The following is a 57,671-nucleotide window of genomic DNA, read 5'->3' as shown; positions in this document are numbered from 1 at the left end:
GAGTGGGATCGCTCTTGCTAAGCGCCAGAAGTCCGCGCTCTTAGCCTCAAAGATATGTGATGCAAACTCAAGCACCGCATCCGCCTCGGCGAGAGCAGCATTGATTGTAAATTGGGCAACCTGCAGGCTGCGTTCCATTGACCATCGATCATTGTCGTGGCTTACGTAGATCATCGTACTCCCATGTTGAAACTCACAGACCTGCGGGCTCACATGGCTCCAATGGCCATACATCGCGTCTTTGGTCAGATCGATTGATGCGCTTGCAGTTCTGGTTCGCTGCACAGTGTCTGCGAAATGACCTAGCTGCCTCTTCTCGTTATGCTGCGACCGTTTATCGACTGCAGTTAGACATTCTGAAATTCTTGCGGAAAGCCATCCGATATCGCCAACCGATACGTCTCTTCCCAGCCAAACGAGTGCATAGCCTGTCCCGAACATGACCCCGCCCATGAGCGCGAAAAACCATAGTTCCGGCCGCTTTAGCGTGTAGAGCACACTAGCCATCGTCAGCAGCGCCGTTGCCGCGAACCAAACGGTAAGTACCGCCTGTACCAGTGGACTCATCGCAAATTCTCCGATGAGGAATGCACCACCTTGCCGTGCTTCGAAGCGCCCATAGAAGTTGGGCCTAAACGCATTGTGCTTCATGTGCTGAACGCGGCGCAGCTCAACATAATCCTCGGAGACGTAGCCTGCCACCGGTAGTGCCACCATTGACTTCGATGGCTGTTTGATCAGGCGAGAGAGCTGCTTTGCTGACTCGCTGGGGCTACTACTACTCGGGAAGCGTGCCAGCTCACAGGCGTATAGCAGATGAAAGATCCGGTTGAACATGTGCAGAGCACCTTACAAACTTGGTAAACAGCAACGAGGCAGTTGCCTTTTAAAGTGAACCTGACGCCGTTCTTTGGGCACGCTATCGGCTACTACAACCGATTGAACCGGTTAATCGTGATCTCCGGTTTGCCATTGATGTTTAGCCAGACGGTGTTCTTTGTCATCGTCTTTCCATCAGCGGCGACTGCGTAGGTCAGCGCGATGCGTGGCATTCCTTTCAGGTACAACGCAGTGACCATCACGTTCGATGCACGCAGATATACCGCTGTGGTATCGACAGTTGGATATCAGTTACTTAGCGGAGCGGTACCTTGGAGCGGATGCATCGCCGGATAACGGAGCCAGGTAGGATTCTTAAGTAAACCCGACCACGTTCTTCACGACACCGTTCTTCATTGCTTCGTGGGTAATCGCGCAGCGCAACTGCCGCGCCCACTGGGAACGCGGCCAACAACACAGGGGCAGAGTGCGCTGTCTTGCGGACGAACCCACAAACGTTGCGGGTTCACTTCCCACTGGCCGATGTGTAGCAACCCAATGGCACTGAAAGGAATTGCGGGACGCCGACGGCTACAGGGGTGTGGCGGCACCCCCGCAAGGCCTCAGAATCAAGTACTTTTCTTGGTCAGCGGGCGATTCCCGTCAAAGTGTGTAGCCCCACTGTCCGATGATGGCTTCCAAGGTGGCTTGATTCACTGGGACCACGCCTGGACATGTCATTAGATATGCCCGGCGTGCCGCCGCCGTGGCTGGTGGGTTGAAGGCCGGGCTCCATACCTGGATGGCATGAAATGTCGCGATCGGCGCTGCACAAGCAGGACCTGCTGGAGTGCTTGGAGCGGTCATGCTGGCCATGCAAAGAAAGACCGAGCAAGGGTCTGGCGCCTGGGCGCGAGCTGGGGAGCTCAGGCCAAGGCCTAAAGCCGCTGCCAGTGCGAAATTGGCGCCAATGGTGCGTAGCTTCATGATGAATACATCCCTGATAGTGGTTGAAATGACGTGCTTGTCTCTGGGCGACTTGCGATAAGCGTGCCTCAGCGGCCCCGGCACCGCTAGCTATGGTGTCGGCTGGGTCACCTGATGTTCCGTCTTCGCCAGAATGGCGGTGGTCAGGTTAGCATGCGGACCGCGCGCGGTGTGAGGGTTAGGCACCGCCGGCTAGCGGCTGAGCGAAGGTGCGCTGGTAGCTAGTCTAGTCCTAAGGCGCGACGCAGAAATGCCTACTTAGCCATTGCTCGTTCTGTGACTGCGCCACAACCATGACGCCCGTGTTCATCAACGACATACCGTAGTGTTACGAGGGATTTATCGTCGCGACGGTCTGTGACCGTCATATCGACCGTTTCAAGCTTGAGTGCTGAACCCGCCATGGATGCATGCTTGGCTTTATATGTCACTACGGCATCTGCGGTTAACTGGGGAATTCCTATGCGATTCCCTGGGAGATAGTGTGGTTGAATCTTAATTGAACCCGAGCTCGTTCTTTGGTTCGCTAAGCAGAATTATTACTGTGCTCTACCCAGACTCGTAATCCTTCGCTATGCGAATCAACGCAGCGAAAAAGGCTTGAGCAAGCACTTGATCGTCAAGGCTTCCATGACCTTGACGATCAAGAATTTCGGAGATAACAGAGTCAATTTTTTCTAATTGAACCCGACACTGCCTTTCGCAGAGTCAAATTTCACTTTTGGCATTCCGGGCGCATAGAAAATGCGCTCTGACCCTACGCTCTAGTTAGGCTACCGATCGTCTGCTACAGATAGATATTCTTCGAGCGTGTTGGCGCGTTCGCAGAGACGAAAAATTTCGTTTTGTATGACTTGAAAACTGCTCACGATTTCGCTGCCATAAAGTGACGACTCAAAGGCCTTGCTGGTGCCGTGGAGCTCGAGCCAGGCGCGCTCTGCGCGAACCAGGTTGTCCTTGGACCTATCACGCTGCTTGTTGAGCAGCAATTTATACGCAGCATTCAAGCGCGTGTCTTGTCTCTTTTTCTCTGTAGATTGGCACGCAGCAAGAGCGACGTTGTCTGATTCTGCTTCTTCGATGCATTCATAGAATGCACTGGTAATGCCTTTGGGCGCTTGACGCTTGATGACCTGCGCGGTGCTCTCAGATGCCAGCGCTCCCCCGTCAACAAAAAGGACGAGGCAGATGGCGAATAGTGTGGCTGCTGTCTTCATGCAGTACAAACCTCAATGGGCTAATGGGGTTGAAGGAAGTGTCTGATCGGGTGGATGAACCGAATCGTCCCATCCGCCATTGTTGAGCAGGCCAGGTTGAGGGGGAGAAACACCTTGCATAGTATCCAGGCAAGTCGGTTGCAGGAAGCCTACCGATTCAATCCTCGGTGACCAGGCCTACCACCAGTTCGCCGTCGCATACGCGTACGTGCAACTTCTTGCCGATGGCGAAGCCCATTTGTTCCAGCCAGCGGCCGCGCAGGCGCAGGGTGGCGACGGGATGTCGGGAGGTTAGAAACCGTATAGAGTCGGCAGGCGTATTTCCCCGAAGGGTGTTGTCAGCCGCCCTCCCGACGCAGGCATTGCGTAGATTGCGTCACCAGCACCCAACGCCTAAAGCTGAGTAAGCCGCCTGTTGAAGCCAATTTGGCTTAAATGATCTGTTAGACAAGCCGGTCGCTCTCGATTGCCTGCTCAAATGCTGCTATTGCTCGGCGTACAGACGGATGACGCTCAACCCATATCGCCCCGATGAAGTCTGCAACACTGCGATCGTTGAGTAGCGTTAGTACCGAGCCGTTCGCCGCTGCCTGGAGCAGCGCGTGCCCTTGATCAATCACATGCTCCACAATGTCAGACTGCTGTGGATCCATTCCCACCTTCCATTCCTTTTGAAGAATTGAGATGAGTTTCCCGGCCGCCCTCTCAGTGGCTGTGCGCGTATGGGGCATGCCTAACGTTTGACCCACGCAGCGGGGCGTAAACCATTCCGCCTGATTGAACGAGTACGCATCACTCGCGCTAGCCCTCGCCGAAAACTACGCGTCGCCGGATCGTTGCTCATAGCATCTGACATGGTCTGGAAACAACTCTCCATAGAGGGGGTACGGGATGCCAAGAACATTGACTTCGATATAGGGCGGAGCAACCTCTGCCGAGTAGTCGAGGATCCCGATTCCAATACAGGGAATTTGTATTCCGGATTCCGTTTGAGCATGCAGATGAAGTGACGACTGATCAGCGTGGTTGATCTGACACTCTCGCCGTATAGAAGCATATGCTGGGCTTGGCACAAAGAGGCCAGAAGCGCCCCCCATTGGGGGATCGCCATGTTCGAGCATGGAATGGCCAACCAACACCTCTTGTATATAGATGGAAAACCGTGGCATTGGTTGTCACCTCATGCTGGAATGATGCCGAACCAGGAATCGAGTCCTGCTTGTATGCTCCGATTGGCCATATTTTATTCACATACACTGAGCTGATCAGTGACCGGGTCAGATTGTGCTCTGAAGTGAATCGGACCGGTTTTCCACGCTGCACCGCCAAAGCCCTTTTTCCGACTACTCAGAAGCCAACTAACAAAACGCCTCGACGAGCTAACGCAAGAACGAGAACCGTTAACGCCGCCAATGCAGTTAGCCCGAAGGCTACCCAATAACCGACGGGGTCATCGTGTCGATGCAAGCCAGGCAGCGCCAAGCGGGTCACGGGATAGCCGGTGAAGAGCTGCAAGGCAAGTAGCACACCGCAAAGGAGGAAAAACAAGATGTCTGCATTTTGTTCGGCTCTTCCCAATATGCCTAGGCCGCCCACGACCAGCGCGCTCGCTATTGCAACTGACGCGTAAAGCTTTTTTGATTTACCGGAATTGCGATGCATAACATTCAACTATTGGGTCCTCGCCCGGACGCTGAGCAGGGTGATCCTCTGCCAAGCACTGGCCGCCGTCAATTACCATCGCTCTTTGGAGTCGATTGCCTCGCTGCTTTCGTTTGCCACGCTGACGACCAGCTCGCTGTTGCGCAGGCGGATGTGGAGTTTGCTGCCGATGGTGAAGCCGAGTTGTTCCAGCCAGCGGCCACGTAGGCGGAGGGTGGGGATGCGTTGGTGGCTGGCGGGGTAATAGCCGTAGCCGACGGTGCAGTGTTGCGGGGCACGCGGGTGGCCTGGGCGGCGCGGCTTGCGGGGATCGGGGCGGGGATCGGGGATGGGGGTGCGCTCGAGGTAGGGCCGCGGGGTGATCGAGGGGTCGAGCGAGTGCCAGCCGATCTCGGTGGGTGGCGGCACCGTGGCGCGCTTGCGCGCTGGCTTGGGACGGGACGTGGATCGACGCATGGCAAAGCCCTCCTTGACGAACAGGCCCCGCCGCCGGTTGGCGACGGGATGTCGGGAGGTTAGAAACCGAAGACAGACGGCGGGCGTATTTCCCCGAAGGGTGTTGTATTAGCCGCCCTCCCGACGCAGGCAACGCGTCGGCTGCGCCAGCAGGAAGCTGCAGGCACAAAAAACCCACCGGGATTTCGGAGGTGGGAACCGCTGTCTTAGGAGTTTCTACGCTCCTTGTGGTAGAGATTGCTGCGGGTTTGTTGGGATGTCAACTGCTTCGAGCTACGAAGTGACGGTGATTTTTGAGTGCGGCAAGAAAAACATGTAGATCGCTCCCCTTCTTGCTTGCTTCGCACCATGCAGCGGACTACCGCTTGGCCGAAGCATTGAGATTGTCCATGTCCGAGAAGATCAACCACGGCTTGCCGGGAGCTCGATGCAGCGTGAGGGTGAACTTTCCTATGTCGCCGGGTGCATCTCCGTAGCCGTACGCACCTATGATGTAGGCGACATTACCTTCGGTGGAAAAGCCGAGTGAGCGCAAACGTAGCGGGCCTCCGCTGCTACCTTGATAGGCCGCTTGAATAGCTGCCCTGCCCCGGATTGGAGGACGATCGCTCTGCAGCAAAAATCCATCTTCCGCAAATAGTGCAGCAAGCGCGCCTGCGTCGCCCTTACGCCATGCGCGCTCATAGTCGCGGAGTACTCGATCAAGTTCAGGCGGTAACGCAACGGTCGAAAGCTCTGTTGACTTGGCCTTCTCTGTCGTTTCCTGTCCACGCAATGGGACCGTGGCAAGCATGAGCATAGAGAAAAAAATGACAAGGATTGATCGGCTCATATTTCTCTTCTACTTCCAAAGGCAAGTTGGTTGACTAGAGAACTAGTCGCGTTGGGAAACGATGTGGCCTTGGAAGAATAAGCGACGAGCTATGCATCTTTCAGCCTCACATCGGGAAAATTCTCGGAAGCCCATAAGTGCAGCTCTGCCACCGACAGGCACAGTATCGGTTGGGGGCCTTGTGGTGTGTATAGAGTTAAGGACGCGCCTGACTCGACCCGCCTGGCCAACACTCCTAATCTTGCCTCTACCCAACCGACAGTGCTTACAGCTCCATAGCCATGAGCCTCGGCAAGCCGGAGGTATAACTCACGCGAAATCACGCCATCGGCTGCCAACCGATCGTCCAGTTGCTGATTTACTAGCACGACGTTCATTTCCACCTCAACCGTCAATCGTTCCTTAAGCTACGGGAACGCTGTCAAAGCCACTGGAACAGTTTTACTTAGTAATTGCACCTAACCCTGTTCTTCGCAAAGAATCAAGTGGCAGGAGATCGTGAAGATCCTCGGGCCCAGGCGAGATGATTGAGACCGACCCGTTGCATGTGGAAGTCAGCCTGAACTCAGATTTGGTTGGACGATCCTCGATAGTGCGGACACCGTCGATAACACATAAGACGCCAAAAAGTGTTGCATCGGCCGCCATTCGCATTGTGGCTACAATGTTAGCTTGGTCCGCTGGAGTAAGAGCACGATACCAAGCGGACAAGTTAGCAAGAGTTTGAGCCGGTCTACGACCCGGTGGGGCTCTGAGGAGTTCAGTGCAGTCATCAACTGCAGCATCAGCGCATTGGGTCTTTAGACCACAGACAAATTCGTGTGGAGTCATCTCAGGTCCTGCTGGTTGAAGAGTTCGCTAGCTTCCATATTAGGCGAACCAAGTCTGGGTCTGAATACAGAAGGCCAGAAGCAGCGTCAGGGTCACTTAGGAAATTGATCCGAACCCGCTCCACCAAAACTCAACCTGACCCCATTACTCCGCTCCTCACTTAAGTCAACCTGACCCCGTTATTCTTGAGCCGCTTATTTCTCGGTGGCTGTTCGTTTAGGCTCTCGCAACGGTGAAGATCTCACTTGCTTGCGAAGCTCCAGAACTTTCAACTCACTCGTCGCTACAATTATTGTCGAGCGGCGTTCGGGAATGTAAAAGAAGACATTACCTCCGGCCACGCCGAGGTAACGCGGCCTGTTTTCAATAGGCTCGACACCAGCAGGCACACTTCCGACTTGGCTCGGCGTGAAAGAATACTCCTCTCCAGACAAGACTCCGAGCGCCCGTAGCTTGCCGTGCCCGTATGCAAAAAAAGGGAGGACAGCCAAAACAAAGATAAAGATCGATCTTATATTCCTATGCGAAACGAGGTCTGAAAGAAACTCAAATCGAAGTCCCAGCAGGTAAAGTGGAAGTCCCAAAAGCACTGGAAGTATCCGCCACTTTTCATGTGGCCCAAATAAAAATAATAATAGCGTCGTCGAGAGATAGACCACAATCAGCAAGGGAGCAAATTTCTGAAGAAATCGTCCCGTCGCGGTGTTTACTCCTCCCCCTGGGGGAAGCAAATCTCCGTAAGCCAAGAATTCTCCCATCACGGCGCCCAACACAAAAAATACAAACAGGGATGCAATTGGGTATGCGGCAGTCTTAATGACGTCGGTCAATGCAGCATACTCGAGAATATTCACATTGAATGTGGGCCAGTAACCCCATAGGTATAGAACTCCTACCGCTACGAAGTACAAGCTCGAGATATAAGCATACTTCGAGCCTACTCCAATAGACTTCGCTTGCTCAGACATTCTTAACTAAAATTCCATATTTTATATGCGCCACAGATGGCATGACTTTACAGAAAATGGGCAAGCCTGACTTCTAAAGTGAACCTGACCCCGTTTTTCAAACCGGCGCTGCATGGCCTTATTGAGTAGCACCCAGAGACAGAATGGAGCGATTTTAACAACGCGTTAGTGATTGCGCTCTATTATCGTTGAAATCTCGTCAATTAGCACAACTCTCTTGACGTGACTTGGAGCAAAAACCATCTGAACGAAGTCTTCTTGAACTGCACGAAGTCCCCGAGAGGTATTGATAGCACCCTTCTTCCCCAACTCGGCCTGAAGATCACCTATCCTTTCTACAAGCGCCCTACCTCGCGATGTTAGCGGCGCCATGAATGTAGGCATCATTTGTCTATCGTGCCAATCAATTAGACAGTCGGAAAAGTCGAGATCTGCCAAATGCTGGTGAACGAGAAATTTTATGAAGTCAAACATGAACTCCTGTTCTGCATCACCTACCCCGACGCCAAACGGTGAGTCTATCCTCTCAAGTTTTATTTCTGCTACCGTAAGAGCGACGTCCATGCCGAAGTAAATTGATCGGCAAATATTCGTTAAGCCGTTGCAGAAAAGGTCGAAGAATGATATCGGAAATGATCCATTGCTTGATTTTTTTTGAATGAGCAACGCAAGAACGCCATCTAATTCTAAGAAAGGCTCATCAGAAGCAGCGAAGTCCTGGAACAATTCATTTGGGTGGGCGTTCTGTAGGACGTTACCTTTAGGCACTAAGATACCCGCCTGCTTCGCAACCGGCGTCCGAAAATGCCGACGGACATCCTGCCAATAGCTAATTCCTCTATCCGGATCATGCAGAACGACTAATACAGGCAGCGGAAATCGTTCCCAGTAGAACCGATGTTTTTCATCTGGATAGAATATCCAGCCCCCCTCTTTCTCTTTCAGAAATGACGGTCCCGACTTGATCTGAACCGCTACCAGTCTGCCAGTTGCGGCGCCGTCCGGCGCAACATATTCGATGTGGCCATCGATGCCCACATCAGCAGAAACTATTTCGCGCCATATCAAACCCATTCGCGCAACCGCCTCGGCTACGGCATTTACTCCAAGGCGCTCTTGATTATTTTCATGTCCGTATTTTGGAAACGTCACGTATTTATTCCTAAACCTAAGTTAAGCCGCGTAGTAAAGCTGTGTCGGCTCGGGGTAATCGGTAGCGCGCTCGCCGATCATTCGGTTAGCCTACACTGATTGATGACACCAAACGGAATGTGGACGGACGGAACAACGGCACTAGCGGATTTCAGGTGGCCAGACTGATCGTCGAAGAAGATATGAGGCTTCAGAATCCCGAGCACTTTCCCTTTTTCGATGCCCCCGAGAAAGAAAGCGTCGTTCGCCATAACACCCCAATCCTTCAGCGTATTTAGTGCTCGCTCATGTGAAGGCGCATTGCGGGCCGTAACAATCGAGACGCGAATACGGTTCTCGTAATCTGGGTGGGTTACCTTGTGATTTTCCTCGATCGACTGAATCTTCGATACTCTGACCAGAAATTCCTTAAGCGGCCCCGGATTGTGCGGCTGCATTACATTCAGCACCTCGTGCGCATGAAACTCAGTTAGCCCCGATTTCTGCATGACGGACTCGGATTCGTCGCCCGCCAGGACTCCATCGAAGTCGAATGCAATACGGAGGGTTTTGTCCTCCTCATCGTCGTTGAACTGGGAATCCAGTACTTGCCCGGCGGGATGACCTGCTTTGATGGCAGCGTCCACATCCTCCTTATTTCCAGAAAGAAAGAGTGAAATATTTAGCGCCGGAATGTACTCGTAAGGGGAGCGCCCCTGCATGAAGATTGCCCGGGTCATTCCGAGCCCGTAGTGCTCGATAGTCTTCATAACACGCAACCCAGTGTCCGGATCATTTCGAGATAGCAGCACGACCTCGACAAAAGGATCTGAGGGATCGGCGCTCAAATCGTTTAGGGACAGCAGGCGTTTGATGAAGGGAAAAGCAATCCCCTTCGGCAGGGCGACGTTGAGGTTCTTCTCCTGAAACTTTCGATACTCCTCTTCGCCATCGCGCTTAAAGATCGCATCTGAGTCTCTAAGATCGAAGACGGCACTAGAAGCGACACCAATTACCAGTCGATTGTCTAGCTCGTAAGGCATCCGAACTCCCTATTGTTGGTTCTGTGCGCTAAATAGTTGAATCAAACCGCGCAGCAAAGCGAAGTCGGCTTGAATGATTGTTAGGCCCTAGCTGACACGGCGGACGTGAGCAGAAGTTCCCGCAACTTGCATGGTGTGTCCACCACCCGCATCAAAGATCAGGACCCCGGGTCTGTACGCGTATTTGTACTCGTACTTGTATCGGGCTTGTTCCCAGACCTGCCCGTTGACTAGTTGGTACCTCGATTCTCCTTCCCAGCCACGAAATTCATCATTGATTTGACTCTCGATGACGTCATGGATTTCGCGGACCGCAACAGACTCAGTCTGTCCCACCACTTGCAAGTACAGCCGATTGTTTGCACTTACGAGTTGAATTCGAGGCATGTAAGCGTAGTAATACCAGTATTTATACTCGTCTTGAACCCAGTAAGTTCCGTTTGTAAGCTTAAATAGAACTTCTTCATCGAAGCCCTCAAGCTCGCCATCGATCTGACCTTTGAGAACTATTCGCGGGGCGTTCATGAACTCTCAATGTAGGGTTTAGCATCTAAGTTAGGCCGCGCCGCGAGGCTACGTCGGCTTGGACCAATTGTTAGTTGACGGCCTACGTTCTCGACTTATCAATGAGGTAGTTCGCAAACGCCGTACAGGCGACGAGCATGAACTTGGAGTCGGCGAAGGTAAGCGACGGCTCATCCAACATCGCGTGTCTAATTCCGCCTGAGTCCGACGTGTAGCCGTAAAGCTTCGCTAGTGCAGAACGTAGTGCGGGGTGAATTACACCCTTTTCTTCAAGAGGCTTGAGTGCTTGACCCAGTGTGGCGGACGAGTCTCCTGTTAAATTTTTGCAAAGCGACTCAACTGCACTAATGGACTCTTTGATCGAGTTGCGGTGGTCTGGCGCTGCCCGGTCTGACAACATTTCCAATGCCGTCTTAAAATGCTTGACAGCACCCGCATTGAGTTGGCGGCTCCCTAGCGCTTGCTCAATGCTCTCAAGTTCTTCGGGCGCCGTAATTGGTGTGACGCACCCTTCGACGATCCGATAGCCGGACAGGTGCTCCTCGAGTACGCGATTGGCGAACTTCTGAAGAGAATTATCGATCTGATCAGGCGCATGAGCAATAATAAACTCGATTAAGTCATAGCATTTGTTCCAGCGCGCCTTGAAATACCAGTCTCGGATGTACGCGATCGCGTCCTCCATGTACTTAGGCGAGCGGTCAATTGGTAGGTTAAAGAATCGGTGCCAAAGCTGATAGACGAGCATCTGGAGGTTCGACCTCTCGACTTGCTGATACTCAATTCGATTTTCGAAATTCGACCATACGACAATGTGTAGCGCATCCCACAGCGCGTTGCGCAGCGGTAGGTCAATGTCGTCCGTCTGGATCAGACTTTTAACCTGCTTAAAGCCCATTCTTTCGGAAAACGACATGCCCCCCTCCTGTCAGTTAACGCCTCAATTAAGCCGAGCCGTGAGGCGGCTTCGGCTCGAGTGAATTACTATGACACACCCTGAAGCCAAGCGGCTATCACTGATAGCAGTCACAGATGTGATCTTTGTAGTAACCGCCTTTTGAGCCCGCATTGAGAAGCCTCTGAAACACGTGCGATGGCACACCGCAGAAGTCGTATGTGTGGCCCTGCACGAATTGAATTTTCATACGCATGCTGGCCGGGTCGTAGCCAATTGCGCTGATGGCTGACGAGGCTACGCGAATCATATCCATCGATTTTCCTAGCGCTTTAATTGAGTGGCACCACGTCGCGGCAGCTGTCCGAATCAATTGTCAGTACTAAGCTTCGTCATCTTGCGACGGCGAGCCAGAAACAAGCGGAACGTCAGAAGCACCGGAAAGGCAAGTACGGCGATTCGCAGCTGAAGCGTCAGCGTGACGCCCTCTTTCGGCCAGAAGGAAAGCCAGATCGCGAGTGCCGCGAGGCAGCACAGTGTCAGCATCAGCAATCGCTTGGCAGCGCGGATAGAAAACGGCGTTGCTAGCGCAGGAGCAGCCATCAAGAGAAATCCGATGCCGCTGATCAGGGTACCGGCCTTACCCTCATGTACTTTGCCAGCTAAAACCAACGCTATCAGCAATGCGCCTGTCGCCGCGAGCATGACACCGGCGAGGCCAGCCAGCAGCTTCAAGAGTTTTTGATAGCGCATTCTTCGCGTCCTGGTTCTTGCATTACGCTGCACTTCCGAGTGGCGTTGGCTCGAACCAAGCTAGGACTTGTGACGCCGATAGTGGTTGCTGGTGCTGGTGCTGCGGTAGCTGCCACCCTTGTGCGAGGCGCCGTGGCCTGCGCTGTAGTGACCGCCGTGACTGGCGGTGTGGTGCGCACCGGCGGCCTTGACGCGCGCTTGCGCGGATGCGGTAAACAAGCCGAGTGCGGCCACAGTCAGTGCCACGATGCTCCATGCCTTGCTCAACATTGTTTCTTCCCCCTGAAGAAATGTGTGGCTTTGCGGCTGCGTTACATACTGCGCGCCTTGATCCTCGCCGAGTTTTTGGATTGCGTCAATGCGCTTGCCGTAGTGATCGTTGGCTTTATCGGCTTTGCCCTCATCCGCCCTTCGGGCACCTTCTCCCGCGTGCGGGAGAAGGGATTGGTGTGAGGGATTGGTGTGTTGGTTATGGGCTGTGTTTTGTCGTTGGTGCTGTGGTTGGGGTTGGCAGCGGCAGCGTATTGTTGAGGTCGGTAATCTCTGCGGCGTTGCCATCGGTGATGACACGTAGTTGTGCGGCTTTTAGGTTTGCGGCGTTGGTTAGCGGCAGGCGCACCTGCGTGGTGATTGGCCGCAGATTGCGTGGTGCGGCGAGTGCCGGGAACGCGGTTCTTGCCAGCTCCTTGCCACGCGCATCCTCCAACACCACAAACCCGGCCGGTGCATCGGCATGGCCGAGACTGTGCACGGTCACTTCGATGGCGTCTGCAGTCACGCGTACATCGCCATGCCCGATGCCCAGATCCGGGCGCAGTTCGACCGGGGTGGCGGCGGCGATGCGTTCGAGCTGCAGGATGGTGGTGCGGGCTGCTGGGAAGTCGATGTCGATGGAGGCGCTTTTTTCGAAGGCCACCTCGCGCGTGGCACCTGCACCGTCGAGCTTGCCGTCGCCATCGCGGTCCACGCCTTGGGTGATACGCCATTGGCCTGGGGCGACGTTCCAGCCGGTCATGCTGGCGCGCTGGGGTTTACTGGAAGTGTTGTAGGCGATGACGGTGAAGCGATCTTGCCGGGGTGCGGGGATTGCGATGGCCACTTGCGTGGCGGCTTCTGGGTCGTTGAAGCGCCAGCTCACGGTGTGGCCGGGGTAGGTTTGGTTGCGTTTGAGGGCGACGCCGCCCAGGCGGGCGCGTTGCAGATTGACGGTGGGCGATTCCACGCGGTCGCTCCACCAGTGGCCTTCGGTGTTCATGTAGAAGTTCTGCAGTTTCTCTCTGGCCTCGCTGCGGTAAATGGCGGCGAGATAATCGAGGTTGCCGGTCTGCTCCCAGGCAACAAAGTGCGGGAAGTCCGGTGCGCTGCCATCGTCTTTATTTGCGGCATCAACCAGCTTGCCGCTCCAGTCGCTGCGTTTGCCCATGACGTCGAGGAAGTTTTCGTTGAGCAGCGACAAGCCATTGGGGCCGCTGTTGGCGACGCGGTAGTTGATCGGTTTGAGATAGCGCTCGTCGCCGGTGAAGCGGTAGGCGGCCCAGAAGGTGTGCAAGGTGTCGGCGCCGCCGCTGCCTTCGAACAGTTCGCCGCCGCGGGTTTTACCGGTCTGCCAGTTGATCTCGTTGGGCAGCGCCCAGTTGCCCTTGGCATTGGTATAGGCGTGGGCGAGATAGCCGTCCGCCAGCCCGGTGACGATGCGGCGGCTGTTGGGGTCGGCATTAAAGCCGCCCAGGATGATGGCCGGGTGCACGACAGGAAACGAGTACGGCTTTTGCCACTGCCAGTTGGGCTCGCGGTAGACCTTGCGGCCGCCGAACCAATTGCTGGCGAACAACAGGTGGCCTTGCGGGTTGACCTGGATGATGGTGTCGAAGGCTTTTACCGTTTCCATCAGGCGCTCGACGGTGCGCGGGTCGCCCCAGTTGAGATACAGCAGGGCGCTGTTGAGGTTGATGCCCTCCTCGTAGGAATGCAGCTCGTCGGTTTCGATGGTGGACAGGCCGTTGGTGAACATGCCGTTGCGATAGTTGGCATCGGACAAGGCGAGCATGGAGGCGTTGAGGATGTCCGGGTCCACGCCCATCAGGGCGACGCCGGGCCATTGCTGCACCAGGTCCGAATCGTCGGAGATGCCGCCGCCGAAATCGCCGTACGGCACCTGGCGCTGGTCGATCCACCAGCGGATGTAGCGACGCGTGGCGCTGAGGTCTTGCAGCTGCCAGAACGCCCAGGCGGGCACGCCCTTGGGCACGGCAGGCATCTCGACAGGCAGCGTGCCCTGGTTGGCGTAGCTGATGTCGTTCCAGTACTGGCGCCCAAGCGCGTTGTTCGGGTCCACGCGCAGCAGATCGGTGATGTCGGCGTCCAGCCGCTTGTAGAGCAGTTGGCGCTTGGAGGTGGTGTGTTCTTCCACCAGAAAGCCCCAGTTGTCCTTGACCTGGTTGAAGCGGTCGGCGACGTGCTCGGTGATGGCCTCGGCGCGCGGTTTGAACACCAGCTGCAACTGGGTGCCGTCGAGTGCGTTGGCATCGAAGCCGGGCGCGGCGGCGGCGATGCTGAGCATCAGGCTGTCGTTGCTCAAGATGCGGTCGCGCAGATCCAGCCACAGCGTGCGCGGCTGGCCGGGGGTGACCGCGACCGAGACATCGATCATGTCGCGTGCGGGCCAGATGGGGTCCTTGATGCGGATGTTGAGCGGGATGCTGCCGTTGTGGGTGGCCGGCAGGTTCAACGCCGGCAGGGTGATGGCGATGCCGTCCAGGCCGTCGTGCATGTTTTCCCAGCCGTAGGACCAGCTGCGCATCAGCGCCTGGTCCGGCGGCGGGTCGCCCAGGCTGGATGGCACCAGGATGTGCACGATGGGGTGCTGCGCGCCTGCAACGGTCTTGTCGCTGGGGCGCTTGCGGGCCGGTGCCTTGGTAGGCAACGCGACCACAGTCTGGCGCTCGCTCGGCGGGTAGCGGCCGGCGATGTAGTCGCGCAGCGGGGCGAGGTTGTCGTAGTCGGGCTGGATATCGCTGCGCACGGTATAGCTGAGTTGCGCGCTGCCTTTGGGCACCTCGCCCGGTTGCACGTTGTAGGCCCAGATTTCCTGGATGGGGGTTTCCTGCGCGGTGTTGGCAAAGCGCAGCATGCCGCCCCGGCGCGGCGCGAACTGGTCCACGCTGCGCACCACGCCTTGCTTGCGCTCGAACAGCGGCTGCGCTGGTGCGGTGGCCGTGGCATAGGTGGCCTGGCCGTAGGCGGCGCCGCGCAGCTCGATACGGTTGATCGGCTCGTCCGGCAGGGTGAGGTCCAGCGCCTTGCCGCCTTCGACGTAGGTGTTCCAGTCGGGCAGCTGAAAATAATCGTTGCGCCCCGGCAGACGCGAGCGGTTGTAGACGCCGGGCCAGGTGGTTTCGGCGATGCCGTCGGTGGCCTTCCACATCCATTGCTTGAGGTCGCGCGCGTCGGCGAATTCCACCTTGCGGATGCTGGTGACCGGTGCGTCCAGCACGGGCGGTGCATGGCCGTTGTCCCAACCGAAGCGGTGCAGAAAAGCAGCGCTTTGCGCGGCCTGGGTGGGCGGCTCGGCGGTGCTGGGCTCTTGCAGGCGCGCCAGTGCGGCGGCGCCGTTGGCATCGAGCATGCGGTCGTAGATGCGGATCTCGTCAAAATCGCTGCCGCGCAAAAAGTTGTAGCGGCTTTGCACCTGATGCGGCGACATGACGCGGCCGGCGAGGCCGAACTGGTCGAGTGCGGCATCAAAGTCGAGCGCACTGCCGTTGGCGCAGGGCGCACCGCAGTCCACGCGTGCGGCCTCTTTGCCGTCCACGTACAGGCGTACGCCGCGGGTTTCGTCCCAGGCAAAGGCGATGTGGGTCCACGCGCTGGCGGTGGGGTTTTTATCCAGCTTGAAGGAGACGCGGGTGCGCGCGAGGTTGGAATCGGTGACGAAGGCATCGAAGCCGTGGCCGTTCCAGTCGATGCGCAGCCAGGCCATGTCCCAGCTGGTGTGGTCGGCATAGCCGACGCGGAAGATCACGAACGGCGCTTCGCCGACCGGGTAACGCGCACGCCAGAAGAAGCCGAGCGTGCCGCGCTGGGTGTAGAGGTTGCCGGGCGCATTCCACGACAGCACGCCGTCGTCGGCCCATTCGATGGCATTGCCGCGTTTGCCGGTGGGCACCAGCGTGATCTTGTCGCGGAAGTTGGGGACGCGATCGCCGCGGGCCACATCGGCCTCCAGGCTGCGATCGGCCGAGACCCGGAACAGCAACTCCGGGGCCGTGGGGGTGGCCGCACTCACCGGCAGCGCGATCAGACACAACAAACCCATCCAAACCTTCAGCACACGCACCTCGTCTCTTTCAAAACCACTGCCGCACCGCATGGGCGACAGACACTGCAACGTGCCACCGCAACGCCGCACGCGGCGCACGCTTGGCGGCGAGCACGCGGGCCGGCACGTACGAGAGTACATGCCGTGCCTGGGTGCTGCGCGCGCCAGCATGCGCCGCGTGCGGTGGTGCGATCGCTGCGTCCACTACAGCCCGTTTGCGGCCTTCCACTTGGGAATCTCGTCCTTCAACAACTTGTCCGGCCAGGTGCCATGCCAGGCATAGCCGACGCGGCGTTCGTTGGGCACCTGCATGTAGTCGGTCAAGGCCTTGCCCTCGCGGTTGGCATACAAGGGGCGTTGATTTTGCAGGTCGTAGAAGCGTGCCCATAACGACGCACCGGGTTGCGCGACCAGGATCACGTCCTTGCCGGTTTCCTGGTTGGGGTCGTCGATTTTCTTGGTGGCCAGATCGCGCATGCGGTGGGTATCGAACCAGACACCGGCCGATTGCACCGCGGTCTTGATCTTGGCCGACGGGTTGGGCTGGCGCATCAGAAACCGCACGATGCTCACCGACTCGCTGGACGACAACGAGGCCAGTTCATACGCGCGTGCCTTGGCCGGCTTGAGCGTGACTTCGTCGTACTGCGCGCCCCATACGGTGAGCGTGCTGCCGATCTTGACCTGGGTGGCGAGCACGCATTCCAGGCCCTTGGTGACTGCCTGCACTGCGCGTGCGCCGTGGCTGCTGCGCAGTTGCGCGCCAGTGTCGCCCTTGCCCTCGCCGATGTCCTGCAGCAGGTTGAGCACACGCACCATCGCATCGTCGTTGTAGGTGATCTGATGGTGGTAGGACGACAGGTCCGGGTAGAACTGCGGCCAGCCGCCGTTGGCGTACTGCGCCTTGAGCAGATAGTCCACGCCACGGCGTGCGGCAGCGATGTACTTGGCGTTCTTTTCGTTCTTGAAGGCGGTGGACAGGTACGTGATTTCGGACGTGGTCGCCTTGTTGTCGATGGTGGCGTCGTCCTTGCGCCCGGGCTGTTGCAGCTCGGCGATTTCGGCGGCGGTAAAGGTACGCGTGTAGTCCACCGCCACGCCCTTGTACTGCTTGGACCAACCACCGGAGGCGGTCTGCAGCAGCAACATGTTGTCGGCGATCTTGTCGGCCATGGCCGACAGCGGGGCCAGCAGCAATGCAGTGATAAATGCGAGTGTCGATAAGCGGATCATCAGAACGGCCTCCAGCTGCCCAGGATGGTGTTACGGTCCAGTGCGGCAGCCTGCGCAGCGGTGAGCTGGCGCGACCACTTCACGCGGCGCGACGGGTTGGCGCCGTTGCCGCTGCTCTGGTATTCGCTATAGCGGGCGGTCGCCTCGTTGGCGGTGTTGCCCCAGTTGTTCCAGCCTTCGGGCAGGATGTGCGCGCCCAGCTGGCTGCTGATGAAGCTGACGCTGGCATACGGCCGCCACGGGCGCCCGAGGTGCACGCGCGACACACCGCTGGCCGCGGTGACGCGGGCATTGCGGAACACGAAGCCGCGCGCGCTTTCCTGCGGGGTGGAGGCGGCGGTGAGATAGCCATCGCCCAGCGAGTGCAGTTGCACGTTTTCGAACAGCGCGGTGCCGGCGCCGAACACGAAGTCCACCGTGCCTTCGACATAGCAATCCAAAAAGTACGACAGCTTGGCGCCGCGCAGGTACAGCGTGTCCTGGTAACCGAGGAAGCGCACGTTGCGGAACGCAGCGCGATCGCCATCCACACGCACCGCCACCGCCTGCCCCACCGGGCCTGCGTGATTGCCCAAGGCGAGTTTTTCGGCAGTGAAGTCGTTGCCGGCGATGATGACGCTGGACGAGCCGGAGGTGCCGTATTCCTTGCCGGTGGCCGGATTGATGCGCGAGGCGTAGTTGTCGTAGGTGATGATGGTCTGGGTGGGGCCGGCGCCGGTGAGCTTGAGCGCCGGTGCGTTGGACGGCACCACGATCAGTTCCTGGTAGGTGCCGGCGCCGATGTTGATCTGCGCGCGTTTACCGCCCTGTACGGCGGCGTCGATGGCGGCCTGTACGGTGCGGTAGCCGGCGCTGCCCTGCTTGGCCACGGTGTAGACCGGGTCGGCGGCCAGGGCCACCGTGCTGCAGAGCGAGAACCCCGCCAGCATGGCGGTGGCGGCGAGGTTGCGTAACACGATCCTGCGATGCAATTGCATTGCTGTGCTCCTGTTAGAACTTGTAGCGCGCGCCGACGTAGTACTGGCGTCCGGTGACGGTGTATTTATCCGGCAGTTCCAGCGTGGAATCGACGTAGCGACGGTCGGGGGTGTCGAGGAGGTTGATCGCCTCAAAGGTCAACGACAGGTGGTCGTTGAGCTTGTAGGACATGTTGAAATCGACGTTTTCAACGCTGTATTTGCCGGTGACATCGGCGGTCACCAGGCGCTTGCCGTCCAGGTCGTAGACGTCTTCCTGGGCGAGGATGTTGTTGATGTAGCCATCGCGATAACTGGTGGACACGCGCGCACTGAAGCGGCCGTCGTCGTAATAGACGGTGGCGTTGTAGGACTGCGGCGAGAGATTGAGCAGGTCGCGCTCGGTGGTGGTGGTGGTGATGCTGGTATTGCTGTTGCCGGCGGTACTGAACAGGTAATTGATCTTGGAATCGACCTGGGTGTAGTTGAGCTGCACGCCGAAGTTGCGCCAGAAGCCGGGCAGGAAATCGAAGGCCTGCTGATAGGTCAGCTCGAAGCCCTTGAGCGGGCCGCCGGGCGTGTTGAAGTAGCTCTGCACATTGAAGATGGTGTCCGGGGTGAAGCCTGCGGGCAGCAGATCCAGCGAGTAGCCCATCGCCTCCCAGGTGGTGAGCACGCGGGTGCGCTGCACGTAACTCTGGATGTCCTTGTAGAACACCGCTGCCGACAGCAGCGAGCCTTCGCGGAAATACCATTCGGCGCTGAGGTCGTAGTTGGTGGAGCGGAACGGGTCGAGCTTGGGATTGCCCAGATTGATCGAGAAAAAGCGCCCGTCGTCGAAGAACTGGGTGGGGCCGCCGCTGACGCTGGGCGACAGGTAGGCCAGCGTGGGGCGTGCCATGGTCTTGGCCGCACCGAAGCGCAGCACGACCTCATCGCTGACATCCCATGACAGGTTCAACGAGGGCAACACATCGCGGTAGTTGTGATTGACGGTGGTGGGCACCAGCAGGCGCTCGCCGGGGTTGGCGGTGGCGCTGGCCACGCCGAAGAACGACTCGCAGTTGGGCGAGATGGCGCCGGAGGCAGTAGCCGTGCACGGTGCATAGCCGCTGGCGGCGATCTGCGTCTGCACGTAGCGCACGCCCAGGTTGCCGCGCAGTGCGCGACCCCACAGGTCGGTATTGAAATCCAGCTGCAGATACGTGCCCAGGCTCTTTTCGTTGACCGCGAAATTGTTGTTGGACGAGCCGAAATGGCCGACATCGGCCAGGCGGTAATCGCCACCGGGCACGCCGGTATCGCAGTTGCAATTGATGTTGAGCAGGTCGGCGACCTTCTGGAAATCCGGAATCACCCAGGTGGTGGGGAAGTTGCCGTTCAAGCTGCGGCCGAAGCCGTCCAGCGTGGTGTTCAGATCGCCCACGCCCACGCCGGCCGGCAACGCCTGCGCCAGGCGACCGTAGGAGACATGGCGCGACTCGGTCGTCTCCATGTCGTAGTCCTTGTAGGCCAGACCGGTGCGGAAGGTGAAGGTGGAATTGATGTTGAATTCCAGATCCAGCTTGGCGGTGTCGAAGGTGTTGCTGACCGACTGCGGATTGAGCCGCACTTCGCTGATGTTGGTGCCGCGCGCGGTGCCATTGCTGTTGACCGGCACCGCGCCATAGCCGAGCCACTGCCAGTTGTTGGGGTCGGCGGCGTCGAACGGGAAGGTCATGCTGGGGTAATCGCCACCGTTACGCCGGTCCAGCACGAAACCGTCGAGGTTGGTGTTGTCGAAGCTGACCAGCGAGAACACCGGGCGCTCGTAATCGGAGGTGGAATGGCCGACCAGTGCAGTCATGCGCACCTGGTCGTTGAAGCGGTGTGCCAGGTCCAGGTTGACCTGCTTGAACTCGGTGGATTCTTCGATGGTGCTGGATTCGGTGCGGTAGTCGACGTTGTCGAACACGCCGTAGGTGAGACGGTTCTGCTCGTCCACCTGCGCTTCGCGTACCGCAATCTGGGTCTTGCCGCCGAAGTTGGCGGTGCGGTGCAGGTTGGCGCCAACCGAATCTTCGCGCTGGTCTTTGTCCAACTTGGAATACAGCAGGTCGACATTGAGCAGCGTGTCGTCGCTGAACTTGAATTGCAGCGCGCCAGTGACACCGAGCCGCTTGATCTCGTGATCGGTGCGGATATATCGCGGGTAGCGCGGAATCCAGGCATCGGTGGCGGTTTCGTAGGCCTGGATGTTCTCGGGCGTATTGGCCGGGCGCGCGATGCCGGTGCCGCAGCTGGTGGCACTGATGCCGTAGCTGCCCCAGCCATTGTTGCGGTCCTGGTTGGCCTGCGAGCCCACGCCGGCGCGGGTTTCATTCGACAACGGATTGCGCGGGGTTTGCGGGTTGTAGCCCACTGGCGAGCAGAACCCGTAGGTGCCGTTGTTGGTGGCGGTGCTCTGGTTGGAGTTGCGGTAGTTGCCGTGCTCCCAGCGCACCGGGTTGTAGCCTTCTTCGCGCAGATGGCGCTCGCTGTAGGACACCGACATCAACGCGCCGACGCGACCATCGGCCCAGATGTTGCTGATCAGGCCGGAGAAGCGCGGGTCTTTTTCGCGCGAGAGATCGTTGTAGCCGTATTGCGTGGACGCGGCGGCTTCGAAGCCGTCGAAGTCGAACGGGCGCGATCCACGCAAATCGACGGTGGCGCCCAATGAGCCTTCGTCCATCTGCGCCGACTGGGTCTTGCTGATGGTGACGCGACTGAACAACTCGGAGGCAAAGGTATTGAAGTCGAAACCACGGCTGCGGTTGACGCCATCGCTGCCGCTGCCGGCGGTGGCCAGTGCTTCCAGCCCGTTGATGCGCACGCGGGTGAAATCCGAACCCAGGCCGCGCACGGAAATTTGCTTGCCCTCGCCGCCTTCGCGGTCGATGGAGACGCCGGCGATGCGCTGCATCGATTCGGCCAGATTCAGATCGGGAAACTTGCCGATATCTTCCGCATAAATCGCATCCACCTGCTCCACGCTGTAACGCTTGGCGTCCAGCGATTGCTGCAGGCTTTCGCGATAGGTGGCCTTGACCTGCACCCGGTCCAGATCCACCGGATCGGTGGGCGTGGTGGGCGTGGTGGGCGAACCGACGGTTTGCGCGGCAGCGCCGACACCGTGCAAGGCCAGCACAATGGCCACCGATAGACGCGCGACGGACAGGCGGGCGCCTGCCGCTTGGGCAGGACGACACGAACGGGCTTGCATGATGCGGCTCTCTCCCTGGCACTGGCTGCAAAGACGCGCTCAGCCCCCCAAGGCCATCGGCGTCGCACGAAACATCCCGCCCACCGCGTTGCATGCGCGCCCGAAAAACCGGGCGCAAGACGTCATCGCGATCAGGCGTTGGAATCAGGCCCGCTGCGCGTGTGCGCAGCGGGCGGACACGCTTTTAGAACTTGTAGCGGGCGCCGAGCAAGAACTGGCGACCGGTTTCACCGTATTGCAGCGGCAACTGGCCGGTGCGCGGCGAGGACACCCATTCGTCGGAGGCTTCGTTGGTGAGGTTGATGCCTTCCAGGCTCAGCTCCAGCTGCTTGCTGATCTTGTAGCGCAGCGAGGCGTCGATCATGGTGGTGCCGGTCATGCCGTGCACGCCATCGACGTTGAAGCCGGCTTCCGAACCCGGTGCCTGGGTCAGGTAGTCGTCGCGGTTGGTGGCCGACACGCGCCCTGCGAAGGATTCGCCTTCGTAGAACAAGGTGGCATTCCACGACGAGCGCGACAGCCCGAGCAGATCGTTCTTCATCACCGGCGCGCCGCTGCTGGCCAGGTACTGGATCTGCGAATCGACCCAGGTGTAGTTGAGCTGCACGCCCAGGTTGGCCCACTTGCCCGGCAGGAAGGTGAAGGGCTGGGTGTAGTTGGCTTCCACGCCCTTCAATTCGCCGCCCGGGGTATTGAGCGGAATGCTGAAGGCGAAGTCGTCGTTGACGGTGGCACCGGTGCCGTCCAGCAACGAGGCCGGTAGGCCGCTGCTGGAATACGGGCGCACTTCGCGCGCGGTCTGGATGAAGCTTTCGATGTCCTTGTAGAACAGGCCAACACCGACCATGGCGCCTTCGTTGAAGTACCACTCCAGGCCGAGGTCGACGTTGGTGGCTTCGATCGGGTCCAGATCCGGGTTGCCGCCGGCCACGGTGCGCGACCCGCCGGCCACGGCCACGGTGACGCCGGGGGTGAGGCTGCCCAGGCCGGGACGGCTCATGACCTTGGCCGCACCCAGGCGCAGCAGCAGGTCGGGCATCAACTCGGCGACCAGATTGAACGAGGGCAGCGTGTTGTTGTACTTGCGGCCCACGGTGGTCTGCGTCGGGATGTTGTTGATCAACGCAAACCCGGTGGACTCCTGCTCGGTGCGCACGTAACGCACGCCGAAGTTACCCGACAGCGGGATGGACCCCAGGTCGGTGGAGAACTCGCCCATCAACCACACGCCGCGGTCTTTTTCTTCGACGCTACGGCTGTTGTTGACGCGCGGAGCCACTGCAAAGGTGCCGCTGTTGCTGTAGATACCGAACTGATCGGCCACCGCATCCAGATTGGGCACGACCCAGGCGTTGGGGCTGCCGTTGATGCCCTTGAGCCCGGCCTGTTCGGTCAGGTCTGCCGGCACGATGGTGGTGCCGTTGGCGAAGGTGGGCACGGCCAGCTCGTTGGCGCGGCGCAGTTCGACGGTGCTGAAGGTGTAGTTCTTGGCCAGCACGCCGCCCTTGAGGCGGAAGCCGGGGCTGACGTTCCAGTTAAAGTCGATCTGCCCGGTGTCGAAGTCGTTATCCACCGACTGCGGGCGCAGGCGGATTTCGGCCAGCTCCCAGCCATTGGGATTGGTCGGGTCGATCCCGTAGTTCAGCACCGGCGCGCGGTTGTTGCCGCGGTAGTCGTAGCTGTACCCGTCGACGTCGTACTTGTCCATGATGATGGTGGTCTGGATCGGGTTCTCGTGCGCAGAGCGCGAGGTGCCCACCCGGGCATTGACGCTGAAGGCATCGTTGAAACGATGCTCCATGTCGAAGCTGATCTGCTTGAACTCGGTGTTCCACTCGTCGTGGCGGTTTTCGGTACGGATGTCGACGTTGTCGAATTCGCCGTAAACCAAAGCGTTGTTGCGGATTTCGCCGTTGCGCACGATGGTGGCCGGCTTGCCGTCACGCACTGCACGACGCGGGGTGAGCCCGTCGCGGTTGCGGCTGAAGGAGATCGCTTCGATGTAGTGCTCGTCGCGCTTGGCGTCGATCTTGGAATACAGCATGTCCAGCGACAGCGTGGTGCGATCGGACGGCTTCCACTGCAGCGAGCCGGTGATGCCCAGGCGCTGCTGGTCGTGGATCTGCTGGGTGTAGCGCGGGAAGCGCGGGTGGTAGACATCGGCCGAGCGCGCGGCGGCGAACGGCGAGGTGGCGCTGAAACCGCCGTTGCTGGTGCCATTGGCCCAGCGGCCGGTGTTGGAACCTTCTTCCAGCACTTCGCGCTCGGTGTAGGCCACCGACAGCAAGGCGCCGAAGGTGTTGTCGGCCCAGGTATTGGCGATCAAGCCGGCCACGCGCGGGTTGGCCTTTTCGGCCATCGCGTTATAAGCGGCCTGGGTGCTGGCAGCGAAGGTGAAGCCGTTGTAGTCGAACGGACGCGCGGTGCGCAGGTCGACGGTGGCGCCGAGCGAGCCTTCTTCCACATCGGCCGAGGCGGTCTTGCGCGCGATCAGCTGCGAGAACAGGTCCGAGGCGAACACGTTGAAGTCGAAGCCGCGGCCGCGGTTGGTGCCACCGCTCTGGTCGCCGGCGCCCACGGTGGTGAGCGCTTCCATGCCGTTGATGCGCACGCGGGTGAACTCCGGACCCAGACCACGCACCGAAATGGCGCGGCCTTCGCCGGCCTCACGGGTGATCACCACGCCGGGGATGCGCTGCAGCGATTCGGCCAGGTTGAGGTCGGGGAACTTGCCGATGTCTTCAGCGACAATCGCATCGACCACGCCGGCTTCGCCGCGCTTGATGTCCAGGGCTTTTTCCACCGAGGCGCGATAGCCGGTCACCGTGACGGTGTCCAGGTCCACGGCCGGTTCTGCAGGCGATTGGGTGGTTTCTTGTGCTGCCAGATGGCCGCTCAGCGCCAGGCCGATCGACAATGCCAGCAAGGTAACCGGTGTCTTCCGGTTGGTGGTCCGAAATTGCATGTCCTCCCCTCCCAAGGGTCCATGAACAATGTGAAATGCGGGGGTGTGAGCGGCAATGACACCGCTGGTCAAAACGACGTTACCAGCTGAATCGTCGTTCAACATCTTGCAGCGCAGCAGAAAACGTCACCATATTTGCCCTAAAGGGGTGCAAGCGGTCGCTTCAGGTCGCATCATGACGCTCGCCCGGCGGGTTTGCGGCCGGCTAGAATGACACCGATGGTCATCGTAACGCGCCACCGGTCCCCCACCCTGTGACGCACCACACAGCCGAGGTACTACCGCATGAGTCGAGCCCGCATCCTGTGTTTTGGAGAGTTGTTGCTGCGCCTGGGGGCGCCTGGTCACGAGCTGCTGTTGCAGCAGCCGCGACTGGACGTGCATTGCGGTGGTGCCGAAGCCAATGTCGGCGTGTCGCTGGCGCATTTCGGCCACGACGTGGCCATGGTCAGCACCGTGGCCGACAACCCGCTGGGCGCCGCGGTACTCGGCGAGTTGCGCCGGCATGACGTCGATACCCGCCATGTGCGGCGGGTGGATGGCCGCATGGGCCTGTACTTTTTGACCACCGGCGCGATCCATCGCCCCAGCGAAGTGGTCTACGACCGCGCCGATTCGGCGTTTGCGCTGGCGTCCGCCGATGCCTACGACTGGCCGCGCCTGCTTGAGGGTGCGCAATGGCTGCACCTGTCCGGGGTGAGCCCGGCGCTGGGCGCCGACGTCGCGCAGGCCACGCTGGCGGCAGCGCGCGCCGCGCGGGCGGCCGGGGTCAAGGTGTCGTTCGACGGCAACTACCGGCCCAAGTTATGGCAGCGCTGGCAGGGCGATGCGCGCGGCATCCTGCATCAGCTGTTCGACTGCGCCGATGTGGTGTTTGCCGACTACCGCGATATCGGTGTGGTGCTCGGTGGCGAGTTCCCGCAGGACACGCTGGAAGCACGTGTGGAAGCGGCCGCGCAGCAGGCGTTTGCCGCATTCCCGCAGCTGCAGTTGATGGCCTGCACGCAACGCGTGGCGCATAACGTGGACCACCACAGCCTGGGCGCGATGCTGGTGCCGCGCGAGGGCGCGGTGGCGCGCGCGCCCAGCGAAGAACTCACCCCCATCATCGACCGCATCGGCGGTGGCGATGCGTTTGCCGCCGGCGTGCTGCACGGCCTGATCGCAGGCTGGTCGCTGGACGACACGGTGCGCTTCGGCCTGGCTGCCGGTTGTTTGAAGCACTCGATTCCCGGCGATTTCAATCCGCTGTCGGTGGCCGATGTGCAGGCCTGTGTAGGCGATGCGCGGTTCGATGTGAAGCGGTGAGGAGCAGGGAATCGGGAATCGGGATTGGGGAATCGTAAGAGCGCTTTCATACCGCTGCTCTGACCGCGTTGGAGCGATGAGGCATCTTGAACGCGCCCCAGTGCGATCTAGCGAACCTCAAATCGACACGGACTGGCGGCGCGTGCGGCGCTTGTTGATGACCCACGCCATTACGGCACTCACCAGCACCACGCAGACCGATGCCGGGACGCTAAAAAACGCCGCAATCAACAGCGCGTTCTGCCAGGGTGGTGCTGAGCCATCCTGCATCACCGCGGCGCAGACTACCGCGGTGGTGATTGCGAGATTGGCCAGTGCCTTGAGCGCGCCATGCACCCGAACAAAGCGCAACAGCACAGCGCAGACGGTGCTGACGAGCAAGGTCAGGACGAGATGGGCGATGAGTTTGTCCATTGGGTGCCAGGAGTGGGATTGGTGTTTGGGGATGGATGCCGCGTTGTTGACGCAATGGTGCGTGCATCCAGGATGCGATGAGGAACACACGCGCAGATCCCCTTTCCCTCGGGAAAAGCGGCCCGACGGGCGGAGAAGAGGAAGGCCGCTAGACGTTGCGCCATCCGCCTGGCTGGCAATGAAGGCGTTAGCGAGCGCGCCAGATGCGTCACCAGCAGCCGCGACGCAGCACTGCAGTAGCGCGCCGTATCAGCGCATCGATAGCGCATCGCGCCGCAGAACCACGCAACCACAGCAACACCACGGCCTGCCCCCATAAGAACGGCCGGCATCACTGCAGGCCGTTTTCAATAGCTCCGTGTGTGTGCGGAAATTGGAAGAACAGGGAGCCACGCTCTTGCGATTCCCCATTCCCGATTCCCGATTCACCCCAACTCGATGCAATCGAAGCTCACGTCCGTCGCCACATCGGCGTCGTAATCCACGTCGTCGCGCTCGAAGCCGAACAGCTTGAGAAACTCGTGCTTGTAGCCGGCGTAGTCGGTGAGCGCGAACAGGTTCTCGGTGGTGACCTGCGGCCATAGCGCCTTGCAGGCGTCCTGCACGTCGTCGCGCAGTTCCCAATCGTCCAGGCGCAGGCGGTTTTCGTCATCCAGCTCGGCCGGCTGGCCGTCTTCGCGGTACAGGCGCTCGCGGAACAGGCGGTCGAGCTGGTCGATGGTACCTTCGTGCAAGCCCTTTTCCTTCATGATCTTGTAGACCATGGAGATGTAAAGCGGCATCACCGGAATCGCCGCGCTGGCCTGGGTCACCACCGACTTGAGCACCGCTACATTGGCGCTGCCGCCGCGGGCGGCCAGGCGCGCGTTCAAGCGTTGCGCGGTGTGGTCCAGGTCGACCTTGGCCTTGCCCAGCGCGCCGTGCCAGTAGATCGGCCAGGTGATTTCGGTGCCGATATAGCTGAAGGCCACGCTGCGCGCGCCATCGGCGAGCACGCCGGCGCCTTCCAGCGCGTCGATCCACAGTTCCCAATCCTGCCCGCCCATCACGGTGATGGTGTCGTCGATTTCCTGCTCGGTCGCCGGCTCGATCGAGGCCTGGATGATGGCGTCCTTGTTGGTGTCGATGGCGGTGGCGGTGTAGATGTTGCCGATCGGCTTGAGCGCCGAGCGCTTCACTTCGCCGCTGCCCGGCAGCTTGCGCACCGGCGAGGCCAGCGAATACACCACCAGATCGACGCTGCCGCCCATCTCGGTCTTGATCAGCTCGATCACTTTTTCGCGCGCCGCATCCGAAAACGCATCGCCATTGATCGACTTGCTGTACAGGCCCGCGGCCTTGGCGTGTTTGTCGAAAGCCGCCGAGTTGTACCAGCCGGCGGTGCCGGCCTTGGTGGCGGTGCCGGGTTTTTCGAAGAACACGCCCAGCGTGTCCGCACCGAACCCGAACGCGGCAGTGATGCGCGAAGCCAGGCCGTAGCCGCTGGACGCGCCGATCACCAAGACCTTCTTCGGGCCGTCGTTGCGCACGCCACGCGTGCGCGTTGCGGCGATCTGCTCGAGCACATTGCGCTCGCAGCCAAGCGGATGCGTGGTGGTGCAGATGAAGCCGCGCACTTTGGGATGGATGATCAACGTGGACTCCTGGTCAGCAAGATGCTGGCGGCATCTTAATCGGTGCACCGCATGCGAAACAGCCTGATGCGTAACACACGCTGCTGTATGGAGGGCGATGCGCCCGCGCGCGGCGACTGCCTGCCACGCGCGTCGCCCTGCCAGCCACCGGCCCGCTGCGCCCGACAGCACTGCCCTGCGCTCACGCGTCACACCGTGTGAAGCGCGACGCCGGGCAATTGCCGCCGCAACAGCTGTGCTATTTTTCGGGGCTGCCGTGCCGTGCCTGTTGGCGATTGTCCAGGCCCCTTCCAGTTGTACGACCGGTATCCGAGCGATGTCTCTTCGTAGCGAGCGCGTCACGCAGCTGAGCTCCGTTCCGCGGTTCCGCCTCGGCCCGCTGCTGGTCGAGCCCGAGCGGCTGACGCTGATCGACGACGGCCAGACCATCACGCTGGAACCGCGCATGATGGAAGTGCTGATCGCACTGGCAGAGCGCGCCGGCGAAGTGATCAGCGCCGAGCAGCTGCTGATCGAGGTGTGGCACGGCAGCTTTTACGGCGATAACCCGGTGCACAAGACCATCGCGCAGCTGCGCCGCAAGCTGGGCGACGACAGCCGCCAACCGCGCTTTATCGAAACCATCCGCAAACGCGGCTATCGGTTGCTGCCCAAGGTGGTGTTTCCGCAGGAGTATCGCGGCGCGGTGATCGGCACCGGGTCGTGGGCGCAGGGCAGCCCGTACGTGGGCCTGCAGGCGTTCGACCCGGCGCACGCAGAGGTGTTTTTCGGCCGCAGTCACGCAATTGCACAAGTCGTTGCGGCGTTGCGCGCGCAGCTGCACAGCCAGCGCGGGCTGGTGCTGGTAAGCGGGGCCAGCGGCTGCGGCAAGACCTCGTTGTTGCGGGCCGGCGTGGTGCCGTTGCTGTCGCACGCCGGCGGGCTGGATGGGCTGGAAGCGGTGGCGGTGACGTACTGCAATCTGGCGCAATGCCGTGGCGGCGATGTGCAAGACACGCTCACGCGCGCACTCGGCGACTGGTCAATCGCCGAGCGTGCGGTGTTCTCGCCCGCACAACTGGCACGGCTTGCCGAGTGGCTGCAACACCCTGCCCCGCTGCATGCCGCAATCGTCGAAGCGCTACGGTACAGCGCCCCGGTACGCGATAGCGCGCAGACCCAGCGGCATCTGCTGCTGGTGATCGACCATGCCGAAGCCATGGTGGCCGCACCCGGCATCACCGATGCCGACCGCAGCGCGCTGGCCGCTGTATTGCAAGCGCTGTGCAGCAGCGCGCATGTGGGGGTGTTATTGCTGACCCGCAGCGACTTTTATCCGCGACTGATCGATGCCTTGCCGGACATCGTCGAACTCAAACGCGGCGACGGGCATGTGGATCTGCTGCCGCCGCGCGACGGCGAGATCGGCCAGATCATTCGCGTGCCCGCGGCGATGGCCGGGCTGCGCTTCGAAGAAGAGCACGACAGCGTCAGCCGCCTGGACGATGTGCTGCGCGATGCCACCGCGCGCCAGCCCGATGCGTTGCCGTTGTTGCAGCATTTGTTGCATGCGCTGCACGCGCAGCGCAGCGACGATGGCCTGCTGACGTTTGCGGCCTACCGCGCCTTGGGTGGATTGGAAGGCGCGTTGGCGCACCACGCCGAAGCGACCTTTCGTGCCTTGCCGGCCGCCGCGCAGGCAGCGCTGGGCGAGGTGCTGACACAGCTGAGCGTGATTCACCCCGACAGCGCTGCGGTGACCGCACGCCGTGCACCCTGGTCGGCGTTGCCGGCCGACGGTGCGGCGCATGCGCTGGTCGATGCCTTCGTGCATGCGCGGCTGTTCGTCAGCGAACTGGTGGCCGGCGAGCCGGGGTTTGCGGTGGCGCACGAAGCCTTGCTGCGGCAATGGCCACGCGCGGCCGAGTGGATCCACGAAAACCGCCGACTGCTGCAGGCACGCAAGCGCCTGCAGCTGGCCGCACAGCGCTGGGCAAGCGAGGGCCGGCGCACCGATCACCTGCTCAACAGCGGGCGCCCGTTGAGCGAAGCGCGCGAAGCCGCACGGCGCATGCCGCAGGATCTGGATGCGGTGGATGTGGCGTTCTTGCGTGCCTGCGAGCGCTCGCAGCAACGCCGCCGCGGCCTGTATGCAACAGCCGCCACCTTGTTGGTGGTGCTGGCCAGCGCATCGCTCCTGCTCGGTTGGCAGGCGCGCCAGGCCCAGCAAGTAGCAGAAGAGCGCCGCGATCAGGCCCAGCAACTGGTGAGCTACATGCTGGGCGATCTGGCCGAGCAGTTGCGCACGGTGGGCAATCTCAAACTGCTCGACAGCGTAGGCAGCCGCTCGCTGCGCTATCTGGAAGATCTGCCCAACGCCAGCATGCAACCGGGCGATCTGATCAACCACGCCCGGGCCCTGCGGACCACCGGCGAAGTGCTCATGAATCAGGGCAAGTTGGACGAGGCGCAGGCGGCGTTTACGCGTGCGGCCGCCACCGCCGAGCAGGCACGCCTGCGCGCACCCGACATGCTGGATGCACATGCGGAAACCGGCCAGGCGGCGTATTGGCTGGGGAATATGGCCTATCGCAAGAAGCAGTTCGCGCTGGCGCAGACCCATTGGTCGCAATATCTGGCCGCGAGCGAGTGGCTGGTGCGCAGCGTGCCGGCCGATTCTCACTGGCAGCTGGAACTATCGTACGCGCTCAACAATCTCGGCATGCTGGCCAACGCGCAGGGCGATGTCGCAACGGCGATCGGATTTTTTGCGCGCGACATCGCGCTCAAGCGCGTGCTCAGCGCGCGCGCTCCGGACAATGCATCACTGCGCTACGAATTGATCGACAGCTTGTCCGGGCTGAGCCTGGCGCAGGAAAACCAGGGCCTGCTGGCACCTGCCGAGCAGGGGTATCGCGAACAGATCGCAATGCTGCGCGTGCTGGTGGACAGCGACCCGCAGGCGCAGGCCTGGCAGCGTCGCCTGGCGGTGTCGCTGATCCGCGTCTCCAATCTGGCGTTGGTGCAGGGTCATCTGCCCCAGGCGCAGCGCGACGCGCAGGACAGCGTGCGCATCCTGCAGCCGCTGGTGGCCTTGCAGCCGGACAATCAGACCTGGCGCAGCGATCTGGGGCATGCCTATACGCAGGCCGGCTGGATCGCCGCATTGGACGGGCAGTCTGCGCAGGCCACGCAGCAATTGGGTCAGGCGCGTCACACCATGGCCAGCCTGCTGCAGCAGTCGCAGCCGCTGCCCGACTGGGAGTTGCTGGATGCCATCATCGCGCTGCGCTTGCACCACATCCAGGCCGCTCACGCGGGCAGCCTGGATCAGATCGTGGCGCGCGTGGATGCACTGCATCAAGCCAAGCCGGACGATCTGTCCGCTATTTCGACATTGGCACTCGCGCTGGTCTGGCAGGGCGAACAACGCGCAGCTGCGGGCGATGACAATGGCGCACGTGCTGCATGGCAGCGCGCGGTGACGCTGTTTGGCAAGGACATCGGCAACAGTCGCGACAAGAACCTGCTCGACCCCTGGATTCGCGCCCAAGTGCATCTGGGCCAGCGCACTGCTGTTACGCAACAGCTCGGATGGCTGTACCAAGCGGGCTACCGCCACCCGGGGTTTGTCTCCTTCTATGCCCCGCTTCTCAAGGAACAGGACAAGTCATGACGGACTTCAGCATCAAGCTCACGGTCGCTCGGGTGGGATTCGGAGGGAACACGGGCGCTGGCGAATACTTCTACAGCTTTGCTCCGGATCTGCTGATTGTCGACAAGGACGACGGCGTATCGACGTTGACTTATCACTTCGATGAAGACGTTGTTCCCAAGCATTTCAAGATCAAGAGTTTGCTGACGACCGACGCGTTCAAACAGATCAGTGAACCCTTGATTGCCCCCGGCGGCCGCAGCGTCTCGGTCGTCAACGCCAATAGCGTCCCCACACTGATCTTTCTGACTCTCATCGTTGAAGACCCAAGCCGCAAGGACAAGAAAGGAAATAAAGTCTGGTTCAGTTGCGATCCCCAGGTCGGCAACGATCCAAAGATCAACCCGCAGGAGCGCCCGCCCCGTCAATAAGAACGGCTGACAAAACGTAGCGAGCGGCTGCCAGGCAGGTGTGGACGGCGCGCAGGGACCGGCAGGTACGCGTGTGGTACGTGCCCGATTCTGAGCACCGGCCGCGCCCGCCTGGTGGTCGCGCAGTTTTTTAGTCGCTCCTCATCTGCTGCTGCACGCGGTCTGCCAGTTCGCTGCCAGGCGATGCGCCGCTCGGCTAGGTTGGACGGTCGAGCGATAAGGGCCGCGCAATGCGTGCGACCGTCAGGGCACTGAGCCGTGATGCGCTCACTGCTGGCAAGTGCCGCTGCGAATCAGTCGCACCGGCGGCGTTGGATGCCGAGGTGCCAGCCGGTGGAGACAGACGGTCGGCACCGGGAGCGCACTGTCGTGCCGGTCGGCGTGCCTGGAAAAGACGCTATGGATCCGCCGGTTCCCGGCAACCCTTACAGGCCGCTGTTTGCCTGCCGGTGGTTGCTCGCTCCCTGCGGTGGTCATAACCAGGCCGGGGACGCGTCGGGGCCGAGCGGATTGCAGGCATCTTTGTCGCAGACGCGGGCTGCGGCGCGTTGCCTGTCCAGTTCGCCAGGACCGAAGACCATGCGCAGAACAGGGTCGACCGCCGACGGCTTGGTCAGCAACGCGGCCTGGGCCCAGGGTGCGGGCAGTTCGGCCTGCGTTGGACCCGACCAGCCCACCATGACGAGCAGAACGAGAAGCACAGCGACGGATCGGGGTTGGCGCATGACGGACTCCGCAGCAGACCGGAGCGCGGCGCGTTTCCGGGCGGCGCCAGTGGCCGCCGGATCACCTTGGTGCGTGGCCGCTCGCCAGACCTGACGGCAACCTTACGGTTGCTGGTGGAAGCTGACGGATTCTGGAAAACCTCTTTGAAACAAATAGATAGAGCAGTCGTGCGGAGTGCGGGCTGGTTGGCGGACCGGCGTGCTTGGCGTCGCTGCCTGCCTTCGCCACAGCTGCATGACCTGTGGGCAAAGGGGCATTTAGGTGCAGCTCTTAGGTCAACCCAGGGGTAAAACTGGAGTGACTGGTCGCTGGGCCATGCGGAGTCGCTGGCACCGAGCCATGCGGACTGGCTGCGAGCTGTTACTTCTTGTCGTTACTTCTCCCTTTGCGCGAAGCTGCTCTGCAGGGATGGGCGAGGTTGAGGGCGAAGCCCTGTGTCATCGGATTCCACGGGTGGCTTCGCCCCGTACCCTCACCCCAACCCCTCTCCCGCAGGAGAGGGGCTTTAGGCTCCCCCCTTATCTCCTCGACAGAGGAAGATTCCCCCATCGACATGCGGATCAGCCTTGGTCAACCAGAAGCAGACGACAGGCTTCCCGGTCGCCATGGAGCTCTCCCTTCTCCCATCGGGAGAAGGTGCCCCGCAGGGGCGGATGAGGGTACGGGCGAAGCCTCGTGCCCCCACCACGCCTGCGGCTTCGCCTGGCACTCGCACCCACTCCCCGCCCTCAGATCACCCGCAGGGTGATCGCCTTCAGCACCGCGCGGGTGCGGTCGCGGGTGCCGAGCTTTTCCAGGATGGTGGAGACATAGTTCTTCACCGTGCCTTCGGCCAGGAACAGGGTGCGGGCGATTTCCTTGTTGGAATAGCCGCCGGCCAGCAGGCGCAGGATCGCCACCTCGCGTTCGCTGAAGGTCTCGCTCGGCGCCTGTTGGTCGCGGAACTGGTAACGCGCGCGCACCGGGTCGGTGCTGACCGGTTGCAGCAGGGTCTCGCCGGCGGCGACGCGCGCGATGGCATCGCGCAGGTCTTCCGGGGCGGCGTCCTTGAGCAGGAAGCCCTGCGCGCCGGCTTCGGTGGCGCGCAGCAGCAGGTCGCTGTCGTCGAAGGTGGTCAGCAGCAGCACGGGGGTGCGGTCGCCGCGGGCGCGCAGTTGCCCCAGCGCCTGGATGCCGTCGACGCCGGGCATGCGGATATCGCTGAGCACCACATCCACCGCGGTGACACTCAGCGCATCCAGCAATGCCTGGCCGTCGTCGGCCTCGCAGACCACCTCCACGCCTTGCTGCTGCAGCAAGGCGCGCAAGCCGGCGCGGACCAGGATCTGGTCGTCGGCCAGGGCGACTCGAAGTGAACTCATAGCGGAACTCTCGCAGTCAGATGCATGCCGCCCGTGGGGGTAAGGCCTAGATCGAGGTGGCCTTGCAGGGCCGCCAGGCGTTCGCGCATGCCGGTGATGCCGTTGCCTTCGCGGATGCACTCGGCGCGGCGGCCGTCGTCTTGAATGTCCACGCGCAGCTGCGCGTTCTCGCAGTGCAGATGCACCGCGACTTCATCGGCATCGGCATGCCGCACGGCGTTGGTCAGCGCCTCCTGCACCAGCCGCAGCAATAACTCCGCCACGCGGGCATCGGTGATGCGCACATCCGGGTCGATGCGCAGGCGCAGCGCAGGGCGCGGGAACGGTGCGGCCAGCGCGCGCAACGCGGTTTGCAGGTCCAGGCCGCGATCGTCGCGCATGGACTGCACCACGTTGCGGATGTCGGCCAGCAGTTCGGCAGACAGCTGCTCCAGCACCGCGATGTCGTCGCGCTGCGCCAACGCGGGGTCGGCGCTGAGCAGGCGCAGATTGATGCGCATGGCGGTGAGTTTGTGCCCGGCCACATCGTGCAGCTCGCGCGCCAGGCGCAGGCGCTCGGCGTCGCGTGCGCTGTCGGCCAGCAGCGCGCGTGTGGCCAGCAGATCGGCGTTGACGTAGGCCAGCGCATCGCGCGCGCGTTCGGCACTGCGCGCGTAGTTGGCGGTCAGCGCGGCAAAGGCCTGGAAGCTGGTGTAGATGGTCACCATCAGCAGTGGGCGCGGGAGATGCGCCTGCACGAAAATCGCATACGTGGCCGCATTGATCACCAGCATCAGCGCCAGCACCTGGGGCGGTTGCCAGCGTATCGCCGCCTGCGCGACCACCAGCACCAGCAACACCGGCGAGGTCCCGGTGCGCGGCTCCAGCCAGACCAAGGCCACCGCCAGCAGTGCCTGCAGCAACAGGGCGCCCCGCTGCGGCAGCGGCCGTGGCGGCAGCAGGTAGCGCAACAGGAACACCAGGGTGAAGCCAATCAAGGTGGCCCAGCGCCATCGCGCAGACGCTGAGAGCTCCGGACCGAACGACAGCATGACCGCCGCGATGGTGAGCATGCCGGCCAGGTTGAGCGGTTTGGCGATGTCGCGCAGGGGGGATGTCATACGGCGATGCTGACCGCCGCGTGGCCGCTCGGCAATGGTGCGCCTGCAGAAAGTGACTTCCGGCAGGTGGGATCGATGACCTGCGGCCCCTGTGCCGGGTGCAGCGCCTACGCACACTGGCATCACCAACCCACCCCATCGCCACGGAGTTACGCCATGTCTGCGTCCAGTCTGTTTCTCGCACTCAATCTGATCTGGGGCGGCTATGAAGTGCTGCTCAGCCGCCGTCGCCGCGCCAGCGATGGCGGCGCGCACGATCAGGGCACGCTGCAGCAGCTGTGGCGGGTGCTGTATGCGGCGGTGGCCATTGCGGTGGCGGTGGCCTATAGCGGGCTGGCGCATTGGCCGCAGAGCTGGCACGCGCCGCTGCAGTGGGCCGGCTGCGCCTTGATCGGCGGCGGGTTGGCGCTGCGGGTGTGGGCCATCCAGGTGCTGGCACGCTGGTTCACGGTGGATGTGACCATCCAGCCAGACCACCAACTGGTGCGCAGCGGGCCGTATCGCCTGCTGCGTCACCCGTCCTATACCGGCGCGCTGATGGCCTTCTACGGACTAGCGCTGGGCATGGGCAATGCGTTGTCGGTGGTGGCGATCGTGGTGCCGGTGACGTTGGCGTTCCTGCATCGCATCCGGGTCGAAGAAGCCGCACTGCAACGCGCCTTCCCGGTTGCCTACCCGGCCTATGCCGCGCAGAGCCGTCGCTTGCTGCCGCTGGTGTGGTGAGTTGGCAGCAGCGCCTGCAACGCTGCAGGGCTTCGCGCGCTCGCACACCGGTTCGGCCTGCGCCACATGCACGCAGGAGCAGTGCCGCACTGTCTGGTGTCGCTGCCGCATCGGCCGATCTGCGACGGCCGCCACCGCTGCCGGGTTGGCGCGCTGCGTACCATCGGGCTGCGCGCGCCGCATCCCCCATCGTTGCCAGGAGAGTTGCATGCTTGCCCGCACTTACGCTGTTGTCGCCTTGGTCAGCCTGCTTGGCAGCGCTGCCGTCAACGCCGCCGATCTGGACGTGGGCATCAGCGGCCTGCGCTCGCAACAGGGCCAGTTACGGATTGCGGTGATCGCCACCGCCGCGCAACTGGACAACGCCCAACCCCCGGTGCAGGCGCAGACGGTGCCGATCACCGGCAGCGCACCGCATATCCAGTTCAAGAATCTGGCCCCCGGGCGCTACGCGGTGATGGTCAATCACGACGAAAACGCCAACGGCAAGCTGGACACCAACCTGATCGGCATGCCGGTGGAAGGCTACGGCTTCAGCAACAACCCCACCGGCATGCGTAAACCCGGCTTCGACGAGATCGTCTTCGACCTGCCGGCCAGCGGCAAACGCCTCAGCGTGCAGATGCGCTGAGGCCCACGCGCGAAAGGAGCCATGCATGCACCGCCGCCGCTTCCTGCAATCGTTACTGGCCGCCACCGGCAGCGCTGCGCTGGGCGGCTTTGCCTTGCGCAGCCTGCCTGCACACGCTGCAGAAGCGGCCGCATTCCAGGCGCAGTTGCAGCGCACGCCGTGGTTGCTGGGCTGGCGTAGCGTCACCAGCCCCACCCTGGGGCCGGCCACCGCAACGCTGCAGGGCGCACTGCCCGAGGGGTTGGCAGGCAGCCTGTATCGCAATGGCCCGGCCTGGACCGAGCGCGCCGGGTTTCGCTACGAACACTGGTTCGACGGCGACGGCATGGTGCACCGCTGGCAGCTGGGCGGTGGGCAGGTGCAGCACCGCGGACGCATGGTGGCCACCCACAAGTTCACCCAGGAGCAGCAGGCCGGGCGCTTTCTGTATCGCGCAGCCGGCACTTCCGTGCCGGACATGCAGCCGGCGCGCAACAACGACGACGTCAACACCGCCAACATCTCGGTCACGATGCTCAATGGCCGCCTGTTCGCGCTATGGGAAGCCGGCTCGGCGATCGAACTGGACCCCGATGCGCTAAGCACCATCGGCCCGGTCACCTGGCGCGAGGATCTGGCGGCGATGCCGTTTTCTGCGCATCCATTGACCGACCACGATGGCAGCGTCTGGAATGTCGGCTCGATCAGCGTGGTGGGCTCCACCGGCGTGGTGCTCTGGCACCTGGGCGCCGATGCCACGTTGCGCAACGTGCAGCTGCTGCAGACCGACGCGCCCGCTTACATGCACAGCTTTGCGATGACCGATCGCCATCTGATCCTGGTCATGGCGCCGTATCGGCGGCTGGACGGCGACGGCGCGTTCTTCGAGCAAATGCGCTTCACCCCGGACGCGCCGTGCCGTATTGCGGTGGTGCCCAAGGATGCTCTGGACCAACCGCGCTGGTTCGAGGCCGACTTTGCGGTGGCCTATCACTTTGCCGATGCCTACGCGCAGCAGGACCGCATCGTGGTGCGCGCCATCGTGCACACCGATCCGGAAGAAGCCCGCTCGCCGATGCGCGCGGCCATGCACGGCGACCCGAACGCCAAGCCGGCAGCGGTGCAGCTACGCAGCCTGCATCTGGACCTGGCCAGCGGCCGCGCGCACTGGCAGGTGCATCCGGTGGATAACCTGGAACTGCCGCTGTTCGACCACCGCACCCCACGCACGCAGGGCGCACGTCTGTATGCGCCGTGCATCGATGGCCCGAACCAGTCGCCATTTCTCAACGCAGTGGCCGGCTACGACCTGGAACGCGACCGCCGCCAGGTGCACCGCTACGGCCCGCATGTGCTGGCCGAAGAACATGTGTTCGTCGCCAAGCCCGGCAGCACGCGCCCGGACCAGGGCTGGCTGGTGGGAACGGTGCTCGACACCCAGCGCGCACGCACCGGGTTGATGGTGCTGGACGCACAGCACATCGATGCCGGGCCGATCGCGCAGGCATGGCTGCCTTACGCGATTCCGCTGGGATTCCATGGGAATTTTGTGGCGGCTGCGTAGCGCGACGGAGGACCTGGCCGCGCTTGCGCCCTATGACCGCTGACAACCTGATCTATCGAGCGACGCGTGGCGCGTTGCGAACGGCAAGGCCATCACCACACTGACGAACAGCGTGGCCGTTGTAAGACACGCGTTGCTACCAACAGACGCGCCGCCCATCCCCGCAACACACCGATGGTCTTACACTCGACGGCTACCCCGCAGCTGTCGTCCGTCTTCGATGATCATCTCTGCCGCTTCCGATTACCGTGCCGCCGCGCAGGCGCGCTTGCCGCCGTTCCTGTTCCATTACATCGATGGTGGCGCCTACGCCGAGCACACGCTGCGGCGCAATGTCTCGGATCTGGCCGATATCGCGCTGCGCCAGCGGGTGCTGCGCAACATGTCCGACCTGAGCCTGAGCACCGAGCTGTTCGGCGAAACCCTGGCGATGCCAGTGGCTTTGGCACCGGTCGGGCTCACCGGCATGTATGCGCGGCGCGGCGAAGTGCAGGCCGCACGTGCAGCGGCCGCGCGCGGGATCCCGTTCACCCTCTCCACGGTGTCGGTGTGCCCGATCGAAGAAGTGGCGCCGGCCATCAGCCGGCCGATGTGGTTCCAGCTGTATGTGCTCAAGGACCGCGGCTTCATGCGCAATGCGCTAGAGCGCGCCAAAGCGGCCGGCGTCACCACGTTGGTATTCACCGTGGACATGCCCACACCGGGCGCGCGCTACCGCGATGCGCACTCGGGCATGAGCGGGCCCAATGCATCGCTGCGGCGGATGCTGCAGGCGGTGACGCATCCGCGCTGGGCGTGGGACGTGGGCCTGCTCGGCAAACCGCATGATCTGGGCAACATCTCGGCCTATCGCGGCAGCCCCACCGGCTTGCAGGACTACATCGGCTGGCTCGGCGCCAACTTCGACCCGTCGATTGCGTGGAAAGACCTGGAATGGATCCGCGAGTTCTGGACCGGGCCGATGGTGATCAAGGGAATCCTGGACCCGGACGATGCGCGCGATGCGGTGCGCTTCGGCGCCGACGGCATCGTGGTGTCCAACCACGGTGGACGTCAGCTCGATGGCGTGCTGTCCAGCGCACGCGCGTTGCCGGCCATTGCCGATGCGGTGAAAGGGCAGCTCAAGATCCTGGCCGACTCGGGCATCCGCAGTGGGCTGGATGTGGTGCGCATGCTCGCGCTCGGTGCCGATGCGGTGTTGTTGGGCCGCGCATTCGTCTACGCGCTGGCGGCCCGCGGCCAGGCCGGTGTAGAGAATTTGCTGACCTTGATCGAGAAGGAAATGCGCGTGGCGATGACGCTGACCGGCACGCATTCGATTGCCGAGATCAGCAGCGATGCGTTGAGCCGGGTGACGCGCGAGAACGCTGTGTCGCCTTGAATCGGGAATGGAGAATCGGGAATCGGTAAAAGCGCTTGGCCGCATTGGTTTTGCTGGGTGCATGCCGGGCAATAAGCAATGGCGGCGTTGTCTGCCATCGCTCCGCGCCTTTTCTCTCAGCCGGCTAGAGCGGCTGCAGTTCTTTGCTTGAGCGGGCACGATGCTTCGACATCGGGAAGTACGCGTATCTCCTACGCCGTACTGCTTCTGCGTAGCGACTGCGCAGCCGTCGTGTCGATCGTTAGCGCTTGCCCTCGCCTGTCGGCAACCGTTGCTTCACTGCCAGCACTTCCGCCCACGGGTCCACACGCTGACGCTTGGCACGTTGCACGGCCTTGTCGATCGGAAACGCATCCGGCCCGCTGATCTTGCCGAGCTCTTCCCAGTGCAGCGGTACGGCGACGGTGGCCTTTTCGCGCGCGCGCAGCGACCACGAACACACGCTGGTGTTGCCGCGGCCGTTGCGCAGCCAGTCGATAAAGATCACCCCATGCCGCTTGGCCTTGCTCATGGTGGCCACGTAACGCTCCGGTGCCTGCGTGGCCAGCGCCTGCGCGAATGCGTCACAGAAATCGCGCGCCTGCTCCCAGCTGGCATCCGGCACGATCGGCACGACGACATGCAGCCCCTTGCCGCCGGATAAGCGCACTGCGCTTTCCAGTCCTGCCGCGCGCAGCTTGTTGCGGATGTCGCGCGCGGCAGCCACCACGGCGGACCAGGCGACCTGTTCGCCCGGATCCAGATCAAACACCAGGCGGTCCGGATGCTCCGGGTCGTCGATGCACGACCCCCACGGATGCAGCTCCAGCGTGTTCATCTGCACCAGCTCGAGCAAGCCGGCTGCATCCTCGATATACAAATACTCCTCAGTGCCACTTTTCTGCTTGAGCGCAATCGCCTCGATATGCGCGCCCAGTTGCCGACCCTGGTGCTTCTGGAAGAAGCAGTCGCCACCCACGCCATCGGGGCAGCGCAGCAACGACAGCGGCCGGCGCGCGACCTCCAGCAACACCAGCGGCGCGACGGCGCGGTAGTAGGCCGCCACCTCGCCCTTGCTGATGCCCCGCGCGGGAAACACCACGCGCTCGGGATGGGTGATGGTGACGCCGTCGGTGGGCAGCGCCGCCGCTGTCTTCTTCGCCGTGGCCGATGCAGTGCTGGTGACGCTCGACGCTACGGATGTCCTGCTCTTGGACGCCGCCTCGCCAGCACGTGTGCGTGTGCTCGCAACGCTGCTCGTGGTCCTGGAGACTTTTTTGCTCGCGTTCTCCCGCGTCGCCACGCTCGATTTAGCTGCTTCAGTGCGTGTCTTGGTCGCGCGCTTGGCGGGTGCAGCGCGGTCGCCACCCAGATCGGTCATGGGTTTGTCCTGCCGTAAGCGCTTGAACGCAGCTTGCCGCAACAGCCCTTGCTTGGCCCAGCCACGGAATGCCACTTCGGCGATCAGCGCCGGCCGCACCCAATGCACATCGCGCGGACGGCCCGGCAGATGCGATGGCAGTTCCAACGTGGCGGTGTCGCTGTGCAGCGCACGCAGTTGCGTGGTGATCTTGCCCAACAATGCATCATCGAAACCGGTGCCCACGCGGCCCACGTAACGCAGCGCCTTGCCGTCCAGTTGCGCAAGCAGCAACGCACCGAAGCCGCTGCGCGTGCCCTTGGGATCTGTGTATCCCACCACCACAAACTCGTCGCTGTCTTCGTGCTTGGTCTTGACCCAATCCGCACCGCGGCCGCCGTGATACGCCGCTTCGGCGCGCTTGCTGACGATGCCTTCCCAGCCCTTGTCGGCACTGGCCGCGAACACCTCCGGCCCGCGCCCGATCACATGGTCGCTGTAGGCCAATGTGCCCGGGGTGTCGCCAAGCAGTGCACGCAGCAGCTGTTTGCGCTGCAGCAGCGGCGTGTCGCGCAGATCGACGCCGGCCAGACCGAGCAGATCGAACACGAGATAGCGCAGCGGCTGCCGCACGCTGCCATCCAGCGCCCGTTGCAATGCGGAGAAATCGCTACGTCCCTGCGCATCCAGCACCACCAGCTCACCATCCAGCCGCGCGTCGCGCACCGGCAACGCCTGCAGCGCGCTCACTACCTCCGGGAAGCGCTCGGTCCATGCCTGATCGTTACGCGAGCGCAGTTGCACACGGCCATCGACCAGGTCGGCCAGCAGGCGATACCCATCCCATTTGATTTCGTGCAGCCATCCATCGCCGTCTGGGGCCTGCTCGCGCAACAGCGTGAGCTGCGCGCGCAATTCGGTCGGACACGGCGCATCGCGTGCGCCGTCCAACTCCAGTGCCCGCATGCGCCAGTTGACCTGCTTGGATCTGCGCTTGGTAGCGTGGTCGTTCCGGCCCATCGGCTAGCCGGCCTTGCGGCGCGGCGCGGCTTTTGCAGCGGTTTTCTTGGTCGCCTTGCTCGCCGTCTTCTTGGTGGCTTTTTTGGCGACCTTCTTGGTTGCGGCCTTCTTGGCCGGCGCTGCGTTCGCGCTAGCGCTGCCGGTCTTCTTGGCTGGTGTGCGCGTATTGGCCTGCAGGCTTTTCTGCAGCAAAGACATGAAATCCACCACGTTGGTGGTGGCGTCTTCATGCTGGGTGGGCTCCACCTCCACCTGCGTGGTGCCGCCCTTTTCCTGGATGCGCTTGCGCAGGATCTTCTCGAGCTTGCCGCGGAATTCGTCGTGATAGTCCTCCGGCTGCCAGGTGCCGGACATCGACTCGATCAACTGCCTGGCCATCTCCTGTTCCTTGGGCGTGATGCGGTACTCACCCACCGCACCGGCCGGCAATTTGAAGTCCTGCGGGTCCACCACTTCCTGTTGATAGCGCAGCAGCAACAGGATCAACGCATCACCCTGCGGCATCACCGCGGCCAGGTATTCGCGGGTGCGGATCACCACCTTGGCAATACCCACCTTGCCGGTGTCGCGTAGCGTTTCGCGCAGCAGCACATAGCCTTTTTCGGCCTTCTTGCCTGGCACCAGGATGTAGGGCTTTTCGAAATAGCGCGGGTCGATGTCGGCCGCATCGACAAAGGTTTCCACCTCCACCGTCTCGTGGCTTTCCGGCGACGCCGAGCGGATGTCCTGCTCTTCGACGATGACGTAGCTGCCCTTGTCGTACTCGAATGCCTTGACGATTTCCTTCCACGGCACTTCATCGCCAGTATCGGCGTTGACGCGCTCGAAGCGGATCGGCTTCTTGTCGCGCGAGTCGAGCATGCGGAAATGCAGGTCCACCTTGCGTTCGCCGGACATCAACGCCACCGGCACGTTGAGCAGGCCGAACGACAGGGTTCCGGTCCAGATCGGTCGTGCCATCAGTGCGCCGCTCCGTGGATGGCTGCCTCGGGAATATGATCCAGCGCCAGCCACGCGTCTTCGACGATGGTGCGCGCATGCGGCCAGTCCAGGCGCGAGTTGCCGCGCATGCTGTCCCACTGCGCCGCCAGCGCCTGCTCGCAGTGCGCATCATTGCCGCGCGGCCAGTCTGCAGCGTGGGTCAGGCGGGCGAACGCATAGGCCGGCGACAGATCGCGCCAGGTGGGCCCGCCCCGGCGGCGGCGCCGCTGGTAATCGGCCAGGCTGTAGCACTGGAAGTCCTGCGCCACACCGACTGCATCGACTTGTGGTCGCTTGCGATGGGTCCGCTTGGCCGCGGCAGGCTCCACCTGCGCACTGAACAGGCGACGGTCGGGACGGCGGTCCTGGGGGCGCATGGTCTGCTCCACGGTGCAGCATTGAGGGCCCACATCAGTAGCGCCGCTGCCGTGATCCAGACGTGAGAAATCCGCTTATATCGTGCAATTTGCGTGCCCTTCACCGCGCACGCGCTGAACTGGCAGCCCATCCAGACACCAGGAGCGGCGCCATGTCCCGCGACCCCTTACGCGACCTACCCACCCAACCGGGCGAACAGCACGGCAAGCGCGATGCCGAGCAGTATGAGGATCGCGGTGCAGGCGATGCACCAGGCCGCTTGATCCCGGCCGATGACGACACCCCTGCCAAGACGCCGGGCAGCACACCGGCACCCGAGCACTGACACCGGCGCGGTCGCGGTCGCGGGGCAAGTCTGGCGGTGCTAGGCCCGCCCCGCCGCCTGCAGGCGGCGGAATTCGTCATCACTGAAGAGCCGCGAGCGCACCAGAAATCGCACGCCTTCGCCATTTTCCAGCGAGAACATGCCACCACGGCCCGGCACCACATCGATGATCAGCTGGGTGTGCTTCCAGTACTCGAATTGCGGCGCGCTGATGTAGAACGACGCGCCACCGATCTCGCCCAGCAGCACGTCGCGATCGCCAACGATGAAGTCGCCCACCGCAAAGCACATCGGCGACGAGCCATCGCAACACCCACCGGATTGATGGAACAGCAGATCGCCGTGCCGCGCACGCAGTGTGTCGATCAGCTGTAATGCTGGCAGCGTGGCCATGACCTGCAATGGCAAGTCGGTTTCGGCAGCAGCTTGCATAGTTTCTCTCCCACGGCCGCCTGGGGCCGCAATCTGTGGCGCGTTACGCCCCTGGATCAAGCGAGCGCGCATACGCGCGGCACGTCGTTGCGGGTGTCGTGTCCGGCAACTCGGCGGCCTCCGTGCCGTACTGCACGCATCGCGTGGCGCATGCAGCTGACGCACAGGCAAGTCGCGTTGCCTGTGCGCCCGGATGGCTCAGAAAAACCCCAGCGCCTTCGGCGAATAGCTCACCAGCAGGTTCTTGGTTTGCTGGTAGTGGTCGAGCATCATCTTGTGGTTTTCGCGGCCGATACCCGACTGCTTGTAGCCACCGAACGCGGCATGCGCGGGATAGGCGTGATAGCAGTTGGTCCACACGCGGCCGGCCTGGATCGCGCGGCCCATGCGGTACAACCGCGACGCATCGCGACTCCACACGCCAGCGCCCAGGCCGTAAAGCGTATCGTTGGCAATCGCCAGCGCCTCGGCTTCGTCCTTGAAGGTGGTCACCGACACCACCGGCCCGAAGATTTCTTCCTGGAACACACGCATCTTGTTGTGGCCCTTGAACACCGTGGGCTTGACGTAGAAGCCCTCGGCCAGCTCGCCATCGAGCGTGTTGCGCTCGCCACCGATCAACACTTCGGCACCTTCCTGTCTGCCGATGTCGATGTACGACAGGATCTTTTCCAGCTGCTCGCTCGATGCCTGCGCGCCAACCATGGTGTTGGGATCGAGCGGGTTGCCCTGCTTGATTGCGGCTACGCGCTTGAGCGCTTTTTCCATGAACTTGTCGTAGATCGATTCCTGGATCAGCGCGCGCGAGGGGCAGGTGCATACCTCGCCCTGATTGAAGGCAAACAGCACAAAACCTTCCACCGCCTTGTCGAGGAAATCATCGTCTTCGGCCATCACATCGGCAAAGAAGATATTGGGCGATTTGCCGCCCAGCTCCAGCGTCACCGGAATCAGGTTCTGGCTGGCGTACTGCATGATCAGCCGGCCGGTGGTGGTTTCGCCGGTGAAGGCGATCTTGGCGATGCGCGGGTTGCTGGCCAGCGGCTTGCCAGCCTCCAACCCAAAGCCATTGACCACGTTGAGCACGCCGGGCGGTAGCAGATCGCCGATGACTTCCATCAACACCAGGATCGACGCCGGCGTCTGTTCGGCCGGCTTCATCACCACGCAGTTACCGGCGGCCAGTGCAGGCGCCAGTTTCCAGCACGCCATCAGCAACGGGAAATTCCACGGAATGATCTGCCCCACCACGCCGAGCGGCTCGTGGAAATGGTAGGCGATGGTGTCGCTGTCGATCTCGGAAATGCCGCCTTCCTGCGCCCGGATCGCGCCGGCAAAATAACGGAAGTGATCCACGCACAGCGGCACATCGGCATTGAGCGTTTCGCGCACCGGTTTGCCGTTGTCCCAGGTTTCGGCATAGGCCAGCAATTCGAGATTCTGCTCGATGCGGTCGGCGATCTTGAGCAGCACATTGGAGCGATCGGTGGTGGAGGTCTTGCCCCAGGCCTCTTTTGCCGCGTGCGCAGCATCCAGCGCCGCCTCGATATCCGGCGCGGTGGAGCGCGCAATCGAAGTAAACACCTTGCCGCTGATCGGCGTGGTGTTGTCGAAGTACTGGCCGCCGTGCGGCGCAACCCATGCACCGCCGATGAAGTTGTCGTAGCGCGATTTGAAGATGGACTGCGGGTCGGTATTGAGCGGTTTGGTTGAGGCAAGCGCGTTCATCATGGTCTCCTGGCAGCGTGGTCCGATGCGAACGTGTATACCCCTGCAAGTGCTAGCGCAATGTCATGTCAGGCGCTGTTGCGCTGCGTCATTTCCCGCTATGCAGAAATGCTGGTTTTCCCGCTCAAATGCATTGCAGCGCATCATCGCCTACAGGCGTAAGGCGACGATCGACAGGCAGTAAAGAGCGCGTGTGGCGGCAATACCGATGGCAGCGTGACGTTGATATCGGCGTGCGGGCACTGTCGCCAGGGTCAACGCGTGGTTGTGTGTGTCCCCGACGGCATCGGCTCGTCCAGCGGTGCCTTGCAGTCGGCGACGCTTTTTTGATGGTAGGAGCGCAACTGCCATGCAGCAGCCGGCGTCTGCTGCCATACATAGACCCAGCGATAACGCTGACCGGCGTTGCACGCATCGATGGTGACTTCATCGCGCGGGCGGCCTTGCGACGGCAGGGGCAGTGCCGCGGTGGCTGCATCGATGCGTGTGCCCATGGGCCTGTCGAAAAGGACGGTGCTGACGCGAACAGTGCCCAAATCGGCAGCGGCCTGCGGCGGCATCTGCCTGGTTTGACCGCTCGGCCTGGGTTGCTGCAGCAGCCAGGCATGGATCTGTGCGATGGCCGGGGCACCGGCGGGGTAGTCGTGCACGATGCGCATGTCCATATGGTCTGCCCTGGCCACATTGCAGGCCAGCAGACACGCCACCGTCGCCGAAAAAACCAATGCTTGCTTCCAGGCTGTCATCGTTGCGCTCCTTGCAGTGAATGAGTGGCCCAAACTATCACGCACGTGTTGAGTGACGACAGTCTTCTTCGCATGGCGCGACGCGACTTCAAGCCGCCGTCGTGGAGCCTGCGGCGCGCCATGCCTGCACTGCCGCAAGCACGCGGTTGCCATGCAGGGCGCTGCTATCGCGCACAGCATAGGCGTGTGGTCTGGCTTGTACCTGCGCCGCCAGTTGCGCGCAGGCGGCGTGCGCGTCCACTAACACATCGGCGAGCTCTGTTGCATTCAACGGCAGCAGGATCGAGAAGCCGGTGGCCGACATCGTGCAGTTGATGTCCAGCCAGTAGCGGCTGTCCTCGCGCAGGAGAAACCAGTCTGCGGGGGCGTGATCGATGACGCGCATGGTGTGGCCTGGCGTTTTACTGGAGATGCCTCTACCCGTTGCTGTTGCAGCCGCGTAGCGAGGCGTGTCATCGGGACGGCTTCGTCGCGCCCGGGTGCGCTCCTACGGGGCAGCGGGCGCGTTGTTGGACGCCCACCGCCTGCGGCCTGCTCAGCCACCAAAATCCCACTGCAGCCCCACCGTATACGTGCGATCCGGGCCCGGCTCGTAATAACGCCCGTTGCCGTCGTTGACGATCACCGAGCCCACGTACTGCCGGTCCAGCGCGTTGTCGATGCGTGCAAACGTACGCACCGCACCCTGCGCAGTGGTCCAGCGGCGCGAGGCTTCCAGATTGACCAACGCATAGCCGGGCGCGCGTTCGGTGGCCAGGTCGTTGGCCACGGTGGCGTCGGAAGCCACCGTTTCGGCGGCGAACTGCCACTGCGCAGGCTGCCACTGCCAGCGCGCGAACAATTGCTGGCGTGGCACGCCGGGCAGGCGCGAGCCGCTGGCCACCGGTGCGGTGGGCGTGGCGCAACCGCTGCTGGCGCAGGTGAGATAGCCATCGCGCACGGTGGCGTCGACAAAGGTGTAAGCCAGCTGCACTTGCTGGGTGGCGCCCAGCGGTTGCTGCCAACTCAGCTCCGCGCCCTGGCGGCGGGTGGCGCCGATGTTGCGGAAGGTGCTGCGGCCGTTGGTGTTGCTGGCCACCGCCAGTTCGTCGTCGGTGTCGGCGCGAAACAACGCCACCTGCAGCGCCGCGCCGCTCTGCGCGCGCCACTTGCTACCGACTTCGTAATTGCGGCTCGTGGCCGAGCCCAGATCCAGCGCCAGACCGGCGGCGCCATCGTTGCGATAGCCCAGCTCGTTGAAGGTGGGTGTTTCGAAGCCGCGTCCGGCGGAGGCGTAAAAACGCAGATCGTCGGTGGCGCGGAACACGATGCCGCCCACCGGCGTGGTGGCCGAATAATCGCGCCGCCCGCTATCGTCGGGATTGCGGCCCACGATGTAGTGGTCGTCCGACTTGAAACGCACCTGGCTATGCCGCACGCCCAGCAATGCCGACCAGCGGTCGCTCCACTGCCACCAGGCCTGCGCAAACTGGTCCACGTTTTCGACCTGGTCGCGCTGATTGCGGCGCAGCGCGCCCTGCACGCCCAACGTGGCGCCGACGAAGTTTTCGTAGCCGGTGCGGTGCTGCCGTTGGCGATCGACGTTCGCGCCCACGGTGAGCTGCAGGGGCCGGCCCAGCGCCTGCCCCTGCCACGCCCAGCGCGCGTCGGCGCCTTCGTAATTGCTGTCCAGATCGATCACGCCACCGGCGTGCAGCGGGTTGCGCTGCACCGCCACCGGCACCGCCAGAAACTGCTCCACGCTGCGCTGGCCGCCATAGGCCATCAGCCGCAGCGTCTGGCTGTCGAATTGCTGGGTGAAGATCGCCCCGGCCTGCGATTGACGCACCGATTTGCGGGTATTGAACTGCGTGGCCACCGATGTGGCCTGGCGCGGGTCGGCGTTGAATTGCGCGCGGGTCAGACCCAGCGGGTCCTGCGCATCGGGCGCGTCGAGATAATTGAGCACCAGATCCAGCCGGCTGCCGGGCGCCAGGTCGAAACCGAGCTTGGCGTTGACCGAGTCGCGCTTGGCACGGCTATGGTCGCGGAAGCCATCGGTTTCGAAGTGATTGGCGGCCAGGTTGTAGTGCACCGCGCCCTGCTGGCCGAGCAACTGCGCGCCTACATTGACGGTGGCATTGCTGCCGTAGGTGGCACGCAGCCGCCATGGATCATCCGGCTTGCCATCGGCGCTCCACAGTTGCAGTACGCCGCCGGAAGAGTTGCCGTACAGCGCCGAAAACGGCCCGCGCAGCACTTCCACCCGCTCGGCACCCAGCACGTTGAAGTGCGACAACTGGCCTTGACCATCGGGCATGCTCGCCGGGATGCCGTCCACCAGCAGGCGCACGCCGCGTACGCCGAAGGTGGAGCGCGCACCGAAGCCGCGGATCGACAGCTGGGTGTCCTGCGCGTAGTTCTGGCGGTCGCGCGCCACCAGCCCGGGGATGCCGTCCAGCAGCTCGGACACCTGCGCGCCGCGGCGGTTGTCGTCGTCGGCCGACACCACGGTGAACGAGGCCGGCAGGTCGAAGTCGTCCACCCCGTGCACGCGCGCGGCATCCACCTGCACGGCTGGCAGCAGCTGGGGTGTGGGCTCGGCGGCCAGGGCGGGCGCAACGGCGCTCGCAACGAACACGCCGCACGCGGCGGCCAACAAGGTGAGTCTGGGCATACGCGTAGTGTCCCTCATCCGTCCTGTGGCCGTATCGTTGCGTGCGGAACGAAGCATGCTACGCCCGCCACGCCCTGCTACGATGAAGTGGTTTGGCCCAGCAGCGGCCAACGATCCGGAAGTACCCCACTCTTTCGTCCTTCAGTGAGTCATGCCGTGTCCTTCTTTGCAAACGTAGAACAGGTTCCAGGCGACCCCATCCTGGGCCTGACCGAGGCCTACAACGCCGATAGCCGCCCCAACAAGGTCAATCTGGGCGTGGGTATCTATTACGACGAAAACGGCCGCATCCCGCTGCTGCGCGCCGTGCACAAGATCGAGCAGCAGCTCGCGCAGGAAGCCAAACCGCGCGGCTATCTGCCCATCGACGGCCTGGCTGCCTACGACAAGGCCACCCAGGAGCTGCTGTTCGGTGCCGAATCGGCACTGGTGGCCTCCGGGCGCGTGGCGACCTCGCAGACCGTCGGCGGCAGCGGTGCGCTGCGCGTTGGCGCAGACCTGCTCAAGAAGTTGCTGCCCACCTCCACCATCGCCATCAGCAACCCGAGCTGGGAAAACCACCGCGCGGTGTTCGGCGCGGCCGGCTTCGAGGTCGTGGATTACACCTACTTCGATGCAGCGACCCACGGCCTGAATTTCGACGGCATGCTCGCCGATCTGGCAAAACTCGAACCGGGCACGGTGGTGCTGCTGCACGCCTGCTGCCACAACCCCACTGGCGCGGACCTGACCAAGGACCAGTGGAAGCAGGTCGCCGGCCTGTTGAAGGAACGCAACCTGTTCCCGTTCGTGGACATCGCCTACCAGGGCTTCGACAAGGGCATCGAGGCCGATGCCTACGCGGTGCGCCTGCTCGCTGCCGAAGGCATCGACAGCTACGTGGTGGCCAGCTCGTATTCCAAGTCGTTCTCGCTGTATGGCGAGCGCGTGGGCGCGCTGTCGGTGGTCTCGGCCACTGCCGCCGAAGCCAAGGCCGTGCAGTCGCAGGTCAAGCGCATCATCCGCACCATCTATTCCAGCCCGTCCACGCATGGCGCCGCACTGGTGGCCGGCGTGCTGACCAGCCCGGAACTGCGCGATGTGTGGGAACAGGAATTGACCGAAATGCGCGAGCGCATCCACGCCCTGCGCGCCGGTCTGGTCGAGCGGCTGGCCACGTTGGGCTCGCCGGAATTTGAGTTCATCCAGCACCAGGCCGGCATGTTCTCGTACTCGGGCCTGACCAGGTCGCAAGTGGACCGCCTACGCGACGAGTTCGCCATCTACGCCGTGGGCACCGGCCGCATCTGCGTGGCCGCATTGAGCCAGCGCAATCTGGACTACGTGGCCCAGGCCGTGGCGACCGTCAGCCGGATGTAAGCAGCCACCGATGCGGTTGACCGCATCGGTCGATCTACGCAACGCAAGTACCGGGAGCGCGCAAGCCTCCCGGTTTTTTTATGCCCGCGCAGCAGAGCCTTTGGCAGGCCTGCGGCCACACGACGCGCTCCACAGCCCACCGCAGACAATGCACGTGACAGGGCGGCGACGCGCTCCAGGCCCGACGCCGTCGTTTGCCAAAGGCACAAGCTGGGGGCGACGACAGGCGCTGCGCCCGCCAGCCCCGCATGCACGGGAGCAGCCACGCTATCGACGGGCAACGCGCACTGCCTGCTCCCTTCCCCCGCCCGCGGGGGAAGGTGCCCGAAGGGCGGATGGGGGCAAGCGCAGCGCAACCATCGCAGCCCCCCATTCGCACATGTTCGATCAACCGCGCTCCGAAACGCGCAGCAAGTGATCGAAATCTAACGGCGCAATGGCGACAATGGCGGCCCACTTCCTACACAGGCTGCCCGCCCCCATGTCGCGTCCCTCGCTGACCCGCTTCCTGATCGAAGAACAACACGCCGGCCGTATCGATGCGGAATTGCGCCAGCTGATCACCATCGTCTCGCGTGCCTGCAAGCGCATTTCCATCGCCGTGAGTAAGGGCGCGCTGGGCGGCGTGCTTGGCGATGCCGGCACCGGCAACGTGCAGGGCGAGGCGCAGAAGAAGCTCGACGTGCTGAGCAACGACATCCTGCTCGAAGCCAATGCCTGGGGCGGCCACCTGGCCGCATGCGCCTCCGAAGAAATGGACCACAGCCAGCCGGTGCCCGACCAATACCCCAGCGGCGATTTCCTGCTGCTGTTCGACCCGCTCGATGGCAGCTCCAACATCGACGTCAACGTCTCGGTCGGCACCATTTTCTCGGTACTGCGCGCGCCCAAGGGCACCGAAAAGCCCGGCGACGAACACTTCCTGCAGCCGGGCACCCAACAAGTCGCCGCCGGCTACTGCATCTACGGCCCCAGCACCATGCTGGTGCTCACGCTCGGCCACGGCACCCACGCCTTCACCCTGGAGCGCGAAGAAGGCAGCTTCCTGCTGACCCAGGCCAATATGCGCGTGCCCGAAGACACCGCCGAATACGCCATCAACATGTCCAACCAGCGCCACTGGGAACCGGCGATGCAGGCCTATGTAGGCGATTTGCTGGCCGGCAAGGACGGCACCCGCGGCAAGGACTTCAACATGCGCTGGATCGCCAGCATGGTCGCCGACGTGCACCGCATCCTTACCCGCGGCGGCATCTTCATCTACCCCTGGGACAAGAAGGACGCCACCAAGCCCGGCAAGCTGCGCCTGATGTACGAAGCCAACCCGATGAGCATGCTGGTGGAACAAGCCGGCGGCGCGGCCACCACCGGGCGCGAACGCATCCTGGACATCCAGCCCACACAACTGCACCAGCGCGTGCCGGTGTTCCTGGGCTCGAAGAATGAAGTGGCGCAGGCCACGCGGTATCACCTGGATGCGGATAAGGCGTGAGGCCAAGTTTCGGCTTGGCCACGGACAAGGCCTGGTTTAGTCAAGACACCCGCCTGGTGCGGGTGTCTTGAGGCTTGTCGCCAGCAGTGGCGTATTGGTTGGTAATAGATCGCAACTGTGCCAATGACCGCAGAGGCCTGGCTACCTACACAAGCGCAGGTGTCGCTCGCCTCGAGCCCTATGCCGGTTCCTGGAAGGGCCTGCTATTTGAGACAGGCAAGAAACCCAACTACGTTGTGTACACGTACGCACAAGGTGGATCTGCACTTGTGGACATTCACAGCGCGCGTGCAGGTGATCTGCTCTGCCCCAGGCAGGATGTGCATTGCAGGCTTGATGACGGCGACCTCATATGCGTTGGAGAACTGGCATATTGATCTCGAATGCGACCTTCGCTGCGACTCAGCCGGCATGACGTGGGCGTTTGATCGCAGGGCGCTCCTGCTGGTCCTGGCAGGGGTGGCGAAAGCGAGCTTCAAGATTCTTGTCATATCGATTTACGCCTGCCTTACCGCGTCGTTTTCAGCGGCATCATCTTGTTCATTGTGTTGGCGGTTTACAGCGGACATGGCGATGGAGATCTTTTTCTTTCTATCTTTCCTCTCCTTTCGTTCATCCTGGGCTTGCCTGCATTTTTGGTTCTGGCCGTGCCCGCACTGCACCTGCTTCCTTGGCTGAAGCACGCACGTCCGCGCACTGCCGCACTGGTCGGGCGGCAGTGCAGCGATCGTCGGTTATTGCCTGTTTCTGCTTGGCTATCTGCCTGAGATTACCTATTCGGAGAGGATTGCGAGATTGTTTTTCGCCGCCATTGCCCTTTGGGCTGCAATAGCCAGCTGGCTGTATCAGTACCCCAGGAAACTGCGCTAGGACGCGCAGTTGCAGCGTGCGAAGACGATGTCATTGTCCGCGCCAATAGCACGTGCACGGTACGCAGCACTACAGCACTTTCCTGCAGCGCCGGGTACCGCCCGCGCAACGACATGGCGTGCGTCTTAACGAAACACAGTGCGCTCTGCAACGCGAAAGGACTGCCGCTCGTTGCATGCCAGGGGACGTTGACGCACGCGCATCCATCCACAAGTATTGGCGCGCTCGCACTCCCGCCGCGCCAACCGAGCTTTACCGATGCGTATGCGCACTGCCCGTTGCCTGCTGGTTGTTGTTGGCTTGGTACTTCCGTACGCGGTGCGACTGCCGTATGGCATGGACTGGTTGCGGCAATACACCGACACCGGTTGGGGCGGGTGGCTGTTGTTGGGCGGATTCAACGCAATCGCCTGGGGGGCGCTGCTGGCGATCAGTTTTGCGTACCGGCGGGCGGTCGCGCTGCTCATGCCGTGCCTGCTTGGCTTCGGTGCGTTGGCCTGGGCGCACGCCACGCTGGATCTGCGTGCCGACGCGCAGTCGGCGCTGGCGCTGATCTTCATCCCGATCTATGCGCTGCTGCCCATCGCCATCGGCGGCCTGCTGGGCTATCTGTTGGACCGGCGATTGCGGGCTCTACCTGCACGCTAAGCCCGCCATGGCGCATGGCCTGGAACCCAGGGTATACGCGACGGACATGACGGCGCTGCAGGTGAAGCTGCCAGGCGCGATGCCTGCGCTGCCCCCTTGACCGCCATCGCCCGCACCAGCCAGTCTCGGGGGCTGGCGCGGCGGGGAGTCGTGCCGCTCGCCTTCAACGGAGAACCGCTGTGGACCGTCGTACCTTCCTCACCTTGTCCGGCATCGGTGCAGCCGGGTTGCTGCTGCCGCATACGCGGCTGATCGCTGCCGAACAATTGCTCAGCCCGGTGGATGCGGCACGCAACCGACGCCTGTCCGATACCGCGCTGACCACGGCCAAGGCGGCCGGTGCCAGCTATTGCGATGTGCGCGTGGGCCGGTATCTGCGCCAGTTCGTGATCACTCGCGAGGCGCAGGTGGAGAACGTGGTCAATGCCGAATCCAGTGGCGTAGGCGTGCGCGTGCTTGCCGAGGGTGCGTGGGGCTTTGCGGCGACCAATACGCTAACCAGCGATGGTGTGGCCACCGCCACGCGGCAGGCGGTGGCGATTGCCAAGGCCAATGCGCGGCTGGGCGGCACGCCGGTGCAGCTGGCGCCGGTGACGCCGGCCGGGCAGGTCAGTTGGAAGACACCGATCAAGAAAAACGCGATGGAAGTGCCGCTGCAAGACAAAGTCGCGCTGCTGATGGAGGTCAACGCTGCCGCGCTCAACGCCGGCGCCACCTTCGTGGCCTCGCGCATGTTTGCGATCAACGAGCAGAAGTATTTCGCCAGCAGCGATGGCTCCTATATCGACCAGGATGTGCACCGGCTGTGGCTACCCTTCACCGTGACCGCGGTGGACAAGGCCAGCGGCAAATTCCGCACCCGCGACGGGCTGTCCGCGCCGATGGGCATGGGGTATGAGTATCTGGATGGCGATGCGCGCGAGAAGCACGCACTGCCTGGCGGGCTGGTCGGTTATGGAAACAGCTACGATGCGCGCGAAGACGCCATTGCCGCCGCAAAGCAGGCGCGCGCCAAGCTCACTGCGCCGTCGGTGAAGGCCGGCAAGTACGATCTGGTGATCGACCCGAGCAATCTGTTTCTCACCATCCACGAATCAGTGGGCCACCCGCTCGAGCTCGATCGTGTGCTGGGCTATGAGGCCAATTACGCCGGCACCAGTTTCGCCACGCTGGATAAGCGCGATGCGAAGTTCCGCTGGGGTAGCGACGCGGTGACCTTTGTCGCCGACAAGACGCAGCCAGGCAGCCTGGGTGCAGTGGGCTACGACGATGAGGGCGTCAAGACCAAGCAATGGGACTTGGTGAAGGACGGCATCCTGGTCGATTACCAATGCACGCGCGATCAGGCGCATCTGCTCGGAAAAACCGCCTCCGACGGCTGCAGCTACGCCGATTCGTGGTCCAACGTGCAGTTCCAGCGCATGCCCAACGTGTCGCTGGCAGCGGGCAAGACGCCGCTGGCGGTGGCGGACATGATCAAGAACGTCGAGCGCGGGCTATACATCCATGGACGCGGTTCGTACTCGATCGATCAGCAGCGCTACAACGCACAGTTCGGTGGACAGCTGTTCTACGAGATCGAAAACGGCCAGGTCACGCGGTTGGTGGAAGACGGTGCTTACCAGATCCGCACGCCGGAATTCTGGAACGCCTGCAGCGCGGTCTGCGACGCGCGCGACTTCCGGTTGGGCGGCTCGTTCTTCGATGGCAAGGGGCAACCCAGCCAAGTGTCGGCGGTGTCGCATGGTTCAGCCACCGCACGCTTCGATGGCATCAACGTGATCAATACCGCGCGTTCGTTGGGCTGAAGTCTTTGAGCTGAAAGCGGCTAACGGGATGGTTTGTTCGCAGGTGTAGGGCGAGATGCTCGCAGCGCTAACGGGACACTCAGCGCCCTCTTTGCTGGATGGCTTCGCTGGTATATCCAAACCGCAACACGTTGCTGGACAACGGCGAACGCCTACAGAACAAGGAAACGCGTGCACGCGTACCTGGCCTGCTTGCCGACCTGATCGCCAGCACCGCAACACAGGCACCGCAACACGCGGTGTCCGACGCAGAAGATCGCGCAGCGCGCTTGCGCCGCAACAAACCGTTTTGGGAGGCAATCGATTCGGCGCAGCATCCGATCGATTGGGCTGCATGGTCGGACCCGCAGCGATGCAAGGTGTCGGCGCAACTGTATCGCCAAGCACTCACACTGCCGCCTGCGCAAGCAGCGCAGTCATTGCCCGCATTACGTCATCCATTTCGATTGAGTCGCGGGTAAGCGATCATGATTGCATCGCCAACGATGCGCGAGGCAAGCAAGGGCTGCCGACTCCATGTGCCGTCAGTTGACTCACCACCGGGCAGCGGTGAGTATCGCCCTCGGGCCGGAGTGGGACGGTCTACGAGAAGTCGATCTCTACGCGCAATGCCTTGCAAGCAGTCGCCTGACTGCCCGCAGGGATCACATATCGATAAGGGAGTTCTCATGAAGACCGCATGTATTGCACTGGTGGCTGCCGTCGTGTTGCAAGCCACACCCGCCGTCTCCGCGCCAACCGCGCCATCGCCACTGGTTGGAACCTGGCTGCTGGATATCGGCATCCTGCCGATGCCAGCGGCGGTAAGGCCCAAACGTGTCGTCCTCGAGTTCAAACAGATTCCGGGCAACAAGTGGTCCACCAGCGCCGAGATCGTCGAACACGACGACAAGACGCTGCAGGCGCAATCCACGCTGTTGCTGGACGGCACGCCGGGCAAGGCATCCGGCACTTACCTGGTCGATCGTGCCGCAGTCAAAATGCCCGAGCCCGGCGTGCTGGTGATGCAGTTGATGTACCAAGGCGTGCCGGCATCTACCCGCACCTATACGGTCAGCGCCGACGGCAAGGTGATGACCGAGATTGAAGCGTACTTCAAGGACGGCAACCCGATGATGCGCACGGCGTATTTCAAACGCGCGGGAAGTCAGACCAAGTGAGCACTGTCGAGCCGACGCCGTACCGCGGCGCGGCTCGATTCCAGGGAAGACCTCGCAGCTCGGCGGTTGGCCTTATACAGGCCGCGTCGTCGGCTCGACACCCTGAGTAAGGTTCAGCGAAGCTCTGAACAATCCACCGAAATCCTTTAACTCCAGCATCCTGCGTACCAATGCTGCGGCTTGGTCATCTAAGTGATATGGCTCGTCCACCGCGCGCTTCGATGGCATCGAGCGTGATCAATACCGTGTATTCGTTGGGCTGAACGTGTTGGACTGAAAGCGGCTGACGGGACGGATTTTTGTTGGCCTTGGTGTGCCGCCCTCAGCTCTTACGAGACACGGCGTGCCTCCATCGCTCGATGGCTCCGTTGGGCACCCAAACCGCCACAGTTGGTCGAGCGCGCGGCGCCCTCACCGCTCGCGGGACACGCTGTAAATCCATCCTTGGACGCTCCGTGGCAGCATCCGTGCCGCCACAGGGTCCCGCAAGCGGTAAGAACACCGCACCAGACAGTGTGCTGGCCGCTTTATTGAAAACCCAACACACCGACCCTCTTCACTGGTCCTTGCCCGCCTACCGTCGCGGGACCTTTGGCGGCATGGATGCCGCCAAAGAGCTTACATGGACGTACTTGCAGTGTGTCCCGCGATGGTGGGCGGGCAAGGACCCTGCAGCGAAACCGCAGCCGTAGCAGTGCGCGACTGAGACACCCACTGTGGTCACTAGGCTCAGAAGCACAGAGACGTCGAGACATACCGCCTCTTGGATGCCGTCAAATGCCTGGTGCGTCGGGGATGCGGTGCCCTCACCGCTCGCAGGACACGCTGTGAATCCATCCTTGGACGCTCCGTGGCGGCATCCATGCCGCCACAGGGTCCGGCAAGCGGTAAGGACACCGCACCGGCACGTTGATCGATCGCTTGTTGAAAACCAACACACCGACCCTCTTCACTGGTCCTTGCCCGCCTACCGTCGCGGGACCTTTGGCGGCATGGATGCCGCCAAAG

Annotated in this window: 48 protein-coding genes and 1 other RNA gene (1 of these 49 running past the window's edge); 15 read left to right on the top strand and 34 right to left on the bottom strand. The window is 62.3% G+C overall.

Annotated elements, in window-relative coordinates:
• The 15 genes from ABQU90_RS10735 to ABQU90_RS10665 all read right to left on the bottom strand — a co-directional run.
• Positions 1-837, bottom strand: the 5' portion of a protein-coding gene (locus tag ABQU90_RS10735) for a hypothetical protein (RefSeq protein ID WP_323520941.1). 222 nt of this gene lie to the left of the window's left edge; the window shows 837 of its 1,059 coding nt (coding positions 1-837); the start codon lies at positions 835-837; its stop codon lies beyond the left edge, outside the window.
• A 1,742-nt stretch (positions 838-2,579) separates the two neighbouring features.
• A complete protein-coding gene (locus ABQU90_RS10730; RefSeq protein WP_323520940.1) occupies positions 2,580-3,023 on the bottom strand; it encodes a lysozyme inhibitor LprI family protein in 444 nt (147 codons plus the stop codon).
• Positions 3,024-3,180: 157 nt separating this feature from the next.
• A complete protein-coding gene (locus tag ABQU90_RS10725) occupies positions 3,181-3,261 on the bottom strand; it encodes a SymE family type I addiction module toxin (protein ID WP_323521134.1) in 81 nt (26 codons plus the stop codon).
• 205 nt (positions 3,262-3,466) lie between these two features.
• Positions 3,467-3,676, bottom strand: coding sequence for a hypothetical protein (locus ABQU90_RS10720; protein ID WP_323520939.1), 210 nt, complete (start codon positions 3,674-3,676; stop codon positions 3,467-3,469).
• A 694-nt stretch (positions 3,677-4,370) separates the two neighbouring features.
• Positions 4,371-4,694, bottom strand: a complete 324-nt coding sequence (locus ABQU90_RS10715) for a hypothetical protein (protein ID WP_323520938.1) — start codon at positions 4,692-4,694, stop codon at positions 4,371-4,373.
• A gap of 63 nt (positions 4,695-4,757) precedes the next feature.
• Positions 4,758-5,141, bottom strand: coding sequence for a SymE family type I addiction module toxin (locus ABQU90_RS10710; RefSeq protein WP_323520937.1), 384 nt, complete (start codon positions 5,139-5,141; stop codon positions 4,758-4,760).
• Between the two features lie 358 nt (positions 5,142-5,499).
• Positions 5,500-5,973 carry a YybH family protein gene (locus ABQU90_RS10705; protein ID WP_323520936.1) on the bottom strand — a complete coding sequence of 158 codons (474 nt, stop codon included), beginning with the start codon at positions 5,971-5,973 and terminating at the stop codon, positions 5,500-5,502.
• Between the two features lie 1,025 nt (positions 5,974-6,998).
• Positions 6,999-7,634 carry a hypothetical protein gene (locus tag ABQU90_RS10700; RefSeq protein ID WP_349780856.1) on the bottom strand — a complete coding sequence of 212 codons (636 nt, stop codon included), beginning with the start codon at positions 7,632-7,634 and terminating at the stop codon, positions 6,999-7,001.
• Positions 7,635-7,937: 303 nt separating this feature from the next.
• Complete coding sequence (locus tag ABQU90_RS10695; RefSeq protein WP_323520934.1) at positions 7,938-8,924, bottom strand: DUF4365 domain-containing protein; 987 nt, start codon at positions 8,922-8,924, stop codon at positions 7,938-7,940.
• Between the two features lie 77 nt (positions 8,925-9,001).
• Positions 9,002-9,946 (bottom strand): 5'-nucleotidase, encoded by a 945-nt coding sequence (locus tag ABQU90_RS10690; RefSeq protein WP_323520933.1) that lies wholly within the window; start codon positions 9,944-9,946, stop codon positions 9,002-9,004.
• 87 nt (positions 9,947-10,033) lie between these two features.
• Entirely contained in the window at positions 10,034-10,471 is a 438-nt protein-coding gene (locus ABQU90_RS10685; RefSeq protein WP_323520932.1) for a hypothetical protein, read from the bottom strand.
• A gap of 82 nt (positions 10,472-10,553) precedes the next feature.
• Positions 10,554-11,387 carry an AbiJ-NTD4 domain-containing protein gene (locus ABQU90_RS10680; RefSeq protein ID WP_323520931.1) on the bottom strand — a complete coding sequence of 278 codons (834 nt, stop codon included), beginning with the start codon at positions 11,385-11,387 and terminating at the stop codon, positions 10,554-10,556.
• Between the two features lie 97 nt (positions 11,388-11,484).
• Entirely contained in the window at positions 11,485-11,682 is a 198-nt protein-coding gene (locus tag ABQU90_RS10675; RefSeq protein ID WP_323520930.1) for a KTSC domain-containing protein, read from the bottom strand.
• A 53-nt stretch (positions 11,683-11,735) separates the two neighbouring features.
• A complete protein-coding gene (locus ABQU90_RS10670; protein WP_323520929.1) occupies positions 11,736-12,119 on the bottom strand; it encodes a hypothetical protein in 384 nt (127 codons plus the stop codon).
• Between the two features lie 60 nt (positions 12,120-12,179).
• A complete protein-coding gene (locus ABQU90_RS10665) occupies positions 12,180-12,389 on the bottom strand; it encodes a hypothetical protein (RefSeq protein ID WP_323520928.1) in 210 nt (69 codons plus the stop codon).
• Between the two features lie 24 nt (positions 12,390-12,413).
• On the opposite strand from ABQU90_RS10665, the gene ABQU90_RS10660 reads away from it, so the two are divergent.
• A complete protein-coding gene (locus tag ABQU90_RS10660) occupies positions 12,414-12,572 on the top strand; it encodes a hypothetical protein (protein ID WP_323520927.1) in 159 nt (52 codons plus the stop codon).
• Between the two features lie 16 nt (positions 12,573-12,588).
• Here the strand turns inward: ABQU90_RS10660 and ABQU90_RS10655 are convergent, their stop codons facing one another.
• From ABQU90_RS10655 to ABQU90_RS10635, 5 genes are all read right to left on the bottom strand, one after another.
• Positions 12,589-16,434: a LamG-like jellyroll fold domain-containing protein gene (locus ABQU90_RS10655; protein WP_323520926.1), complete on the bottom strand. Its 3,846-nt coding sequence runs from the start codon at positions 16,432-16,434 to the stop codon at positions 12,589-12,591.
• A gap of 207 nt (positions 16,435-16,641) precedes the next feature.
• On the bottom strand, positions 16,642-17,670 hold the full coding sequence (pelA, locus tag ABQU90_RS10650; protein ID WP_323520925.1) for a pectate lyase: 1,029 nt from the start codon (positions 17,668-17,670) through the stop codon (positions 16,642-16,644).
• Positions 17,670-18,647 (bottom strand): pectinesterase family protein, encoded by a 978-nt coding sequence (locus tag ABQU90_RS10645; protein ID WP_115552488.1) that lies wholly within the window; start codon positions 18,645-18,647, stop codon positions 17,670-17,672. Before ABQU90_RS10645 ends, pelA begins: the two co-directional genes overlap by 1 nt.
• A 13-nt stretch (positions 18,648-18,660) precedes the next feature.
• Positions 18,661-21,870 carry a TonB-dependent receptor gene (locus tag ABQU90_RS10640; protein ID WP_323520924.1) on the bottom strand — a complete coding sequence of 1,070 codons (3,210 nt, stop codon included), beginning with the start codon at positions 21,868-21,870 and terminating at the stop codon, positions 18,661-18,663.
• A 184-nt stretch (positions 21,871-22,054) separates the two neighbouring features.
• Complete coding sequence (locus ABQU90_RS10635) at positions 22,055-24,835, bottom strand: TonB-dependent receptor (protein WP_323520923.1); 2,781 nt, start codon at positions 24,833-24,835, stop codon at positions 22,055-22,057.
• A gap of 285 nt (positions 24,836-25,120) precedes the next feature.
• Here ABQU90_RS10635 and ABQU90_RS10630 point away from each other — a divergent pair, with 285 nt between their 5' ends.
• Complete coding sequence (locus ABQU90_RS10630) at positions 25,121-26,143, top strand: PfkB family carbohydrate kinase (protein WP_323520922.1); 1,023 nt, start codon at positions 25,121-25,123, stop codon at positions 26,141-26,143.
• A gap of 117 nt (positions 26,144-26,260) precedes the next feature.
• On the opposite strand, the gene ABQU90_RS10625 is transcribed toward ABQU90_RS10630, so the two are convergent.
• Together ABQU90_RS10625 and fabV are read right to left on the bottom strand one after the other, a co-directional pair.
• Positions 26,261-26,557, bottom strand: coding sequence for a hypothetical protein (locus ABQU90_RS10625; RefSeq protein WP_323520921.1), 297 nt, complete (start codon positions 26,555-26,557; stop codon positions 26,261-26,263).
• A gap of 425 nt (positions 26,558-26,982) precedes the next feature.
• Positions 26,983-28,191: an enoyl-ACP reductase FabV gene (gene fabV / locus ABQU90_RS10620; RefSeq protein ID WP_323520920.1), complete on the bottom strand. Its 1,209-nt coding sequence runs from the start codon at positions 28,189-28,191 to the stop codon at positions 26,983-26,985.
• Between the two features lie 316 nt (positions 28,192-28,507).
• Here fabV and ABQU90_RS10615 point away from each other — a divergent pair, with 316 nt between their 5' ends.
• Positions 28,508-31,846: an nSTAND1 domain-containing NTPase gene (locus ABQU90_RS10615; RefSeq protein WP_323520919.1), complete on the top strand. Its 3,339-nt coding sequence runs from the start codon at positions 28,508-28,510 to the stop codon at positions 31,844-31,846.
• Entirely contained in the window at positions 31,843-32,256 is a 414-nt protein-coding gene (locus tag ABQU90_RS10610; protein WP_323520918.1) for a hypothetical protein, read from the top strand. The genes ABQU90_RS10615 and ABQU90_RS10610 overlap by 4 nt, the downstream gene beginning before the upstream one ends.
• Before the next feature lie 4 nt (positions 32,257-32,260).
• On the opposite strand, the gene ABQU90_RS10605 is transcribed toward ABQU90_RS10610, so the two are convergent.
• The 4 genes from ABQU90_RS10605 to ABQU90_RS10590 all read right to left on the bottom strand — a co-directional run bounded on the left by ABQU90_RS10605 (position 32,261) and on the right by ABQU90_RS10590 (position 35,566).
• Positions 32,261-32,338: non-coding RNA, sX9 sRNA (locus tag ABQU90_RS10605), on the bottom strand.
• A gap of 391 nt (positions 32,339-32,729) precedes the next feature.
• Positions 32,730-32,981: a hypothetical protein gene (locus ABQU90_RS10600; protein ID WP_115552481.1), complete on the bottom strand. Its 252-nt coding sequence runs from the start codon at positions 32,979-32,981 to the stop codon at positions 32,730-32,732.
• A gap of 729 nt (positions 32,982-33,710) precedes the next feature.
• Positions 33,711-34,343: a response regulator transcription factor gene (locus ABQU90_RS10595; RefSeq protein ID WP_323518237.1), complete on the bottom strand. Its 633-nt coding sequence runs from the start codon at positions 34,341-34,343 to the stop codon at positions 33,711-33,713.
• Positions 34,340-35,566, bottom strand: a complete 1,227-nt coding sequence (locus tag ABQU90_RS10590; protein WP_323520917.1) for a sensor histidine kinase — start codon at positions 35,564-35,566, stop codon at positions 34,340-34,342. The genes ABQU90_RS10595 and ABQU90_RS10590 overlap by 4 nt, the downstream gene beginning before the upstream one ends.
• A 33-nt stretch (positions 35,567-35,599) precedes the next feature.
• On the opposite strand from ABQU90_RS10590, the gene ABQU90_RS10585 reads away from it, so the two are divergent.
• From ABQU90_RS10585 to lldD, 4 genes are all read left to right on the top strand, one after another.
• Positions 35,600-36,166 (top strand): methyltransferase family protein, encoded by a 567-nt coding sequence (locus ABQU90_RS10585; protein WP_323520916.1) that lies wholly within the window; start codon positions 35,600-35,602, stop codon positions 36,164-36,166.
• Positions 36,167-36,374: 208 nt separating this feature from the next.
• Positions 36,375-36,797: a DUF2141 domain-containing protein gene (locus tag ABQU90_RS10580; protein ID WP_236699297.1), complete on the top strand. Its 423-nt coding sequence runs from the start codon at positions 36,375-36,377 to the stop codon at positions 36,795-36,797.
• Between the two features lie 25 nt (positions 36,798-36,822).
• The gene (locus ABQU90_RS10575) at positions 36,823-38,340 is read left to right on the top strand and encodes a carotenoid oxygenase family protein (RefSeq protein WP_323520915.1); all 1,518 of its coding nucleotides are present in this window, start codon (positions 36,823-36,825) and stop codon (positions 38,338-38,340) included.
• A gap of 220 nt (positions 38,341-38,560) precedes the next feature.
• A complete protein-coding gene (lldD, locus tag ABQU90_RS10570) occupies positions 38,561-39,721 on the top strand; it encodes an FMN-dependent L-lactate dehydrogenase LldD (RefSeq protein WP_323520914.1) in 1,161 nt (386 codons plus the stop codon).
• A gap of 241 nt (positions 39,722-39,962) precedes the next feature.
• On the opposite strand, the gene ligD is transcribed toward lldD, so the two are convergent.
• From ligD to ABQU90_RS10555, 3 genes are read right to left on the bottom strand one after another with little or no spacing between them, the layout of a single operon-like run.
• A complete protein-coding gene (ligD, locus tag ABQU90_RS10565) occupies positions 39,963-42,080 on the bottom strand; it encodes a DNA ligase D (RefSeq protein ID WP_323520913.1) in 2,118 nt (705 codons plus the stop codon).
• Between the two features lie 3 nt (positions 42,081-42,083).
• Entirely contained in the window at positions 42,084-43,040 is a 957-nt protein-coding gene (ku, locus tag ABQU90_RS10560; protein WP_311238077.1) for a non-homologous end joining protein Ku, read from the bottom strand.
• Positions 43,040-43,438 (bottom strand): hypothetical protein, encoded by a 399-nt coding sequence (locus ABQU90_RS10555; protein WP_323520912.1) that lies wholly within the window; start codon positions 43,436-43,438, stop codon positions 43,040-43,042. The genes ku and ABQU90_RS10555 overlap by 1 nt, the downstream gene beginning before the upstream one ends.
• A 152-nt stretch (positions 43,439-43,590) precedes the next feature.
• Between ABQU90_RS10555 and ABQU90_RS10550 the strand changes: the two genes are divergently transcribed.
• Positions 43,591-43,764, top strand: a complete 174-nt coding sequence (locus tag ABQU90_RS10550; protein ID WP_323520911.1) for a hypothetical protein — start codon at positions 43,591-43,593, stop codon at positions 43,762-43,764.
• 39 nt (positions 43,765-43,803) lie between these two features.
• Here the strand turns inward: ABQU90_RS10550 and ABQU90_RS10545 are convergent, their stop codons facing one another.
• The 5 genes from ABQU90_RS10545 to ABQU90_RS10525 all read right to left on the bottom strand — a co-directional run bounded on the left by ABQU90_RS10545 (position 43,804) and on the right by ABQU90_RS10525 (position 49,326).
• Entirely contained in the window at positions 43,804-44,196 is a 393-nt protein-coding gene (locus ABQU90_RS10545) for a DUF779 domain-containing protein (protein WP_316689866.1), read from the bottom strand.
• 198 nt (positions 44,197-44,394) lie between these two features.
• Positions 44,395-45,924 (bottom strand): aldehyde dehydrogenase, encoded by a 1,530-nt coding sequence (adh, locus tag ABQU90_RS10540; RefSeq protein WP_055852878.1) that lies wholly within the window; start codon positions 45,922-45,924, stop codon positions 44,395-44,397.
• A gap of 254 nt (positions 45,925-46,178) precedes the next feature.
• The gene (locus tag ABQU90_RS10535) at positions 46,179-46,670 is read right to left on the bottom strand and encodes a hypothetical protein (RefSeq protein ID WP_323520910.1); all 492 of its coding nucleotides are present in this window, start codon (positions 46,668-46,670) and stop codon (positions 46,179-46,181) included.
• 88 nt (positions 46,671-46,758) lie between these two features.
• On the bottom strand, positions 46,759-47,055 hold the full coding sequence (locus ABQU90_RS10530) for a hypothetical protein (RefSeq protein WP_323520909.1): 297 nt from the start codon (positions 47,053-47,055) through the stop codon (positions 46,759-46,761).
• 150 nt (positions 47,056-47,205) lie between these two features.
• Complete coding sequence (locus ABQU90_RS10525; protein WP_323520908.1) at positions 47,206-49,326, bottom strand: TonB-dependent receptor family protein; 2,121 nt, start codon at positions 49,324-49,326, stop codon at positions 47,206-47,208.
• Positions 49,327-49,482: 156 nt separating this feature from the next.
• Here ABQU90_RS10525 and ABQU90_RS10520 point away from each other — a divergent pair, with 156 nt between their 5' ends.
• The 6 genes from ABQU90_RS10520 to ABQU90_RS10495 all read left to right on the top strand — a co-directional run bounded on the left by ABQU90_RS10520 (position 49,483) and on the right by ABQU90_RS10495 (position 56,663).
• Positions 49,483-50,685, top strand: a complete 1,203-nt coding sequence (locus ABQU90_RS10520; RefSeq protein ID WP_323518224.1) for an amino acid aminotransferase — start codon at positions 49,483-49,485, stop codon at positions 50,683-50,685.
• A 481-nt stretch (positions 50,686-51,166) separates the two neighbouring features.
• Positions 51,167-52,177 carry a class 1 fructose-bisphosphatase gene (locus ABQU90_RS10515; RefSeq protein ID WP_115552470.1) on the top strand — a complete coding sequence of 337 codons (1,011 nt, stop codon included), beginning with the start codon at positions 51,167-51,169 and terminating at the stop codon, positions 52,175-52,177.
• 536 nt (positions 52,178-52,713) lie between these two features.
• Positions 52,714-52,944, top strand: coding sequence for a hypothetical protein (locus ABQU90_RS10510; RefSeq protein ID WP_323520907.1), 231 nt, complete (start codon positions 52,714-52,716; stop codon positions 52,942-52,944).
• Between the two features lie 361 nt (positions 52,945-53,305).
• Positions 53,306-53,695 (top strand): hypothetical protein, encoded by a 390-nt coding sequence (locus tag ABQU90_RS10505; RefSeq protein ID WP_115560847.1) that lies wholly within the window; start codon positions 53,306-53,308, stop codon positions 53,693-53,695.
• 179 nt (positions 53,696-53,874) lie between these two features.
• Positions 53,875-55,503, top strand: coding sequence for a TldD/PmbA family protein (locus ABQU90_RS10500; RefSeq protein WP_323520906.1), 1,629 nt, complete (start codon positions 53,875-53,877; stop codon positions 55,501-55,503).
• Between the two features lie 692 nt (positions 55,504-56,195).
• Positions 56,196-56,663: a LuxR family transcriptional regulator gene (locus tag ABQU90_RS10495; RefSeq protein WP_323521133.1), complete on the top strand. Its 468-nt coding sequence runs from the start codon at positions 56,196-56,198 to the stop codon at positions 56,661-56,663.
• Positions 56,664-57,671 lie beyond the last annotated feature (1,008 nt).

Origin of the sequence: Xanthomonas sp. WHRI 10207 (assembly GCF_040202975.1) — a bacterium.
Lineage (GTDB): Bacteria > Pseudomonadota > Gammaproteobacteria > Xanthomonadales > Xanthomonadaceae > Xanthomonas.
Note: the sequence above shows the minus strand (reverse complement) of the source record. Positions and strands in the feature narration are given on the sequence as shown.

Bases quoted from the DNA above. Each gene is read 5' to 3' on its own strand.
- ABQU90_RS10730 (WP_323520940.1), bottom strand. From the start codon at position 3,023: ATGAAGACAGCAGCCACACTATTCGCCATCTGCCTCGTCCTTTTTGTT.
- ABQU90_RS10725 (WP_323521134.1), bottom strand. From the start codon at position 3,261: ATGGGCTTCGCCATCGGCAAGAAGTTGCACGTACGCGTATGCGACGGC.
- ABQU90_RS10720 (WP_323520939.1), bottom strand. From the start codon at position 3,676: ATGGATCCACAGCAGTCTGACATTGTGGAGCATGTGATTGATCAAGGG.
- ABQU90_RS10710 (WP_323520937.1), bottom strand. From the start codon at position 5,141: ATGCGTCGATCCACGTCCCGTCCCAAGCCAGCGCGCAAGCGCGCCACG.
- ABQU90_RS10705 (WP_323520936.1), bottom strand. From the start codon at position 5,973: ATGAGCCGATCAATCCTTGTCATTTTTTTCTCTATGCTCATGCTTGCC.
- ABQU90_RS10690 (WP_323520933.1), bottom strand. From the start codon at position 9,946: ATGCCTTACGAGCTAGACAATCGACTGGTAATTGGTGTCGCTTCTAGT.
- ABQU90_RS10685 (WP_323520932.1), bottom strand. From the start codon at position 10,471: ATGAACGCCCCGCGAATAGTTCTCAAAGGTCAGATCGATGGCGAGCTT.
- ABQU90_RS10680 (WP_323520931.1), bottom strand. From the start codon at position 11,387: ATGTCGTTTTCCGAAAGAATGGGCTTTAAGCAGGTTAAAAGTCTGATC.
- ABQU90_RS10675 (WP_323520930.1), bottom strand. From the start codon at position 11,682: ATGGATATGATTCGCGTAGCCTCGTCAGCCATCAGCGCAATTGGCTAC.
- ABQU90_RS10670 (WP_323520929.1), bottom strand. From the start codon at position 12,119: ATGCGCTATCAAAAACTCTTGAAGCTGCTGGCTGGCCTCGCCGGTGTC.
- ABQU90_RS10665 (WP_323520928.1), bottom strand. From the start codon at position 12,389: ATGTTGAGCAAGGCATGGAGCATCGTGGCACTGACTGTGGCCGCACTC.
- ABQU90_RS10655 (WP_323520926.1), bottom strand. From the start codon at position 16,434: ATGGGTTTGTTGTGTCTGATCGCGCTGCCGGTGAGTGCGGCCACCCCC.
- pelA (WP_323520925.1), bottom strand. From the start codon at position 17,670: ATGATCCGCTTATCGACACTCGCATTTATCACTGCATTGCTGCTGGCC.
- ABQU90_RS10645 (WP_115552488.1), bottom strand. From the start codon at position 18,647: ATGCAATTGCATCGCAGGATCGTGTTACGCAACCTCGCCGCCACCGCC.
- ABQU90_RS10640 (WP_323520924.1), bottom strand. From the start codon at position 21,870: ATGCAAGCCCGTTCGTGTCGTCCTGCCCAAGCGGCAGGCGCCCGCCTG.
- ABQU90_RS10635 (WP_323520923.1), bottom strand. From the start codon at position 24,835: ATGCAATTTCGGACCACCAACCGGAAGACACCGGTTACCTTGCTGGCA.
- ABQU90_RS10630 (WP_323520922.1), top strand. From the start codon at position 25,121: ATGAGTCGAGCCCGCATCCTGTGTTTTGGAGAGTTGTTGCTGCGCCTG.
- ABQU90_RS10625 (WP_323520921.1), bottom strand. From the start codon at position 26,557: ATGGACAAACTCATCGCCCATCTCGTCCTGACCTTGCTCGTCAGCACC.
- ABQU90_RS10615 (WP_323520919.1), top strand. From the start codon at position 28,508: ATGTCTCTTCGTAGCGAGCGCGTCACGCAGCTGAGCTCCGTTCCGCGG.
- ABQU90_RS10610 (WP_323520918.1), top strand. From the start codon at position 31,843: ATGACGGACTTCAGCATCAAGCTCACGGTCGCTCGGGTGGGATTCGGA.
- ABQU90_RS10600 (WP_115552481.1), bottom strand. From the start codon at position 32,981: ATGCGCCAACCCCGATCCGTCGCTGTGCTTCTCGTTCTGCTCGTCATG.
- ABQU90_RS10595 (WP_323518237.1), bottom strand. From the start codon at position 34,343: ATGAGTTCACTTCGAGTCGCCCTGGCCGACGACCAGATCCTGGTCCGC.
- ABQU90_RS10590 (WP_323520917.1), bottom strand. From the start codon at position 35,566: ATGCCAGTGTGCGTAGGCGCTGCACCCGGCACAGGGGCCGCAGGTCAT.
- ABQU90_RS10585 (WP_323520916.1), top strand. From the start codon at position 35,600: ATGTCTGCGTCCAGTCTGTTTCTCGCACTCAATCTGATCTGGGGCGGC.
- ABQU90_RS10580 (WP_236699297.1), top strand. From the start codon at position 36,375: ATGCTTGCCCGCACTTACGCTGTTGTCGCCTTGGTCAGCCTGCTTGGC.
- ABQU90_RS10575 (WP_323520915.1), top strand. From the start codon at position 36,823: ATGCACCGCCGCCGCTTCCTGCAATCGTTACTGGCCGCCACCGGCAGC.
- lldD (WP_323520914.1), top strand. From the start codon at position 38,561: ATGATCATCTCTGCCGCTTCCGATTACCGTGCCGCCGCGCAGGCGCGC.
- ligD (WP_323520913.1), bottom strand. From the start codon at position 42,080: ATGGGCCGGAACGACCACGCTACCAAGCGCAGATCCAAGCAGGTCAAC.
- ku (WP_311238077.1), bottom strand. From the start codon at position 43,040: ATGGCACGACCGATCTGGACCGGAACCCTGTCGTTCGGCCTGCTCAAC.
- ABQU90_RS10555 (WP_323520912.1), bottom strand. From the start codon at position 43,438: ATGCGCCCCCAGGACCGCCGTCCCGACCGTCGCCTGTTCAGTGCGCAG.
- ABQU90_RS10550 (WP_323520911.1), top strand. From the start codon at position 43,591: ATGTCCCGCGACCCCTTACGCGACCTACCCACCCAACCGGGCGAACAG.
- ABQU90_RS10545 (WP_316689866.1), bottom strand. From the start codon at position 44,196: ATGCAAGCTGCTGCCGAAACCGACTTGCCATTGCAGGTCATGGCCACG.
- adh (WP_055852878.1), bottom strand. From the start codon at position 45,924: ATGAACGCGCTTGCCTCAACCAAACCGCTCAATACCGACCCGCAGTCC.
- ABQU90_RS10535 (WP_323520910.1), bottom strand. From the start codon at position 46,670: ATGACAGCCTGGAAGCAAGCATTGGTTTTTTCGGCGACGGTGGCGTGT.
- ABQU90_RS10530 (WP_323520909.1), bottom strand. From the start codon at position 47,055: ATGCGCGTCATCGATCACGCCCCCGCAGACTGGTTTCTCCTGCGCGAG.
- ABQU90_RS10525 (WP_323520908.1), bottom strand. From the start codon at position 49,326: ATGCCCAGACTCACCTTGTTGGCCGCCGCGTGCGGCGTGTTCGTTGCG.
- ABQU90_RS10515 (WP_115552470.1), top strand. From the start codon at position 51,167: ATGTCGCGTCCCTCGCTGACCCGCTTCCTGATCGAAGAACAACACGCC.
- ABQU90_RS10505 (WP_115560847.1), top strand. From the start codon at position 53,306: ATGCGTATGCGCACTGCCCGTTGCCTGCTGGTTGTTGTTGGCTTGGTA.